This window comes from Sporosarcina sp. NPDC096371 (genome assembly GCF_044762865.1).
Classification (GTDB): domain Bacteria; phylum Bacillota; class Bacilli; order Bacillales_A; family Planococcaceae; genus Sporosarcina.
This window is the reverse complement of record NZ_JBIWFE010000001.1, coordinates 1,145,125-1,202,795: the sequence shown is the minus strand read 5'-3', so window position 1 is coordinate 1,202,795 and position 57,671 is coordinate 1,145,125. Positions and strand designations below refer to the sequence as shown.

The window sequence follows — 57,671 nt, the reverse complement described above, 5'->3', positions numbered from 1 at the left end:
TAGTTTCCTAAAGACGTGAACAACAGCAAATGATGGCGCGTGTTCATTGGCACTTCTAACAAACTATAATCCGATTCCTTCATATCTTGCCCAGCTCCATTTGAAGCTCCATAAGAACGGACGCTAGTACGCTTGACATAGCCATCTTTTGTTACGGAAACAATAACTTCTTCACTTGGCACAAGAATATCAAGGTCTACTTTGATTTCTTCAATTTTCGCCTCAATTACAGAACGTCGTGGTTCAGCGAACTGCTTCCGAATTGCGATTAGCTCTTTTTGAATAACCGATGAAAGTTTTTTATCGCTTTTCAAAATGGCATCGAGCTGTTCGATCAGCTTTCGCAACTCAGCGTCTTCTTGTTGTAACTCCGTAATATCTGTATTCGTAAGCCTATAAAGTTGGAGTGACACAATTGCTTCCGCCTGGATTTCAGAAAACGAAAACTTGGCTATCAAATTATTTTTCGCATCGCGCTTATCTTTTGATCCGCGAATCGTTTTGATGACTTCATCCAAAATGGATAGAGCTTTCATAAGACCTTCTACGATATGCAAGCGGTCTTGCGCTTTTTTGATGTCATATTGTGATCTACGTGTCACTACTTCCTTCTGGTGATCGATATAGGCGTCAAGTAGCATTGGTAATGACATCAGCTTCGGCCTGCGATCAGAAATAGCAATCATATTGAAGTTGTATGTGACTTGTAAATCCGTATTTTTAAGCAAAAATTGTAGAATTCCATTGCCATCGATGTCTTTTTTCAATTCGATGACGACACGGAGGCCTGTACGATCCGATTCATCGCGTACATCGGCGATACCGTCTAATTTACGATCCAGCCGGAGCTCATCCATTTTCTTAACCATATTGGCCTTGTTAACGTCATATGGAATTTCTGTCACAACGATTTGCGACTTACCGCCTTTTAACGGTTCTATTGCTGTTTTTGCACGTATTACGAAACGTCCTTTGCCGGTTTCATAAGCCGTTTTGATGCCGTCAGTTCCTTGGATGATCCCCCCAGTTGGGAAATCAGGTCCTTTGATAACAGTCATTAATTCATCAACCGAAACGTCTGGATTGTCCATACGCATGAGAACTGCATCAAGCGTTTCGTGCAACGCATGTGGCGGTATATCCGTTGCATAACCTGCAGAAATTCCCGTTGAGCCATTGACTAGTAAATTCGGGAAACGGGCAGGTAAAACAGTCGGTTCAGGTTCTGTATCATCGAAGTTAGGGATAAAATCAACTGTATTTTTAGTGAGATCCCGCATCATTTCGCCCGCAATTGCAGATAATCGTGCCTCAGTATAACGCATGGCAGCAGCGGAGTCCCCATCGACAGAACCGTTATTACCATGCATTTCAATCATCATATGACGCAGTTTCCAGTCCTGACTCATCCGCACCATTGCTTCATAGACGGACGAATCGCCATGGGGATGATAGTTACCGATGACGTTCCCGACGGTTTTGGCCGATTTACGGAAAGCCTTATCATGCGTATTCCCTTCATGGAACATGGCATACATAATACGCCGTTGAACAGGTTTCAAACCGTCGCGTGCATCCGGTAATGCCCGGTCCTGAATGATGTATTTACTATAGCGTCCAAATCGATCACCGATCACTTCTTCCAAGGGTAGATCCTGGTAACGTTCTTCTAAAGTCATTCAAAGTCCCCCTCGACATGCAAAAATTCATTGTCCAAAATATTATGTTCTTCCGACATGCCGAAATCGACGTTCTCTTCAATCCAACGACGTCTTGGTTCTACTTTATCGCCCATTAGCGTCGTGACCCGACGTTCAGATATCGCGCTATCTTCGATTGTGACTCGGATAAGCGTACGTGTTTCTGGGTTCATCGTTGTATCCCATAGCTGATCCGCATTCATTTCACCAAGTCCTTTATAGCGCTGTAGCATATACCCCTTACCAATTTTTTTCATGGCTTCATCTAAATCGGCTTCCGTCCATGCATAGGCCAGTTTCTCGCTCTTCCCTGCGCCTTTAAACACCTTGTATAGTGGTGGTAATGCGATGTACACTTTGCCTGCTTCAATAAGGGGCTTCATATAGCGATAGAAGAATGTCAGTAGTAGCACTTGAATGTGCGCTCCGTCTGTATCGGCATCCGTCATGATGATCACTTTGTCGTAGGCGATGTCTTCCACTTGGAAGTCCGAACCTACGCCGCCGCCAATCGCATGAATAATCATATTGATCTCTTCATTTTTCAAAATATCTTCGAGTTTCGCCTTCTCCGTGTTGAGTACTTTCCCTCGTAACGGCAAAATGGCCTGGAAAACACGGTCGCGACCTTGTTTTGCAGATCCTCCAGCGGAATCACCTTCTACTAGGTACAGTTCATTCTTCGCGGCATTTCTCGATTGTGCGGGTGTTAATTTACCAGACAGTAGCGTATCTGATCTTTTCCTCTTTTTCCCAGAACGTGCATCTTCTCGTGCTTTCCGTGCCGCCTCCCGTGCTTGTTGTGCACGTATGGCTTTCCGAACGAGTGATGCACTTAAATCAGCATTTTCCTCCAGGTAATAGAACAACTTCTGAGACACGATGGAGTCCGTGACACCTCGCGCTTCACTTGTCCCAAGTTTACCTTTCGTCTGCCCCTCGAATTGCAAGATTTCCTCGGGTATACGAACGGATACAATGGCTGAAATCCCTTCACGGATATCCGAGCCCTCGAGGTTCTTATCTTTGTCTTTCAATAAACCCGTTTTCCGTGCATATTCATTAAATACACGGGTCATCGCGGTTTTTGCACCTGTTTCATGTGTTCCGCCGTCTTTTGTCCGAACGTTATTGACGAATGACAAAATGGTTTCCGAATAGCCATCACTAAATTGGAAAGCAAACTCCACTTCGATGCCATCAGATTCTCCGTCCAAATAGGCGACATTATGCAGGACATCCTTCTCTTCGTTCAAATAAGAGATAAAAGCCTCTATTCCTGTTTCATAATGAAAAACTTCGTGCTTATCTGTGCCTTCTTCTTTTAGATCAATTTTTAGGCCTTTCAATAAGAATGCAGACTCACGTAGGCGTTCGCTTAATGTATCATATTGATATTTTACGACCGAAAAAATAGATGGATCGGGTTTAAAATGAATAAGCGTCCCTTTTTCACGTGTTGTGCCAATCTCTTCGAGAGTGGTCACGGGCTTTCCACCCTGTTCAAATCGTTGACGAAACTTTTTACCGTCGCGGAAAATCGTTACTTCTAGCCATTCAGACAAAGCATTCACAACGGATGCCCCAACGCCGTGTAGTCCACCACTCGTTTTGTAGCCGCCTTGGCCAAATTTACCGCCGGCATGAAGGACTGTTAGAATAACTTCTACTGTTGGCTTTCCAGTCGCGTGTATTCCTGTCGGCATACCACGTCCGTAGTCCCGGACGCTGACACTACCGTCTGTATGAAGTGTTACATCAACTTCAGATCCAAACCCTGCTAGTGCCTCATCTACCGCATTATCAACGATTTCATAGACCAAATGGTGAAGTCCACGGGAATCGGTAGATCCTATGTACATACCGGGACGTTTACGAACCGCATCTAGACCTTCTAATACATGAATCGAATCATCATCATATTTATATGCTTCCTGTTTTTTCGTCAAATTACGACCCCCTTCAAACAAACGTTCTCTTTTATATAATCGTACTGCTTCCCCAGAAGGTTGTCAAATCAACGTTCTCGGAAGCTTGCTCAACTAATTGTATAGAAGAAGATGATTTATTGCAACGATGTTCGTTAAATGATAGTTGCTAAAACCAGATGTTTGCGCATGAACGATTCCAATCTACTTCAGCAATATTTGCCTGGATGGCAAACGATTCTCTACGTGAAGCCATTGTAGTCAACAGACGGTTCTGCTAAACTAAAATCACTATAGAACTATATAAAAGGGGTATAGAATGGAAATTATCTTACTGTTACTCATCGCTTATTTACTTGGTTCCATCCCGTCAGCACTGTGGGTTGGACAACTGTTTTACAAAATGGATATCCGCCAGCACGGTAGTGGCAATTTAGGTGCGACGAATACATTTCGCGTTTTAGGAAAAAAAGCGGGGATTGCTGTTACAATCATTGATATTTTAAAAGGTACAGCCGCTGTTGGATTGCTGGCCTTGCCTTTTTTCGAACAGACAAATGTTCACCTCCTGGTTCCAGGCATTCTTGCGGTCGTTGGACATATGTATCCCGTTTTCGCCAGTTTCAAAGGCGGCAAAGCAGTGGCCACTTCTGGTGGTGTCATTCTTGGCTATAATTGGCCTGTATTTATTTTAGTTCTTGCCACGTTCCTCATTGTATTGAAAATGACAAAAATGGTATCGCTTACTTCTATGATTGTTGCAATTGTTGGCTTCCTTTATAGTATTTTTTATTACGTTAGAACAGGCGATATCACCTTGATGGTTATGATTGGTTGCTTCGCTGTTTTCATTTTCTATCGCCACCGGGCAAATATTGGACGTATTAAAGCAGGTACCGAGCCAAAAGTGAAGTGGTTGTAATACAATGGAGACATTAACCGGAAGGATGGTGTGGGGAAATGAAGATCATCTTATCGACTGAAGCATTGAACTGGTTTAAAGAAGAAATGGCCACCGAAAAGGGCGATAGCATTCAATTTTTCGCTAGATACGGTGGTGCAAGTCCGTTGCATGAAGGATTTTCACTTGGTGTCAGAATGGAAGCCCCAGATGATGCTGCAGTTAAAACGGAACACGATGGTGTCCAGTACTATATCGAACGTCGAGATGAATGGTATTTCTTAGAGCATGACCTGCATGTTAACGTGGATCCAAAACTAGATGAACTAATTTATTCATATGAAAAAGCGTGAAGGCACAGTGCCACACGCTTTTTTTTATTTCTTAATCATTCATAGTGCATGATATCAATGTCAGTTTTGCATGTTGGTCAGTTTTCATTTTTTTAATGAATGAATAAAGAACTACGCATGTATGTTGTAGGTGGAACTGGAGGAATTAATTTTGATTGAAGCACCAGAGTATGTGTCATCACCCTGTTCTCTTCTAATTAATCTATTACTATAAGCTTAACATACCAATGTTCTGAACAGAATTACAGATACTATCAAAAAGATGTGTAACACGTTGTTAATAGCTTTGTAATCTAATTGTAAAAATCCTTGTTTAACCCATTAGGAGCAAGGATTAGGGATATACAAGCATTCAACAAGGAAATATTTCCCTAGAAGTCCTGCTACCTTTTTATGTTACTATCAATTGCGAGATCTACTACAAAAATTTTCAGGAGGAATTTTATGAAAAAACGTATAGTTACAGCTACACTCGCAGTTTGCATCAGTCTAAGTACATTAGGTGTAGTTTCCACAAATCCAGTAAATGTATCTGCTGCAACTACAACTACGCAAAACAATCAATCCGCCGTTGAAGCAAAGGCGGATCAAATAATTCAAACTGGTAAAAGTTTGATTGGGAAGGCTACTTACAGTAATACGGAGTACAAGCCTACTTACCCCTATAAATTTTCTTGTGCGACTTTCCTTATGTATATTTTCGGAGAAAACGGCGTAGATCTAGCTACGTACAATGAAGATTATATGATGCAACAAGGAACTTACGTAGCAAGAGATCAATTGCAAAAAGGGGACCTACTTTTCTTCTCTAGTAAAGGAACTAAGATTCCTGATCATGTAGCGATGTATATCGGTGATAACAAAGTGATTCAAATGGCAGACCCAACACAAAAGATTGTAATTTCTGATTTAAACAGCAAACCCTACTATAAAGACAGTTACATTACGGCTCGTAGAGTTCTGCCAAGCTTGCTCCCTTCAAATCCAGCAACAAAAGGGGATAACGTTGTTAGTCTAGCCTTTGATTTAATGAATAAAGTAACAATGGGCACGGTTAACGATGATAAAGCAATGAAGTTTACAGGCCCAGGATTCGTTAACTATGTTTATAACAAAAATGGGGTAACTCTTGGATCGACCAATATTAGTGAACAAATGAAGGTAGGAACAACAGTCTCACGAGCAAACCTAAAGAAAGGTGACTTGATCTTCTTTAGTAATACGATTGGATCAAAGACACCAGGTTTAGTTGCGATATACGCAGGGGACCACAGAATTATCATTCCAAATTCAAATGGAATCCTAACTCGAGTTCTCTTCGTTGACTATTACGATCAACGTTTTATAACAGCAAAACGTGTTTTGACTGATAAGAATACACCAATCGTCGTGCCGCCTACTGTCAGTGCTCCATCGGCTGATAAAATCGTCAACTTTGCATCATCATTAATGGGTAAAGCGAAATTTGGTTACGGTTATGATGAGAAGACTTTAACATTTACAGGTGCTGGCTTTACGTACTATGTTTATAAAAATCAAGGTATTGACCTAAAAAGTAAAATTGCCAGCCAACAGGCGAAAATCGGCAAGGCTGTTCAAAAAGCTAGCCTCCAAAAAGGGGATCTTCTTCTCTTCTCAACGGATAATAAAGGGGCAAACATTACACAAACCGGAATTTACATTGGAGGAAATCAATATATTTCTCTTTCCACTTCCGGTTCTGTTTTGAAAGAAAGTCTAAACTCAACTTGGGCTAAGAAAAACTATGTTGCAGGACGACGTGTATTTTAATTAATGGAATCATAAAGAAGCATTCATCACATATGTGGTCGAATGCTTCTTTTTATTAAATGATTTGAAAGTATACGTTTTTCACTCCATACGAGTGTCCAAGTTCCTTACGCTTTTCTTAGTCTCCCATTTTTAAACTATTCGCAAACTCGATCATGGATCGGCTTGACATGGGGCCTTTTATAAGCAGAATCGCGTCATTGTCGAGGATAGGATCTAAAAGCTCTTTAAGCCCTTTGACCTCTTTACATATATGGATAGTCGCTTTACTTCCGTCCTGAATCGCTTGTCTTGCGATTTCTTCTGCCTTGCTTCCAATCGTAATTAACGTATGAATGTTTCTTTTCGCGACCATACTGCCAATTTCGCCGTGATATTTTTTTTCAAAAGTACCCAATCTATTGATATCGCCTAATACAAGAACGACATTTTTCCCCTTTCCAATTGAATCCAGGACCTTTAATGCGGCTTCTATCGAAGTTGGGTTATTTGTCCATGTATCATCAATGATTGTACTTCCACCTACCCCATTAGAAAACTCCAAGTGCCGGGTCATGTTCTCATATGTTGCTAGACGAGTAATAGCTTCCTGTAAATCCATACCCATCTCATTTACAGCCGCTAGCGCTGCAAGTGCATTATATACTTGGTGTTCCCCGTATCCGGGTATAAACGCTTTATATGTTCTTTTATTAAAGTGGAGTCGAAAATCCATTCCATGCTTTGCGAATTTGATTGTAGATGCTCTGAAGTCTGATCGCATACCGACTCCAAAATAAATAATCTTTCCTTTGAACGAGTGTAAAGGAACCTTTTTTGTATTTTCGTCATCTGCATTTATGATTAATTTGCCGTCTTTCTTTATGCCATCCACTATTTCTGATTTGGCCTTAATATATCCTTCAAGGTTTTTACATCCATCTAAATGATGCACACCAATATTTGTAATGATTCCAATCGTTGGTTGGTAAATCATACATTGGTGTGTAATATTACCCGAATTCCCTAGTCCATGTTCAAAAACCGCTGCATCTGTCTTGTCATCAATCCCCATCAAATAAGGCAATGACCTTCGTGGTTCATTTTTGCTGCTAATGGATGCTTGGATATGACGATCCTTACTTAAGATATGTTTAATCATATCTTTCGTTGTTGTTTTACCGCATGTTCCCGTTATTGTAACGACGGGTATCGTAAAAAGACCCCGATAGTACTTGATAAATTTCCAATAAGATTGGACAAGGCTAGCCACTTTTATTACGGTCGTATTTGGCAGGGCGTTTTTCAGTTCAGCTGTAGGCTTATCTGAAATCACAAAAGCAGGGCCTTTAAGATTAATTTCTTGCCAGTTAACCGTGTCGCTTCTGCTCACAAACATAAGTGTATGCGACTCAGTAAGATCGTGGCGCTTATAATAAATGGCATTCCTTACCTTCCAATTTTCTGAACCGCAAATTAATTCACCCTGGAGTAATTTGCGTATGTCTCCCACTAATAATGGTTTCAATACGATGCCTCCTCTCCTCTAGATATAGTATGAAAAGCAAATTTTTAATGTATGGGTACTGAATCATTTCTTGCTATTACCTGGCGTTTAACAATCTAAAGAGCTAGCTATAGTCGTCGTGGATCAGTATTGAAGATACTAAGCTAATTTCTTTTCGCTTTTAATATATTCGCATAGATTGTTTTGTCTTCCAGCTTATAAAACATAGAGAGGTCTGGGTTGTCATTTCCTTCAATTATCCATATATCGCCCCGATAAGTAATTCCAATATCAAAGCCGATGATCTTTATGCCTAATTTGTTTTTTTCAAGCCTTCTGGCAGCAATAATACAGATCTCTTCAATTTCTTCTTCAAGTACATCGATATCTACCCATGACATGTTTGAGTTCTGAATGGCATTCTCCAATGATAATAACTCCTGGGCTGCATTGGTAATGAAAAAACCCTCGCCAGCTACTTTCACAATCTTGCCCGTGGATGTCCAAGTCGAATCCATCTTTTGCACAATGACTCTACAATCGATTGGACAGGCATCTACCGTCGCTAATGGTAATCTTTGCTGAATAATATAATACTTTTCGGAAAGATAACTTTCTTCGATAAAATGATAGGTTTCCTCGAGGGTTGCTTTCGTAATCTTCCTTAATCCTGAGTGAATTTCATAGGAATGGCCATTATTTGAGGAAATTTGTACAATTCCTGAACCTTCTTGTCCATCGCATGGCTTAATGATTACTGCTTTATATCTATGAAGAAAATGATTAAAAGTAGACTCCGTGAATAAATCAGTATCTGGAACATAGGACGCTAGTGAGCGCTTTGTGATAAGTGTCAGATATTGATTCCATTTACTCTTAGATAGGTGCAAAACTGTATCTTGAATCCATATTCCGTTTTTCATGTCATACACAATTTCAATCACAATCGTATTACACTCAGGAAAGGATTCGCCCAGCTTTTTTGCGACAACCATAGATACGTTCCTTATCTCGTGGCGGAAATACTTATAGATACCTCTTCCGTTCTTAGAACTAGCTTGTTCAGCATAAGTTTGTACACACCACTCATGTAAAGCTGATTTCCGGTGAACGGTAACAAAATATTGATAATTGCCCTGAGAATACCGACAATTCATCTTGATCGGCTTGATCACATAAAACTTTTGCTTGATTTCATGGCGTATCAAATGTCGATAAACCTCTTCTTTATTCGTACATGTCAGTGCGTTCTTCTTAGATACAACCCGAAACTTGGTTTTTTCAGTAAAAACACAAACCTCACCAGGGCCAAAAACAGGCTTAATGACTAACGTCTTGTACTTTTTTATAAACTCGTAAAGGGATGCCTCCGAAAATAGTTCTGTTTCTACTAGATACTTCGATAAGCTTTCCGTGGAACTTAATAGTAAATATTGGCTTAGTCGACCGCTACTGGCCTTCACAATTCTCCCCCCTTTGAATATTCGTAACTTCTTTTAGGATAATTCGACAATCATAGGACAAATAAAATCAAAAAACTCCCGGTATAGACAGCCGAGAGTTATAGGGCAATTACAATTCCCGACAGCCCAACGCAATGATTGAGCCTTGTGGTACAAGTACGGCACCGTTCTGGCTAAAGAACCCTATTATTTCAAAACTCTCTACAATATCATGAGCAGCTGTAGCAACTTGATCTCTAAATACAGCAATAAATGGATATTGTTTTCCGTTCACGATTCCAGTGCCATTAATAGTCACCTCACAGCCCTGCCCGTCCTTCTTACAGACAACAGAAGTAATTGTATTTGCAGTAAATAAGAAGTTTTTTCTATTTGGACATTCCGTATCTACAAACTTTAAGGAAAGTGTCGACTTTTTGAGAGTAGTGATACAAACATTCGCACAGTAAGTTAGGTTGCCTGTCACAGTTCCACACTTAAATGCAAATTTGACTTTATTTCTTTGGGAGCTAGCGTTAACAGAGACTCCACAAGGACAAAGGATACCCATTGATTTCCCCCCTTTCTATCAGAATACTTTAGTATATTAATTAAAATAGAGGTCTGGCTTGGTGTTTGTCCCAGTACAATCTACTTTAGTAAAATAATTTACGCTTATATACAAAACGCTCCCCCTCTAAACACTCTCGTGCTAAAGGGGGCTAATTCTTCTTACGTAATTTAACTGCCAATTCGATCAAAGGTTTGCTGTACATATCGCCTTTAATAAGGACAATTGTATTTTCGTCGACGATCTTTTTTAGGAGATTCAAAACAAGAATGCTATTGTTAAAGGTATAGACCTGTGAATTCAAGCCAGTCTTTACCGCATAATCAGCCATTATTCGCGCATGTTCTCCAATTGTAATGAGCACGTCTACACCTATTTGAGATATGAGTTCTCCTGCTTGTTCATGAATAATGTACCCCCAAGAACCTAAATCCGTTATGGTTCCTACAATTGCCACCTTTTTTTTGCCTTGTCCTACTTCTTTCAATACTTTTAGAGCTGCTTCCAATGAGGTTGTTGTCATGCTCCATGTGTCATCAAGAACGGTAGAGCCGTTAATTCCTTCAAACACTTGAAGATGCTTTTTTAAATTTTGGAACGTTTTCAATCGATTCGCAGTCTCTGGAAGATCAATACCCATTTCAAAAGCAGCTGCAATAGCAGCAAGTGCATTATAAACTTGATGCTCTCCAACACCCGGTACGAACATCGGATACTCTTTCTGCTCATGCTGAACAGTAAATTGCATCCCGTCTTTACAGAAATTAATATCGCATGCTTTAAAGTTGCAGGAAGAATAGATTCCAACTTTTAGGATTCGGCCATTATAATTGGTCAAATCGAGTTTTCTACTATTTTGATCATCTGCATTAATGATTAATACACCTTTCTGTTCGAGGGCAGCACACATTTCACCTTTCGCATGAATGTATCCTTCTAGCGTTTTACAATAATTTAAATGATGTGCGCCTATGTTCGTAATAATCCCAATGTTGGGCTTGAAGTACTTTCCTGCATTTAGTACATCCCCAGGTGCACCGACTGCTGTCTCAAAAACTGCTGCTTCTGTTTCGTCATTAATGCTGAGGAGATATTCTAAATGAGCGGTTCGAGAATTATTACTGCTGTTTGTATATGCAATTATTTTATCTGCTGAAAGTATGTGTCTTATCATTTCTTTTGTAGTTGTTTTTCCAGAAGTCCCTGTGATGGCTACGACAGGAATTTGAAACAAGTTACGATAGTCATGCACAAATCTCCAATACGCTTCATCGGTATCCTTTACTTGTATGACGGTCAGATCCACTAATTGTTCATTTGGCCTAAACGGTAGTTGAGTGACAAGCACGAGTGGGAAGAATTTTTTTAGTCTTTCCCAATCAACAATATTCTGCTTTAAAAAGAGAATTGTATGTTGCTTCTTCACCTGTTTAAGACGATAAGCACCATGATAAACAATCACATCGTCAGACCCTTGAATCAAATCGCCACCTAGAGTGTTTCGTATATGCCTGACTGAGAAGGGTTTCATTGTGAACTATTCACTCCTTTCATTTATAACATTATATGTAAGTATAATAATTTTGCTTGTACAAATAGCGTATATAGATAAAATGCAAGCACTACATGAATGACCGAACGGACACCTAGCCTTATTTACATACTTTCATGATACTTAACCAATCAAATAACGGTTTATCCCATAAACATATAAAGAGTTGTGTTAACGAAAGTTCATAATAGGGAGTGGACCGTTTGAAAACGATTATTTTTATAGGCACAAATAAATCCGGATCAAGTAGAGAAGCCATTAAAGCTGCAGAACGACTGGGGTACTTTACAGTTGTATTCACAAATAAAGAAAAGCAATTGCTCCAAAGAAACGAATACACGGATGTTCACGAAATGATTTTTATTGATACGAGCAATATTTCAGAAATGAAAAAAGAAATAAAAAGACTACAATTAAATGGAAAGGACATCAAGACCATTGTCAGTTTTATCGATTCAAATGTACATCGGGCATCAACGCTTTGTGAAGAGTTTTGTGAAAGCGGCACTTCCTCTAAAGCTATTGCGATAATGGAAAATAAAGAGCAAACAAGATCTTTTCTGAAAGATCAACCTTACACCCCGAATTTTTTTGTTATAAAGCCGGGTGAAACGATAAACGTACAATTCCATTTTCCTGTCATGGTTAAATCCCCAAAATCGACAGGTTCTAAAGATGTATTGCTTGCAAAGAGAACTGAACAGTTAGAAAAGCATATCGCGAGCTTACGGGAAAAGCATCCCGATGAGTCCATTATCATTGAAGAATTTATTGAAGGAGATCAATATTTAGTCGAGGCTCTTGTTTGTAACAATAAGATTCAGATTGCCGGAATTATGAAACAAGAAATTACACAAGGCAAAAGGTTTATAATTACTGGTTACGGCGTATTTGCGGATGTTCCAAGTCATGTAAAAGTTGGGATTGAAAAGGTCCTACACTCTGTCATCTCCCAATTTAATATCCAGAACGGTGCTCTTCACCTTGAATTACGACTTTCAGCCAACGGTTGGAAATTGATAGAAATCAACCCAAGAATATCTGGCGGCGCAATGAATAAAATGCTTCAAGCTGCATTTGGGTTTAATTTAGTAGAAGAAACCCTTAAATTATCCTTAGGGAGAATCCCTTCATTAAAACCAAAATGTTTGAATTACGTATTTACCCAGTATCTCGTTGTGTCCAGAAAAGGAATTTTGGAAAAGGTAACTGGCAAGCGGAGGGCTAGAAATTCCCCTGGGGTGTTTGAAGTTTACGTGAAGCCTAAAAAAGGAACCAAATTAATACCGCCACTGTCTATGGGTCATCGCTATGCTTATGTAATTGCGACAGGAGCAAGTATGGAAGAGGCGAAAATGTTGGCACAAAATGCTGCAAACGAAATTACGTTTCATCTAACGGAGTAAATAGAAAGACTATGAAAATCGAGGAGCAATTGTTGTATGGGTAACATGGAACCCTGAAAATGTAATAGGACCTCTATATGTTAGTCGCCAAATTTTAAAACTCGAATAATTACGCACTGTTAATCAGTGGTAATTATTCGAGTTTTTATTGATTCTTTACTTAAAATTTTGATCAATAAATTTCACTGTTTCAAACATATTGGTTTTACTAGCTCCTTTGACCAAAATCGTGTCATTTTTTTCAATAATCCTTGATAGTAATTCATGTAATTTGTCTTTATTAGTGAAATGATAAACGTTTTCAGGTGAAAATCCCTTAACCTTTGCTTGTGATCCAATTTCATCTGTTCGAAAACCATAGGTAATTAAAATATCAATTTTCTGTCCACTCACATATTCGCCGACTTTTCGGTATTCCTCTTCTCGTAAATCACCTAACTCCCTCATTTGACCAATAATAGCTATTTTACGGTGTTTTCCGATATTAGAGAGGACATCGATTGCCGCCCTTACCCCTTCAGGATGGGAGTGTACAGTATCATCCAGGAGAGTTATATTGTCGCGGCAATTATAAATCGTCAATCTTCTCGGCGGTTTTCTAAAGAGCAGCCCCAATTTAATGTCTAACGGCGCAATTCCTAAATAATCCGCGACAGCAATTGCATTTAGTGCATTATAGACATGATGTTCCCCTAAAATAGGAATGAAAAACAATATTTCTTTACCTTGGAGCTTCATCTTAAATTGCATTCCGTTGTCTACATAGGTAACATCATAAGCTCTGTAGTCAGCGTTCGATTTTACGCCAATTGAAATGATCTTTCCTTTAAATTTTTGGGTCTCTAAATAGGTTGAATTTGGATCATCTTTGTTTATAAATAGAATGCCTTCCTGATCCATACCGTGGATCAATTCAGATTTTGCATGTGCTACTTTTTTAATATCTCCATCAAAATTCCCGACATGTGCCATTCCTATATTCGTCACAATGCTAATATTTGGCTTGATGATACTACAATGTTCTGTAATGACGCCTGGATAAGCCATACCATACTCCAATACAACCGCCTTATGGGATGGCTGTATTTCCACAGCATGTTTTTTCGTATGCTCAGTCGTATTCCAATAATCCTTCGATTCGAATATGTTCCATTTCTTCGACAAGATCGATGCAAGGAATGCTTTAGTTGTTGTTTTACCAGCACTACCGGTTATGGCGATAATCGGAGTTCCCTTTTGTTCTTCAATGTGTTGTTTTTTGATCGCTTTTATTTTTTCTGTTAGTGCTTTTTGGTTTTTTGCAAGATACATGGCATATTTAATCATATTGATTACTACATCCAATTCCAAATAAAACGCGGGAGGGCAACCCGGCCGCCAATTCACCTCATATATCCATATTTTTAGATTCTCGTCTAATCCGATATCTATTCCAATTTCATCAATGACTTCCTCGTATTGGACCATTTGAAGCTCATCTAAGTGATTGGCTAGGGACAAGGAAAAATACTCTAAAGTGCGCCTGATATTAAAAGCTTCTTCTTTAAATTCTTGTTGTAAAAACGGATCCAAATAATTAGTGAATCCACCATTATTAATATTTGGAACGAACGATCCTGTTGGGGCAACTCGTGGATAGATTGTGGTGATCACCCATTTTCCTTCTCCATTTTTTTGAACATGGAGTCTGAAATCAAACACTTGCCCAGATTTCGTGACTGATTGAATATAGGGTTGAATAATATGAGTTCCCTTTGAAATCTTTGACTTTATGAAATCATATAGTTGTTGCCTTGAGTAACGAATATGATTTGTGTCATAGCTAACCAGAAAATCGTCTTCCTTTTTTGATATAAAAAAAATGCCTTTTCCCTTTCTTCCATCACTCGGTTTGAATACAACTTTTTCAAATGCAGCAATAAATTTAAAGAAATGTTCGGTGTCTTTTACAATGTCTGTCGGAATTAGATAGTTTGCAAATTCTTTCGCTTCCTTTAACCGCTCAGTAACATTCCATTTATTCCCGATAGAATGAGTGGTAAAGGGAATCTCCTTTTTTAGCTTTTGAATAATTTCTTTAGATTTGGCCAATTTTTCTGGACTACCTGCATTATAGATAACGTCTGGAAAGGGCATCAGTCGTTCTATCCATTGTCCGTTTTCATACACTTGTCCCCTAATTGACCGGTTAACAAAATTCACTTCTCCAGGAGAGAAGTAGAAAAATTTAGCACCTTCTGCTTTAGCCACGACTGCATATGCATAAGACTTTATGACAGTGGTGGGATCTTTTCTATGATGTAACATTCCTATCAAAGTCATTGAATAATCTCCTTTTTTATCTTTTAGATGATCTCCTATAGTACATTCAAAGAACAATACTTTTGATACGGATAAGCGTTTAATTGTTGAAAGATAAATTATTGAAAATGCCCTAGGCAACCTGAACCTAGGGCGAAGGTAAAATAGATTAACATTTCGGTTCAATAATAGGGAGTGGACGATTGACACATTCTAGAGGAAGGGGGGTAATGGCACAAAAGCAATTTAAATTAACAATAATGCAACTTTTCGTTTTCCGAAGTGTGAATAAATCATCACACGAGTCAGTTGGATTTCCTTCTATATCAACGGCTTCAAGTAGTGATAATTGCGCACAGCATGTATCCTCATCCATTTTTTCTAATCGAAAAAATGGAGTCGCTATACAGTTATAGAAAGCCCTAAATGGTTTATTTTTATTTGTAGCATTAAGCATAAAAGGTATGGTATCCACTTTTTTTGCCGAACAGATAAATTGAAATTCCATGTCAATACCCGCAATTATTTGCTGTTCTTTCAGCAATCTTTTCATCGCATGGCAAATACAACTCGGTTTATCCACCTCGAGTTGTCCCCCTTCCTCTTTGAAAGCCGACATTCAAATATCCTATTATTTCATTGTATGGTGGGAGGTTTATATTGGAGTGGGTGTTAACTACTTTTCACTTACAACGGTTCCAAATAGAATTTTATGCTACTTGCTGCGTTCACTGCATTTGCCTTTGCTTCTTCCGACGTATCTCCGGACGCAATCACATATCCGTAACGGTGGCCCATTGAGAGTGGCGGCATCATGATTGCTCCTTTACGCGGTTTTATATAAACCTCTTTTACCCCGGGGTGAGCTGCAGCTTTACTTTCACCAATAACTTGCAGAAGAGTCCCATAAGATTCGATTATTATGTAGTGGGTGTAAATAGGTTTTTCAATTTTTTTTGTCAAATTAGGTTTAAAACCAAGATAAAGTTTAATCGTTTCTTCCACCAGGCTAATACCAAATGCTTCCTCAATCATTCGATTCATTGCCCCGCCAGATATTCTCGGATTCATCTCAATTAGCTTCCAGTTTCCATTTACATATCTACATTCAAGATGACAAGCAGCATTCGTGATCCTTAGATCTTTTATGATTGATTCAACTGCATGAACTAATTTTTTGTACAATTCACTATCGAGATCTAGCTCTACTGCATAACCGGTTACGATAAATTTTATGTTTTTTGTGATTTCCTGTTTAATCATAGCAACGATATGACTACTTCCATTATGCACGAGTACTTCGACTAGATATTGCGGACCATCTAAATACTCATCCAGTACTATTTTTTGACTTGGATAGAGCTTAGTCATTTTTCTAATCGTTTGTTCCAATTCAAATTTATTTTCGACGGAATAGACATCCTTAGAGGCTTTTGAAATGGCTGATTTCACGATGATTGGAAAATTATATTCTTTGTGAATTACATGTTCCAAGTCGTCTGAAGGCTCAACTATTTCAAATTGGGGGGTTGTTGTATTTTCTTTCAATGCAATTCTAGTAGCCGTTTTATCTTCCATTATCCTTAAAGCTTCAACGGAAAGTACTGTACCACAATATTCATTTGCGAATTGTGCGGCCATCGATACAAACGGGTCTACAAGACTGATGATCGCCTTGATGATATTCCCTTGCATTAAAAGCTGACTAATCTCCGTTCGAATTAGTTCTTCTGTCAATTCATCTAATTGGATCATTCGAGAAACATCTACAAATTCATTTCTCTGCTTCACAAAACTCTTTCTTTCGGTTAACAATACTGTGAAATATCCTAACCGAGCAGCAGCTTTAATGGCCTCTCTACTAGATCCTGATTTTGTTGTTTCAATAAATAAGATAGACTCCATTTTCAGCTTCACCTTCCGAAAGTAAACATATTGGCTTCCCTTCATTAGTATGTTGTGTAGCTGTATTGGGTTTAGGCGGGACTAGGCAAAAAAACATGAGACTCTGTGCATTATGGGTTCTCTTCAGTGTGAATAAGAGAACAATTAAACTTCACGACTGTTGATTAACCATTTACTTGCATAAAAAATTGGCGGAAATGCCTCTACTCTTCATATTCCCTGAACCATTTCCGGCCCGCTTTCGGTACATGCCCCACGACAGCCTTAGGGGAGGAATCAAATGCGATTCCTCCTGTCCGGGGGTAAGTATGTCTAGAAATGACTGCGTCATTTCTAGACATACTCGTTTTCATAATGCTGTTGTGCCTCATGACCTGTCGCGTTCCTCCAATAGTGAAGTGAAGAATGCGTTTGCTTGGGAAGAAAAGAATAGATGACTTTCTTTAGGGAGAGTAAGTGCCCGAAGATACAATTTCGGGGACTCTTGTCCACTGTACAATGCGTTCCTTCTTTACTTGTAGCAAGGCTTAGACTTCTTAATATGGAAAGCCTGGTAGAAAGTGAACCTTTTCTACAATAACAAAAGACCATGGCGAAAGCTTCTGCGGCCAAAATTGTATCTTTGGCCGCCTCTCTAAGTAAGAAGTAGATTGTTCTTTCATCCTAAAAATCATTCGCACTTTGTGTACTTGAGATTTTGGAGCGCGACTGATGAACAAAGACCATATGATTAACGGGAAAAGTGTGTCAGGATGCGACTTCGTCGCATCCTGACACATAAAAACATTTCGAGGATAATGATATAGAAGTTTGTTCAATCCAAAGCAACCCAAAATGATTGTCTACAGTATGCTAGTGCTAAATTTAGTTATTTTTTGGTTAATCAACAGACGAGATAAAACCTATTACCGCGACCAAAAAGCGTCGGTTATAGCACTGATGCTTACTACTTTTGAATACGTTAAACTCTTCAACTAACACGCACTTTTGTTGAGTAATGGGACTGACTATACATCAACAAAAAGGGACCTAATCGCTTTTGAGATTAGGTCCGTGATTTCCTCTGCTATTTTGTTGTGTTGTCCTGATCAAGAAAACCTCTTACTCTATGCCACACGCTTATTTGTTTAAGCCGAATCGCTCTAACTGGTCGGTCATTCCCTCATTTTCTAAAATATCTCGTTCATACTTTCCAAATAAATCAAAATGCGGATAGTCATTTCGCATATCTATCCATTCACGCTTCAATCCATATTGCTTTCCCCATTCGACAAGTTTTTCAATATCTGCGCAGCCTGCTTTTGTTACTGTTTTGCAGTCTGGAAAGCGTTCATCGAGCCAGTAATGTGTCAAAAAAGCGATTTCGCTTTCACTGACTGCTTTTTTCCAAGCCTTTAGTTCCACCATTCTTATACCAAATGCCATTAGTCTTTACTTCGCTGAATTTCTACATATTTCGCATCCCATTCAGGTGCAATTTTCCGTAGAGAAACTGGACGGAAATTCTCTTTTTTTACCACTACGTGTTCTGAAGTCCCTGTTGCAGCAATCTTGCCGTCTTCATGAACAATTTCATAGCCATAGGTCGTGCGTAGTTTCCCATGCGATTCAATCCATGTACGAACAGTCGCCTTCTGCCCATATTTCATGGCCGCCTTATATTGAATGGATATATCCGTCACAGGCGACAAATAACCGTCTGCCTCAAGCCCAGCGTATGTAAATCCAAGACTCTCAATCAAATTTGTCCGTCCGATTTCCATCCATACTAAATAATTCGCATGGTAGACGACGCCCATTTGATCTGTCTCCGCGTATCTGATTTCAATTTTCTTTTCACTTATATACACTTTCTTCACCTCACTATTCATTATACAAAAAGAATATGAAAAAAGGTGCCCGATTCACTCGGACACCTTTTCTATATCTCGGCATAAGCACCTAGGCGCTTATGCTTTTCTAATCGTATTAGTTGTCTTTCATTTTATCACGAAGAACCATTTGCAGGATTCCGCCGTGACGATAGTAGTCTACTTCTACTTCTGAGTCGAAACGCGCAAGCACGTCGAATTTTTTAACAGAACCGTCAGTTGCTGTTGCTGTTACTTGTAGGATGTCGCGTGGTTTAACGCCTTCTGCGATGTTAACGCTAATCGCTTCTTCACCTGTAAGCCCTAGTGTTTCTGCACTATCGCCGTTCAAGAATTGAAGTGGAAGAACGCCCATCATCACAAGGTTTGAACGGTGAATACGCTCATAACTTTCAGCAATAACTGTTTTAATGCCAAGAAGGGATGTTCCTTTCGCAGCCCAGTCACGTGAAGAACCCATTCCGTAGTCTTTACCAGTGATGATTGCAAGACCTGTACCATCTTCTTGATACTTCATAGCAGCATCAAAGATTGGTAGGATCTCTTTTGTTGGCCAGTACGTTGTGTATCCGCCTTCTGTACCTTTTGCAATCTGGTTACGAATACGGATGTTTGCAAACGTACCGCGCATCATAACTTCATGGTTCCCACGGCGTGAACCGTAAGAGTTGAAGAAACGTGGGCTAACGCCATTGTCAAGCAAGTATTTCCCTGCTGGCGTATCTTTACCGATTGCGCCTGCTGGTGAAATGTGGTCCGTTGTGATGGAATCGCCGAATTTACCAATGACACGTAGTCCTGAAAGTCCTTGAATGTCAGCCGGTTCTTTTGCAAGTCCTTCGAAGAACGGTGGGTTTTGGATATACGTCGAGTTTTCGTCGAAATCGTACAAGGAATCATCTGTTGTTTCGATGGCATTCCATGCTTCGTTTTCTGTGAATACGCGTGCATATTCTTTGCGGAATAGTTCAGGAGTAACTGTTGATTTAACAACCGCCTGTACTTCTTCCGTTGTTGGCCAGATATCTTTAAAGAAGACGTTGTTGCCGTCTTTATCTTGACCGATTGGATCTTTTTCGAAGTCGATATCAACTGTTCCAGCTAGTGCATATGCAACAACAAGTGGCGGTGAAGCCAAGTAGTTTGCTTTCACAAGTGGGTGGATACGTCCTTCAAAGTTACGGTTACCCGAAAGAACCGATGACATCAACATATCATTACTTGTAATTGCTTTCTCGATTTCTGGAAGAAGTGGTCCAGAGTTACCGATACATGTCGTACAACCATAACCAACTGTAGTGAAGCCGATTTGATCAAGATATGCATCAAGACCAGAATCTTTAAGGTAGCCTGTTACGACTTTTGAACCTGGTGCCAATGACGTTTTAACATAAGCAGGAGGCGTAAGACCTTTTTCGACAGCTTTTTTCGCCACAAGTCCCGCACCTAACATTACATATGGGTTAGATGTGTTCGTACATGATGTAATTGCAGCAATCGCTAGGTCACCTGTTTTAATATCAACAGAACGTCCGTCTTCAAAGCTGATTGTAGATGTTTTTTCAAGCTCTTTTGGTGTGAACCCGAAACCTTGGTTTCCTTCAGGAGCTACAACTGCTTCATTGAATGAACGTTGCATTTCCGTAAGTGGAATCATATCCTGTGGACGTTTCGGTCCAGCAAGGTTAGCTACGATTTGAGACAAATCGATTTCAACAACGTCCGTGTATGTTGGCTCTTCATTATCAACTGTGAAGAACATATCGTTTTCAACCAAATATTGTTTAACAACTTGGATGTTTTCTTCTTCACGGCCTGTTAAGCGCATGTAGTTAAGCGCTTCTTCGTCGACTGGGAAGAAACCACAAGTTGCACCATATTCAGGTGCCATGTTCGCAATTGTCGCACGATCTGCAAGTGGTAATTTACCAACGCCAGGTCCGAAGAACTCAACGAATTTACCAACAACGCCGTGTGCACGAAGTGTTTGTGTTACTTTAAGCGCTAGGTCAGTTGCAGTTGTTCCGTTTGGAAGCTCTCCAACCAGTTTAACACCGATAACTTCTGGAATTGGGAAGTATGAAGGCTGTCCAAGCATACCTGCTTCAGCTTCGATACCACCAACACCCCATCCAAGAACACCGATACCATTGATCATTGTTGTATGTGAATCTGTTCCAACAAGTGTATCTGGGTATGTTTCGAATGTGCCGTCTGCGTTTTCAATTGCATGGACAACGTTTGCCAAGTACTCAAGGTTTACTTGGTGAACGATACCTGTTGCAGGTGGTACTGCACGGTAGTTGTCGTAAGCTTTTTGAGCCCAGCTTAGGAACTGATAACGTTCTGCGTTACGCTCGAACTCAAGCTCCATGTTTTTTTGCAATGCATCAAGCGTTCCATAACGGTCAACTTGTACAGAGTGGTCAATAACTAGGTCAACTGGAATTTCAGGGTTGATTTTGTTAGGGTCTCCACCCATCTTCGCCATTGCTGAACGAAGTGCTGCAAGATCGACGACAACAGGTACTCCTGTGAAGTCTTGAAGGATAACACGTGAAGGTTTGAATGGTACTTCCGCATCTGCGTCCGCATCTTTCCCCCATTTTGCTAGGTTTTCGACATGTTCGTCTTTAATGACATAGCCGTCGTGTTGACGTAGGACAGATTCAAGTAGCACTTTTACAGAATAAGGTAGTTTAGAAATGTTTGCGATGCCTGCTTCTTCGAGTGCAGCTAGACGATAATAGTTATACGTCTTGCCGTTTAGTTCGAAGGACTTACGGCTGTTGTGCAAATTACTTTTTGTCATGCTGAATTCCTCCTCTTTTTACTACAACTGCTGAAAAGGCTATAAATAAGCGTCTTTTCTCTAGTCCATCATATAATACCAACGTACATAAGTAAAATACATTATATTTATAGTCTTTCATAAGTAATCGTGATGACCATAATAGCTGAGAACATTCAAACAATAAAAGTAGACGTTAGCTTTCGAGTATGTTTTTATTGTTAGATTATGGCATGATAAATAGGATGGTATAAAAAGGAGTGACAGTACATGGAGAAAGCATTATTGGTTATTGATTACACGGTCGATTTTGTGGCCGTGGATGGCGCATTGACGTGCGGCGAACCGGGAATTGCGCTCGATAATTATATTACGAAATTAACAACCACCTTTCTAGAAGAAGGACATTTTGTGGTCATGTCAGTGGATGTGCATGATATCGATGATCCATACCATCCTGAAACTAAACAGTTCCCGCCGCATAATATTCGCGGCACCGCGGGAAGAGATTTATATGGCACACTTCAACATTTATATGAGGAACGCAAGGATGAAATCCATTGGATGGACAAAACACGTTTTAGCGCATTTGCCGGAACCGATTTAGAATTACACTTACGTGCACGCAAAATTACGGAATTGCATCTTGTCGGTGTTTGTACAGACATTTGTATCCTCCATACGGCTGTTGATGCCTACAACCGTGGCTTCAATATCGTGATTCATGAAAAAGGTGTGGCAAGTTTCGATCCTGCAGGTCATGAATGGGCACTGCGTCATTTTGAAAAGACACTAGGAGCCACGATTGTTCGATAATTTCTCAACCAATTGCTCCTGCTGAATCCAGTCGAATTTTTTGGTAATTTTTTCGTATTTGCGGTTTAAAGTATTGTAAAGAAGGTTATGGAGAATACTACATAAGCAACTACGAATTACTTAAAAGGAGATGGAATGCAATGGGATTCATTTGGTTTTTGATTGTCGGCGGAATCATCGGATGGCTTGCCGGTATGATTTTAGGGAGGGATGTCCCGGGCGGCATTATCGGTAATATCATTGCCGGGATTATCGGCGCTTGGGTCGGTGGTAAGTTGCTCGGACAATGGGGATGGCGAGTGTCTGATTTTTACGTATTCCCCGCCCTTATCGGTGCGATAATCCTTGTCTTTATTGTGAGCTTTATCATGAGAAGCATGCGTAAAGCAACTTGATTGGAAATAATAAAAAGATGGACTGCCCATTTGGCGGTCCATCTTTTTATTATTTATTTTCCATTTCGACACGATACGTCTCGTATTCATTGAAGTAAAAAAGTACGTCTTGAACATATTTTTCACTATGGTTGTAATCAAAAATGGCTTTTTCGTACTCCCCCTCCGCTGCGCCGCTTTTCGATAGATAATTTGCAGCACTGAATATGGCATCTTCGATATCATATGGATCAGCAATCCCATCACCGTTCGCATCTACACCATGCCCGCCATATTGCTTGATAATTTCTGGATTTGTTTTATCCGCTTCCGGGATTTCTCCTTTACCAAGTCCGCTACATCCTGGATACCCCCACCCGACAAACGTGCAAGGCATGAATTGCATATGCCCTTCCGCACCAGCCGGAGACAAAAGAGGATCCATCTTTGAAAAACGAGTCTCGATTCGATGATGCGCGGCTAACAATGTCCATGGAATACCGTATGTTTCGGCCGCCTCTTTATAGATGGAAACATATTCTTCAGGAATTGGAGTTGCGCTATGATGATCCTTCATGTCAATCAGTGCACTTGCTGATTTCCGAATCAAATCTGGGTTCCAGATGATAGCCGTCAACGTAAAAACAGTGACTGCAACGGGGATTAAAAGAATAATAATTAGCGCTTTTATCTTGTTGTAGGATTTTTTATTTTTCTTCTTTGTCATTGTATTTTTCACCCCGTCAAATCCAGCCTTGCCTTTTTTGTTTAAGCACCTTCTTTAATAAGTGCTTTCATATCTTTAACAATTTGCTCGTAAGGTACTTCTGCATAGCCATTATACGTTTTAACGACTTTTCCATCTTGATTGACAAGTTGGAAATAAGTTGCGTGAATAACAGTATCATTAGCCGGATCATCGGCAACTATAACTTTAAATGAATCCATCGCAAATTTAATGATTTTCTCCTGTGTAAAACCAGTTAACATTTCCCACTTACTTTGATCTTGGACATCATACATGTCGAGGTACTCTTGAAAGGCTTCTGGCGTATCAACTTCGGGGTCAATACTAAAGGATACGATTTTGTAATCTTCAACATCCTCTGCACCAAGTTGTTTCTCGAGTTCAACCATATTCATCATCATGGGTGGACAAGCAGCAGTACATTCTGTAAACACAAATTGCGCTAACCATACTTGGCCCTTCAAATCTTCCAATGATACTTGTTCATTGTGCTGGTTCGTAAACTCGAATGGTTCAACTTCATATTCGTGATCTGCTTTGAATCCACCTGAACACGCACTGAGAACGAGCATTGCGAGTAACACGCAAGATAACAACAACTTTTTAGGCATTCTCTTATCCTCCACTATACTGTTTATAGGTTCATCATAGCCGAAGTATTACACCATAACAAGTAAATCGTCGAGAAGCATCTTGTCGAAACATCGACGATTTTGTGAAGTTTATTTCATCATTAAGGATACAGTCACATCATGAATGGGGACAAGCTTAGTTTAAGGTGATGCAACAGGAAAAAAATGTGTATCATCTCAATTCACCCACTTTATAGAGTAAAAATGGAGAAAGGGATACATAGTTCGTGTATTTTTTTGCAAATGCTCTTATAATGAAGAATAGAATGGAAGAGGTGAAGACTGTTGCAGGATCTATTTATGTGGTTCATCATTTTCTGGTGTTTTGTCCTTGTCGGGCTTTTTGGCATTGGCGGCTTTTTCATGTTCCGAAAGTTTCTCAAAGTATTTCCGAAGGCGGATGGGAAATCGACACTTGACTGGGAAGAGCATTACGTAGAAAGTTCACTTCACCTGTGGAATGATGATGCAAAACTAATGCTTAATGAGCTTGTCACTCCGGTACCGGAATTATTCCGCCCCGTAGCGAAGCAAAAAATCGCAGGGAAGATTGGCGAGATTGCACTAGAGGAAAAGGCGAAGAAAATTAATCACGATCTTATTATCCGAGGATATATACAAGCGACGCCGAAACGTGATCATAAATTCTTACGCAAAAAACTAACATCGATGAATATTGATTTGACCCCGTACGAAAATCTATTCTAATGGTGAAACAGTACAAAAGCGCAAGCGCCTGTTCAGCCCCGACAAGCGCTGGAAGTATTGAATATAAAGGCGCTCTTTGCCTTTATATTCAAGACTGAAGCGACTCGAGGGGCTAGGCGCTGGAGCCTAGACGCAAAATCTATACGTCTCAACTTACCCACAGTTCGAGATTTTATATTTTCCTAAGCAATAAGAAAAGGTGCCCACATGAAATTGTGGACACCTTTTCTTATTACTTAGCCTTAGCGGTTAATTTTGATTCTTTACTCATTTTATAATATTTATTGAGCATACCAATCCGCCAGGGAACAATCATGCCAAATGCAAGTATCCAGAACATCCCGCCCAGTTCCCCTACATCGATTGTACTGCTAAGGAGCAACTTTCCAACTAGCCGTACGATTAGAAGCCCCAGTAAGATGAACAAAAACGCTTTTGATTGTTTAACATAAATACCATCTTCTTTTTGCACAAAATTTGTTGTCTTTATCAAGATAATCGAGAAAAGGGTTCCGACAATAAGTGCCTCTACAATTTGTAGCGGTGCAACCCTAAATTCTTCAAATAGGAACATCAGCGCACCTGTTGACATGAAGAGTGGCGGCAAAATAATCTTTTTCGCTGTAACAGGTTTTTTGGCCGCTTTCGTTCGAACGATGAGAGCCATAATTCCCATAAACAGCGCAATAGCAGTTGAACCAATTATGAGATAAACCGGGGGTATTTTCGTGAATATTGTTTCAATCCATTCATTCAATCGTTTTCCCCCGCTCTACCAGTTCTTCTAAGCGTCGCTTTAACTCTTCCATACGTACGAATCGAGCAAATCGCGTATACTCTTTGCCCTTATGGAATAATAAGACGACCGGCGCCGTAAACAATGACAGCTGCCCCGCCATTTCCGGAACTTGTGCCGCATTTACTTGGTAAAAAGGGATTGGGTAATCCCCTTTCAATACTTCTACTTGCGGATATAATCCATCACAGACCGAACAATTGTCAGTTTTCACGAAAAGGAGCAATTCATTTTCCCGTTCAATTGTTTCAATCCATTCACTGAATGATCCAATTCGTTTCATAGGTCTCCCTCCAAACTCCTATCAAAAACCTGTAAAGTCCCCAAAAATCGGACTAAGTAAACTAATGATGTACGTCATGCCATCGAAAAACAGTAGAATTCCGACTGCTATCATAACGTAACCACCTACCTTCATAATAACCCCGCTCGATCTTCGAATCCAACCGAGTCGTGTAACGAAAAACGATAAGATGAAGAAAGGTATCGCGAAACCTAACACATATAACAGCATATAAAGCATACCTGACCCAGGGTTAGCAGCGGATAATCCGATAATCGCTCCTATGATTGGTCCTGAACATGGCGTCCAGCCCGCCGCGAAACCAAGTCCAATTAGCAAGGACCCAAAATATCCGGAAGGTCTATTTTTAAAATGTAACTTTCTTTCCTTCATCAAAAATTGCGGTGTAAACAATCCAGCAATCATAACGCCAAATAAGACAATGAAAATAGCCCCTGCTTGCCTTAGTATTTCTTGGTTTTCAATGAAAAACTTCCCTAGAAATGATGATCCGAAACCAAGTACGATAAAAATAAGTGAAAATCCGATTAAAAAGAATAGTGTGTGTAGCATCCCGCTTTTACTCATACGTTTCGAATCTGATTTTAAGTCATCCAGTGACATGCCGGTAATATACGAAAGGAATGCTGGATACAACGGCAATGTACAAGGTGATATAAAACTTAAAAAACCTGCGCCGAAAGCGAGAAATAGATTTAAGTCTGGTGCCATTTTTCTCTCCCCTTCTATCTTTTCTGTCCTAATCGTATCAAAAGAAGCGCGGGAATACGTCTAATTTGTTTGTGAACAGTTTATGACATTTTATCAGTATATGAAAAGACCGGCCCACACATACCCCTATTGAGGTTTGTAAGCCGGTCAACTTGCCAAATTCGCTTTACAATTAGATAACGTCTTCTAAAATCCCATTTTGCAGTAAATACATCTTATGATACAGTCCTTTTTGTGTCAACAGTTCTTGATGCGTTCCACGTTCAACGATTTCCCCCTTGTGAAGAACAAGAATCAGTTCTGCATCCTGGATTGTACTCAATCGGTGAGCAATAGCTATCGTTGTACGTCCTTTTCGCATCTTCTCCAGACTCGCCTGAATGGCCACTTCCGTTTCCGTGTCAATGTTTGCCGTGGCTTCATCGAGCACGAGAACTTTGGGATTTGTTGCGATTGTTCGGGCAAACGCCACCAGTTGACGCTGACCACTTGAGAATGTTGAACCACGCTCGGTCACTTTTTGTGCGTATTTGTCGGGCAACTTTTCGATGAATTCATTCGCTTGCACAAATTCAGCCGCCGCCCTTACTTCCCCAGAAGTCATTTCTTGATGGTGCAAACGGATATTACTTTCGATATCCCCATAGAATAGGAACGGATCCTGCAGGACAAGCCCCATTTTCTTTCGTAGTTCTTGCTTTGGAAACTCCTTCAGCGAAACACCATCAATGTAGACATCACCGCGCTCATATTCATAAAAACGCATCAGCAAATTGATGATGGAGCTTTTCCCGCTGCCGGTATGTCCAACAAGGGCAACGGTTTCTCCTGCATTTGCCGTGAATGAAATATTTTTCAACACATCTGTTTTCCCGTCATACGAAAACGTCACATTGCGAAATTCGATTTGACCGTCCCGAATTTCGGCTTTGCCATTATCCTGTTGTTCCGGTTCCATATCCGAATCATCCATCAATTTAAAGACACGAGAGGCAGAAACGAGTGCTTGTTGGAAAATGGATAATCGCTGCATGACTTGCTGGACAGGTTGGAACAGTCGGCCGATTAATGTTGTGAAGACATACAGGATCCCAACTTCGACTGCACTATCAAGTGATAGAAATCCAAAATAACCGAGTACGAAAACAATAGCCACAGCATATAACAAGTCAATCGCAGGTCCTAACAACACGCTATCGAATTTAATATTGCGCATGCCTGCTCGGAAGTGTTTTTCATTGATATCATCAAATTCTGCTTCCAATCGATCTTCTTGTCTAAATGCTTGGACCATTCCCATGCCGGAGAGTGATTCGGCAATTTTGGCATTCAGTTGGCTTAACCGCTCACGAATATCCTGATAGAAATCAGCGCTATAGCGTCTGTAAACGACAATAACAAGTAGGAATAAAGGCAATAACGCTAAAGATATCAGCGCAAGCTTACTATCCAGTGAAAAGAGGGCGATATAAACACCCATTAATACAAAAATAGCTTGTAAAAACGTCACAATGACACTAACGAACATTTCTTTAATAGATTCCGTATCGTTTGTGACACGTGACACAATACTTCCCGCAGGCGTTTTATCGAAATAACGCATACCAAGCCCTTGAACTTTTGAAAATACATCAATTCGCATTTGTTGAATGATTTTCAATGCAATGTCTTGGAAACGCATGAGTTGGAAATAGGACACAATGACGATGAAGACCTGAATACTAATGTAGACGATGGCAATCGTTGTGACGGCTTCCTTCGGAAAACTCATAGGTGTCAAATGATTGTCAATGAAACGTTGAATGATTAATGGGCCTATAATGCTTCCTATCGTTGTCAAAATTAGAAGCACGAGCGCAATCGTAATACTTTTTTTATGAGGGATGGCATAGCTTAATAGCCTTTTGAAAACAAGCCATTGGTCTTTTGCTGATAGTTTTGGTTGTTTTTCCACTGACATTATCCCTCACCCCCTTGTTCGACAAGTACTTCGAGTTGTTGTAGATCATACATTTCTTTATATTTCCCATCGATTCTGACTAATTCTTCGTGCGTTCCAGCTTCAACAATTGTCCCTTCATCTAAGACGATGATCTTGTGCGCATGTTGAATGGCACTTAAACGATGGGACGTAATGATTGTCGTTTCACCCGTACGCGTCTGTTTGAGAGATTCCAAAATGGCTTCTTCTGTTTTGGCATCCACTGCCGACAAAGAATCATCTAAAATCAATAATTCCGGTTCCATAATCAAAGCACGCGCAATGGAAATCCGTTGCTTTTGACCACCTGATAACGATACTCCACGTTCGCCGACCATCGTGTCATAGCCCTCCGTAAACCCTAATATGTCGTCATGAATGTGCGCAAGTCGTGCCGCCTCATAAATTTTCTCCGTCGCAATTTTAGGATTCGTGAATGCAATATTTTCAGACAGTGTTGTCGAGAATAAGAAATGATCTTGTGGCACATAGCCGATAGATTCCCGTAGTCGTTGCTGCTTGTACTGATTAATCGGGTTGCCACCATAGACAACGCTACCTTTGTATCCTTCAAATTCTCTAAGTAATAATTTCAAAATCGCTGTTTTACCTGATCCTGTCTTCCCTACAATCCCCATTGTCTCTCCCCGTTGCAACGTGAAGTGAACATTATGTAAAGCAGGTCGCTCATCGCCTGGGAATTTGAATTCTTCAATATCAAAATAGAGATCGCCTTCCGGTCTGTTATCGATCGCACCAGGAAGGTCTTTAATTTCCGGATCGATGGACAATAATTCTGTAATCCGACTGTAAGACGCATTTCCACGTTCCACTATGTTGAAAAGGAACCCAAATGCTAACATCGGCCACACGAGGAGACCAAGATAGGTACTGAACGCTACCATATCCCCTATAGACATATCACCAGCGATGATAAACTTCGTTCCGAAATAAAATGACAAAATGTATGAAATCGCAAAAATTCCTGTAATCGTCGGATCAAATAAAGCATCAATCTTAGCAACTCGCATGTTTTTAGCGACAACATCCGTTGATAGATTCGTAAAATCCTCAATATCTTCCTGTTGCTGCCCAAATGTTTTAATGACCTTTATGCCTGATATACTTTCCTGTGTCTTGTCATTCAAATTAGAAAAAGCTTCTTGCGCAAATCGGAATCGATTACGAAGCAATTTCCCATAATAGCCTGTCATGAAAATCATGAATGGCAACGGAATAAGAGCAATTAGTGTCAATTTCCAGTTGATGGTGATGGCCATAGTCAAAATGACCAATCCACCTGTTGATATAGAATCGACGAGTGTCAATACCCCCATGCCTGCGGTTTGCTGCACGGCGTTAATATCATTTGTGGCATGGGCCATTAAATCTCCTACCCGTCTTTTTTGGTAGAAAGCCGGCGACATTCTTGTGAAATGATTGAATAACTTCTCGCGCATTTTTCGGGATAACAGAACGGCTGAACCAAAAATCATCATTCGCCAGTAAAACCGCCCAACATACATAAGCACACCCGCAACACCCAAGATTACGAGCCATGTTGTCAGCCCACCAGCTGTCAATTCGCCTAATGTAATATCATCGACAATGATCCCGATGATTTTCGGAGGCAAGAGTTGTAAGAGTGAGACAAAAACAAGCATGGCAATCCCAAATATGTACTGCTTTTTTTGTTGTTTAAAAAACCAACTCAGTTGTACTAAAACCTTCATTTAACTCCCCCCTTTTATCTTTAAGAATCAATTACGCCTCGGCGTAATTGCGTCCAAATTTTTAATTGCGCTTGCGCAATTAACTCCCCTCAAAATTTGTGACATCCGCCGGAGGCCAATTTAAATAGTCTAGGCTCCTACTGATTCAAATTGACCTTTGAATATTTTAGCAAAAGTATGAACAATAGAAAAGCTCCGAGTCTTACATTATTCGGATTATGAAATAGTTTTGGTGATAGAATTCGGATAATCCATTCGATTCAGCCATATAGTGAAGGTGAAGAGACAAGTTCATAGCTAGGGAGGATACACATGCGGAAAAATTTGTACTTACTTTTGGGTTTCGGGATTTTACTACTATCAGCTTGTTCATACGACAGCGAAAAGGCAGTTAAAAACGGAGATGTCATCAATAACAATGGTCCCGTTTTTAATTTTTCAAGCTTTGAATTATTCTTAGAAAAGATTGAAGGGAAGAAACCAGCTTCTGTCCGCATTGCAAACTACACACCCGAAGGAGATCCGACACTCTATAATCTGACTTTCGATGGTTCATCCATCGATTTGGAAATTGACCGTTCCAAAAATAACAACAGAGGCAATGAGCCCGCCAAAGATAATATGACTTGTAAAGACCTTGTCAAGGAAGATGGTCACCAAGTATTGACATACACTCTTGAAAGTTGCGAAAAAGATTCATTCGCAGAAAGCTATGTACTACTAACTGTATTGAAAGATCAAGAAGACGACCATGATCACGATCACTAAGGCTAGCTAAGCAAGCGTAATTACTTCAATTCCTACAATAGTACTTAACAAAATCCCCCACTTGTTTAGCCCATTCCCTATATGAAAGATTTGGATTGTTCATCCACCTGAATCAATTTCATAATAGAGATATTGGACTTACTATCCGAACAAGGTTGATTTACGCTTCAGGCGGACGCTTTCCGCGGGCACGGCTTCAGCTCGCGCTGTTCCCGCAGGAGTCGCCGCCTTACGCTCCAATCAACGAAAGTAGAAAGTAATATTGGCGACTGATTAAATGAATAACCTTTTAATCGTTCGGTTTTTTAAACGTAATAGGTAATAATGAAGTTGATCCACCTAACATCCATTTCTTACTTGATGTTGAATAATGAGTACACGGACAAATAAAGTGGCATAGAGAAATGTCTACCCAATACTTATATAAACAAAAATCAGGAAAAGGGCCATATGTAATCACGGAGTATTCATATATATTAGTTTTAAGTTGATGTACAATGGAGTTATATAAATCATTCTTACTACCCTTATAAATGTTAAAGGTTCCACATGCTAAAAAGTAGTTGTTGTCGTTCTTCCAATATATGAAGAAACTGAACACATTTGAGGAGGCAAAAAACGAGTGTAAAATCTACCCTTTCCTAATCAGTACTAAATTTTGATTGTAAAGGGGTAGTAAGAATGAAAAGTCAGTCTTTCCGTTTTTTATGGATAGGTCAATCGCTGGCCAACTTAGGTGATATATTTTACATTGTAGGAATCATTTCAATGTTGTATGGCATTACGGAGTCACCATTTATGTTGGCACTAGTACCTTTCCTCAACATGATTGGTCGTTTTACTAGCGGTATGATTTCGCCGTTACTGTTAAATCGATATCCGTTAAAGACACTCCTGGTTTTTTCACAGGTGTGTAAAACAATCTTGTTAGGTTTACTTTCGCTAATCTTAGTTGTTCAACTCGCACCGAATATACTCATACTTTTGATTTTTATTTTTATGATTGCGTTTTTGGATGGCTGGGCATTGCCCGCGAGCAATGCGATGCTACCGCGTTTAGTTTCTAACAATGAATTAGTGAAAGCCAATAGTTTTTTCTCCATTGTTTACGAAACAGTTAATTTAGGCGGATGGGCACTTGGTGGACTGCTGGTTGCATTTTCACATGGCCAAAATGTCGTTTTACTTACCCTCGTGATGTACTTAATCGCCTCGATTATGATGACGAGAATTGTGGATCCAACCGAATTTCAACGAAAAGTATCACGAGAACGCCGAAATGGTGAATTAATAGAGGGTTGGCGTATCATATGGAGGAATCCGCTCTATAAGAGCCTGCATGTGATCATCGTATTAGAAGCCGTCGCCAACGTGGTATGGATCGCCTCTATCCTTTACGTTTTTGTAACCGAGGTACTCGGAGAAACTGAGGCTTGGTGGGGATATATCAACACCATATTTTTTATCGGGATGGTTATAGGTGGAATACTATGCACGCGTTTTATATCGATGTTTGAAAAGAATATGAAAACTGTGTTAATCATTTGTTCAATCGGACTAAGTCTAATCACTTTGCTGTTTGGTTTAGCAACGATTGCTTGGCTGGCACTCGTTATTGTAGGAATAAACGGTATATTCCAACAACTAAAAGGGATTGCTGTCGACACATTTCTTCAAAAAACAGCTTCTTCGGCTGAATTACCTAAAATTTATGCGGCGCAAAGCGCACTCGTCTCACTACTTTTCGCGATTTCTTCTTTGACCTTAGGTGCTCTTGCTGAAATGTGGGACGTCCGGATCACATTCATACTATCAGCGGTATTGTTAGGTCTGGCGGCCATATACACGTTGATTCAGCATCGTCGGTTTTTAATAAATGAAAAATAGGACCTTTGAATACTTCGTTGAAAAGCGAAAAAATGGTGTGAAATAGTATGGAACTTGGGCAGTAGAGTGTGTACTTGTTTAATAAATGTATGCGGCGATTAAGATTGCTACCGACACTTCAGAGACCAGAAAAACTAGACAATATTGACATACATCTTTCGGAAGTAAAGCGACTGTAAAAAAAGCATACTCCGAACAAATCCTGAATTCGCTTCCACGTTGTGATAGCTTGAAAATCAGAAGTGTACGACGTATACTAGTGGTAAAGTAACATATAGTAAAAAGACCGTCTGATGTGCAACCATCAAACGGCTTTGCAATAAAATAGTATCGCTTCAAAGGCGATCAACAAATTTCACAGGATAATCCGCTCATTTGCTTGGAGGCTCAAGAGCGGGTTATTTCTTTTGTGATAATGTAACAACGGCAACGATTAGACTAGAAAAGCTAACCATAAGAACAATGGCTTCAAACACGCTCACATACAACACCGCCTTCCACCAGGTGATATACCGTGACTGGAACAACTTACAGGTGTGCTGATTACCCTTGAATACCTATTTAATTACCCTTATAGTATACCACACATACGTTCTCATACACCTACTTTACAGATAATTTATTCCCAATTTTCCACCTGACAGAACGATGAACGGAACCTTTTTAATTTGTTGAAACTGAACAACCTCAGTTGCTCCATCACCCACAAACTTCTACATGTGTATCCTCGATTTCATACCGAAACGGATTAAAAAAAACCTTTTACTTTAGGGAATAACCCCTTCTTGTCCATCAATAGTGATGGTAATTCCGCATTTTCGGAAAATGGATAGTAACCATTGTGTACCTATCTTCTTGTGATTGAATGGAAATATTATGCCCTAATTTGAGAGCCATTTGCTTGGCAAGATATAAGCCCATTCCGGTAGACTTTGTATGTAATCTCCCATTAGAACCTGTGAATCCCCTATCAAATACACGATGCAGGTCCTCCTGCCTAATGCCCATTCCGGTATCTTGAATCACTAATCGTTTTTCTTTACTGTCTTCCTCTACGAGAAAAGAGATGTCTCCGCCTTCATTGGTATACTTTAAAGCATTCGTTATGATCTGATTAATGATAAAAGTAAGCCATTTACTATCACTTTGTACAAATGACTGTCCGTCTTTCATATGAAAACGAATTCCCTTTGTAATGAAAAACTTAGCATATTTCTTCACACTATTTTTGATAATACTATTTAAAGATACGTCTGTAATAAAATAGTCTTTTGAAAAAGAATCGATACGTGAATAGTACAACGCCTGTTCTACATAGTTATCAATTTTAGTCAGCTCATCTTCCAATTTGTCTACAAGAACGTCCAGGTTTTTTCCCGAACTGTTGTCCATTAGCAAATGACTCGCGGCAATGGGCAGCTTCACTTCATGCACCCAAGACATAATAAAATCTTGATGATCACGTTTCTCACGTATCAAATTTTGAAGTTGCTCTGCATGATTGCTTTGCACTTTTTGAATGAATTGGTTATATAAAGCCTGTTCATAATTCTGTGATTCAGGCATGGCTACATGAAAGTCTTCCATCTTACTGTCGATGACATCCTGCAATTTCATGTAGAAGGATCGCCGATAGAAAAAACCAATTGTTATGTACAGACTGACAAGAAAGAAACAAAAAATATGTGTATAGACAAGGTTTTGAGATGCAAGATGCCAGTTATCATTCACAATCATAATTAATGAAACGAACACCATCAAGATCACGTATAGGGTTAGAAAAAATCGTTTATCTTTCAAATATTGACTAAAGCTCATACAATCATATACCCCTGACCTTTCTTCGTCGTAATGAACTGTTCCTTACCTAGTTCAGCGATTTTTTTACGTATACGCGTAATATTAACGGTTAACGTATTGTCATCTACAAATCTTTCATCAGCCCACAGGCTGCGCATGATTTTATTCCGACTGACAACAATTCCTCTATTCCGCATAAGAAGGCTTAGAATACTCATCTCAGTTTTACTAAGCTCGACCTTTTGATCGGCATAAGAAACTTCGTAAGTGTTCAAATTGACAACAACTCCGTCATGCTCGATGACCGTTAACTCAATATCTTCTATATACGCGTACGTACGTCGCAAAAGAGCATTGATTTTAGCCATCAAAACATCTAAATCGAATGGTTTATTGATGAAATCATCCCCTCCCATATTCATGGCCATCACCATATCCATAGGTGTATTGCGAGAGGATAAAAAGATAATCGGTGCTTTTGACACTTCTCTTATTTTATTACACCAATAAAAGCCATCAAAAGAAGGTAAATTAATATCCATTAGCACCAGATGAGGGCTTTCCCGTAGAAAGACCTGTAATACTTGGTCAAATCTTTCTACTTTTACGGGCTCCAACCCCCATTTTCCGATTGCTTCTCCTACTATATCTCGAATGGTTGTTTCATCTTCGACAATCATAATCTTCATCGTTATTCCCTCCAAAGCTTTGTATATAAGGTTACTTTGTGTTAGCTATCGTACGTTTATGCGGTTCTCACCTTTCTTCATTATAAGCCAAGGTGACAAAACTGTAAGCTTAACGCATGCATTGAAAGGTTATGGAAGGGTTGCATGGTATAGACTAGAGAAAGTAAAGGAAAGAAACTTAACAAATGGAGGATATATGGATGAAAACAATCGTAGAAGCTACACAAATTAAGAAAGTATATGGAGTAAAGGGTAATACTTTTACTGCATTAAATAATATTGATTTCACCGTTCGAGAAGGTGAATTTGTTGCTATGATGGGGCCTTCAGGTGCTGGTAAAACGACACTGTTAAATATGTTAGCTACTATAGATCAACCGACTTCGGGTGAAATTTTGATTGATGGGACAAGTATATTAAACTTGAAAGAGGAACAACTGTCCAACTTCCGTCGCGATAAACTTGGTTTCATTTTTCAAGACTATCATTTATTAGATACATTAACTGTGAAGGATAATATCTTGTTACCACTGGCATTAGCAAAAATGAATGTCGATGAAATAGAGAGAAGAGTCCATGAAATAGCAGATCGGTTCGGGATTCGCTCCATTTTGGAACAGTATCCTTATCAAATTTCAGGGGGGCAAAAACAGCGTACAGCTGCTTCCCGTGCAATGGTAGCTAAACCCAGCTTGATATTAGCAGATGAGCCGACTGGCGCATTGGATTCAAAATCTGCGACAGACTTATTAGAGAGCTTGCAAGACTTAAGTGTGGATGAAAAAGCAACGATATTAATGGTCACACATGATGCCTTTGCTGCTAGCTATTGTCAACGTGTGATCTTTATTAAAGACGGTAGTTTGTTTACGGAACTAGCAAAAGGACATACTTCCCGTAAAGAATTCTTTAAAAAAATATTAGATGTCTTGGCAGTTCTTGGCGGGGGTGCAAGTGATGTTATTTAATCTTGCGAAAAAAAATATTAGAGGGAATATCAGCAACTACCTTCTCTATTTTTTCTCGATGGTTGTTTGTATCGTCATCTTTTATACATTTAATTCACTGTTATATATTCCCGAGATTCAAAACTCTGTTCAACATTTGGTTCAGACCATGTCTCAAACCTCTGTCATTTTAATAGGATTCATGGCTGTCTTCATCAGCTATTCGAATGCCTTTTTCACAAAGAAACGAAAGAAGGAAGTAGGCTTGTATTCCCTACTAGGTGTCCGAAAAAAAACGATAGCGGGCATGTTATTTTTTGAAAATATCATCATCGGAGCCATGACGTTAGTGGCGGGACTCGTCCTAGGTATCATCTTATCTAAACTGTCCACTATGTTGCTGCTCAAGCTGTTGGGCGCTCCGATCGAGGCCAGTTTTAGTATTCCAATGGAGGCTGTCTTAACGACTACACTTGTATTTACAGTCCTCACACTTTTCACATCTATTCAGTCATATCTCTTAATTTATCGCTTTAGATTGATTGAACTATTCCAAGCAGAGAAAAAAGGTGAAAAAGTACCGAAGGCCTCTTTCTTTTCTGCTGGCCTGTCAATTGTGTTACTTGCGGGTAGTTATGGGTTGATGTTTAACGGGATGGCAATGCTTGCGATCCCTTTTATTATCATAGGCACCTATTTATTATTCCGCTCGTTGACTGTCTATTTACTTAAACGTGCACAAAAAAATAAGGCTAAATACTATCACGGCATCAACATGATCGGTACTTCTCACTTACTATACCGAGTGAAAGGAAATGCGTTGATGTTGACAATCATCTCCTTGCTCATTACATTAGCGATACCTTACATTCAAGCAGGTTTTACGGAATTTGCGGCTACTGAAAAAGATGCCCGTGGCACAGCTCCTTTTAGCTATCTCTATGTCTCAAAGGACGATGCATTCGATCAGCAGATCAATCGGATCATTACAACTGATAAAGACCATCCCATTACCAAGCAATTCGATATCCCAATTATTTCAGTGCAAGGAACTACAAAAGCACCCTTTCAAGACAATGATAATCTTGCCATTCAATTGATGGCAGAACAAACCTTTCATCAAATAAAAGAAACACTCGATTTGGAGGATATCCCCCCCTTATCTGATGAACAAGCTATCGCTATTAAATATTATTTTGTCCATCAACCAGCTACTGATTTCGAGGGATATGACATCGATATCCCATTAACTGAAGGCAAACAGACATTGATGCTTGAAAAACTTGAAAAAAAATCAATACGACTAACAGGTGGGCAGGAGCTATTATACCTTGTAGTGGATGACAGAATGTTTACGAAAATGTCAGCGCAATTTCCCACCATCACGTATAAAGCGTATAAAGTAGACAATGATAAAACAACAAAAGAAACTTCCGATACCTTACTGAAACTAGCTGAAGAAGATATGCAAATGATTACGTTTTATGAAGAATATAAAAACGTGCAATCATTCACAGGCATGAAAATGTTTATCGTCAGCTCATTAGCATTAGTCCTCTTGGCGGCAACAGGAAGCATTATTTATTTCAAACAGCTCACAGAAGCATATGCAGATCAACATCGGTATGAAATTTTACGGAAAATCGGTGTCAGTAAAAAAGAAATTCGGACAACAATCGCCAAACAATCGCTATTTGTCTTTCTCCTTCCTTTACTGCTCGGTATACTCAATGCAGGAATGGTCCTTCTATCATTGGTTTTACAATATGACATGAACCTCAGTGAAAATATCTTTTCTTTCATGGCGGCGATCATTATCTATGGTGTTATCTACCTCACTTATTATGTGTTGACCATTACGTCTTATAATCGCACTGTGAATAAGTAATAGAAAAAAGAATTGACCCTATCCTTGTACTCGAAAGCCACGGATAGATCAATTCTTTTTTGGCATTTTAAACAGCTTTGTATCCTAATTAATATTTGAAGTACAAAGCGAGAAGCACCTTGCTAGTCAATTCTACCGTTGAAATCAGGTTGTTTTAATGAAAAACCTATGAATTAGTTTATACTAGCGATTTAAACCATAAAGCATTTGAACCCGTTCACAGTCTATCGGTCTATTTACAGGTACCTCTAAGAAATAATCTAGCTGCCATTCCTGCGTTTTTTGTGCTTGACGGCTCGTTGGCTTGTCCCAAGGTGGATAAATGCGGATGGCCCGCTTTCCACCTTGCCTATTCTTCGACACAATATCATGATCGCATAGAACAGCTTTCGGAAAGACGAACTGGCCAAAGCAATCACCTTTGCGAGCACTAATCACGAACAAATCAACTGGATCTGATAAGTCGTATGGTTGGATTGGTCCAGCCTCGCTTCTCTCCCACAACGTTACAAATTGTCCGACCTTTGTTGGTGTAATCTTAGCGACACGAAATCTAACAGAGAAGTCATTCACTTGATAGACATAGGCCCCATATTCCGCGTTTTGTGCCTCTATTAATGGCTGAGAGCACTCAAAGTTACAGGGGTTATAGACGAGATCCTTAGTCGCAAGAAGTTCACTGTGAATAGCGACCGAGGAGATCCAGTGATTACGGTCAGCAATTGAAAGGCCTTGAGGGTTTTTATTCATATGTTCGAGTCCTCCATTACTTAATAGGTTGCTGTTCAAAAATAGCAGGTTAGTTGCTCCGCCACACAACACGTGTAAAAGCTACGCATGTCAATGCTGGCGCTTTTTCGGTCTGCTAACTGTTCATACTTGCAAACACCCATTTCGAACGTTTTATCTTATCAACAGTATATATAGAACATACGTCCCCTATCAAGTGGAATAAAAAAATCACCCTTAATCCATAAATCGATTAAGGGTGATTCTCATGTAGTAGCCGAACCTATTTCTATGGAAAATCGAGGACTACCGCCTTATTTCTTCATAAAATACTTACGCCCAAGCCGCTCCACAAGCGTCGGTGCAACGGCATGCAATTTACTAGTGACGCCCATATACCAAGGCAGATTGACATCCCTCACCGGACATCCCACCGTTTTCATCACCGCTTCGACAACATCTTCTACTGCTAATAAGTGCCTACCTAGCGATGTTCGATAGCTACCTGTATCATCGGCCAAATCCAAAAAAGGTGTGTCAATCGGACCAGGATTAATGGTTGTGACATGGATACCGAATGGAGCAACCTCCATTCGCAAAGCATTCGTGTAGCCAATAATCGCATGCTTCGACGCTGCATAAATAGAAGCTTTTGGTGTTGCCACTTTCCCAGCTTGCGAACCAAGAAAGATAAAATGACCCTTTTTGCGTTCCATCATGTCCGGTAACAAACGTTTAGTCAGCTGCATAGTTGCAACGACGTTGACAGCCATCATACTCTCGATCGCTTCATCCGCCGTTTCATGCGCAAAATCGAACGTTCCAACACCGGCAGAAAAGATGACGATATCAGGCGGATCAATCTGTGCCAACAACCGATCTATGTCCTCTTTGATTGATAAATCCGCAGGTACCGTTTGTGCGCCTGCATTTTGCAATTCCCATAGCTTATCCGGGGCTCTACCTGTTGCCCAAACCGTATGACCTTCTCGCAACAGCCTTTTCGTCAATGCATATCCGACACCACTTGTTGCACCAGTTATGACGATCGATTTACGCTTGTTCATAATGGAAGACGCCGCCCTCATCTTGCGCTTCACGGGCCAAGCCCTTGTCAACAAGATAATCTGTTTGCCCAATTGTTTCGGACAATGTGAGGCCTAATTCTTTTTCATAAACTGCTGGGAATAATTCTTTTGTAAGTTCAAAAATCGTGCGCGAGCCGCCATCCATCATCGCAAGCACTTTCATTGCTCGTTCGCGCTGCTTCGTCAAACGACTTTCAATTAGAGCATGGGCGTTGCGTACTTCATTGCCGTGACCCGTGTAAATGATATCGACAGGCAATGTGAGAAGCCTCTTCAATGATGCGTTGTACTGCAATAACGAGCGCGGACGCCCCATTTCCGGATGAAGTGGCGGCTCAATGAGTGGGTTGGAAGAAACTTTTTCAAGCACGAGATCTCCGCCAATCATTTCACCCGTTTTCTCATTCCAAAAAACGATATGACTCTGTGCGTGCCCCGGTGTTTCTAATACCGTCCAACCTTCATGACCCGGAAGCGCATCCCCCTCGGCAAGTAGCTGATCGAGCGGTCGATCGCCCATCAACGCGACGGAGCGCTTCATACGTTTCACCCAGAAGAGATATTCTTCAGGAACCCCTTCTTCAAGCAGTCGTTCCAAGTAAAATGCATCATGATACTTGAAAAATGCATCATCTCGTTTCAACCAAAGATCATTATATGTATGCCCCAGAACTTTCGCCTGGTCGAATGCATCAATCCAGCCGGCATGATCTGGATGATGATGTGTCAAAATAACTTGTTCAATATCGTTAAATGTATAACCTGCTTCCTTAATGCCATGCTGAAGTGCTTTATACGCCTCTGGTGTTTTCGGTCCTGCATCGACAAGAGACAGCGTATCTCCTTTGATAAGAAATGCGTTGACATCCCCAACTGCAAACGGTGTTGGAATGATAATTTTATGAATCATAGTCAAAGTCCCCTTTGGTTAAATGAATGAGTATTCAGTCCATTGTACCTGTTTTCTAGGAAGACGTCACCTGTTGAGTATAGTAATCACCCACTTAATGAAATGGTAGACTTCTGCTGAAGCCAGTTCACATATGCTATACTAGAATGAAATTCACAGAATAATTATCTTTGGTAGGAGAGTGTTTATATGGGCTTATTCGGATTTTTCAAAAGTCAATTTATCGAAGTAATTGAATGGACAGATAGTAGTACGAATACAATGGTCTATCGCTTTCCCGTTCAGGACAATGAAATCAAAATGGGGGCGGAGTTAACCGTTCGAGAATCGCAAGTAGCGATTTTTGTCAATGAAGGGGAAATTGCAGATGTCTTCGGACCCGGAAGACATCTATTGTACACGCAAAATATGCCGATCTTAACAAAGTTAAAATCATGGAAACACGGATTTGAATCACCTTTTAAAGCGGAAGTCTATTTTGTCAATACCAAGCAATTCATCAACCAAAAATGGGGTACGTCTAATCCTATTATGATGCGCGATGCCGAGTTCGGCATGATACGTTTACGCGGGTACGGTATTTATTCCTACCGAGTATCTGAGCCCACGGTGTTCTTAAAAGAATTATTCGGGACCAATGCATCCTATGATACGAGTGCCATCGAAGACCAATTGAAAAAGATGATCTTGTCTGGATTAACGGATCTTTTTGCCGAGTCGAAAATTCCGGCCTTAGATTTGGCAATGCACTATGATGAACTGAGTGAGCAAGGGCAAGCGAAGATGAAAAAGCGATTCAATGCATTCGGCTTTGATATCACTTCCCTCTATATCGAAAACTTATCACTTCCTGAAGAAGTCGAAAAAGTGATGGACAAACGAACAGCAATGGGCGTGCTTGGCGATATGAATCAGTATCAGCAATACCAAGCGGCAGAGGCCATTCGCGAAGCCGCTCGCAATGAAGGCGGCGGATTAGCAGGCGCTGGTGCAGGACTAGGAGCAGGCGCCGCGCTCGGTGGAGTGATGGCAAATGCATTTTCAGGCGGCCATCAACCCGCTGCACAGCCGGCTAAAATAAGCTGTCCCCATTGCCAGGCACAAATTCTAGCAACCGCTAAGTTTTGCGGAGAATGTGGCAAAACTGTTCAAACACAAAAAGTGCCTTGTATTAGTTGCCAGGCTCCCATCAATGCAGATGCAAAGTTCTGCGGGGAGTGTGGCGCACAGCAAGTGACGGAAAAAACATGTACAAAATGCGGGTCTAAAAATGCCCCAACCGCAAAATTTTGTGGTGACTGCGGAGATACGCTGTAACATGGATGCGAATGAGGTGTACGAATGACAGGTGTAGAAAATGAAGAATATACAATCGAACAAACAGAAATGACGAAATGCCCTTCTTGTGGCGGCAATGCCGCATTCGATCCCGCAACAGGCGCACTCAAATGCCCTTTTTGCGGTAGCGAGCGGGCCATCGAAAAAACACAGCACAACACGATTGAGCATGACTTTTTACAAGCATTAGAACAAGAAGATCATAGCTGGGATGATGAAAAACGGGTATTTAAATGCGATAGCTGTGGGGCCGAAACACTTCTAGATAAAGACAAAGTAGCTGATTTCTGTTCATTTTGCGGCTCCTCACATATCGCCACTAGCAGCCATCATGCTGGTATTAAACCCGCACTAGTACTACCTTTTCAAATACCAAGAGATGAAGCTGTCGACAAATTTAAGCTATGGATACGAAAAAGATATTTTGCACCATCCAAACTTAAAAAATCGTATACCTTGCATACCTTATCCGGCGCTTACATTCCCTATTGGACGTTCGATTCGCAAACGAATTCTGCCTATGTGGTCAACATTGGAACGTATTATTATGTAACGGAAACGCGCACTGTCGTAGAAGATGGCAAGCCGAAGCAAGTAACGGAACAAGTACGAAAAATTAGATGGCGCACAGAACATGGCCATTATCGCGCATTTTATGATGACGTATTAGTGAAAGCTTCTCGTAACGTTGCCAGCGGACTCATTGATAACATTGAGCCTTTTCAATTAAACGGATTAGTTGACTATAAAACAGAGTATCTATCAGGATTTTTAGCAGAAAAGTATTCCATTCCGTTAAAAGAAGGCTGGAATGATGCCAAGGAGATTATCGATCAGCGCATTGCCAGTGGTATTCACGGACAAGTACCTGGAGATGTCGTAAATATCGTCAGTGTATCTACAGACTACACAGCGATTACCTACAAACATATGTTATTGCCTATCTGGATTTCATCCTTCGCTTTCAACAATAAGATTTATCGTTTCCTTGTCAATGGACAAACAGGCAAGGTCAGCGGCAAATCTCCGGTAAGTGCTGTCAAAGTGTCATTCGCTGTGTTGGCGGTCCTTGCCATCATCGGCATCATTTGGTTTTTCATTCAAATAAACCAGTAGCCGGATAGAATGTTGACTTTGTTCAGACAACGTGTAATAATCGTTCTAATTCATGAAACGATTAGCGTAGACGAAGATTAGTACTGACGGCGATGGACAACAGAAAATGTGGTCACCGGCTGAAAGCCACATTCCCTCTCCCGCCTTGAACCTCCTTCCGAGCTGCCGTGGAAACCCGGCCGTGCCTTTCGCGTTAAGAAAGAACAAGATGTACCAGCAAAATGGTTTGCTGGTAAAACTAGGTGGTACCGCGGAAACATGCGTTTTCGTCCTTTTTACGAAGGATGGAAACGCATGTTTTTTATTTGTGAATTGGAACGAAAGGGGAGATTATAATGGAGAAAATTGTATTCATAGGCGCAGGCTCAATGGCTGAAGCAGTTATTGCTGGGATTGTTAAACGAGGTGCAATCGAGCCGCAGCAGGTCTATGTGATGAATAAATCAGATGACGACAGACTGATTTCATTACAACAGAAATATGGTATCTCCATTGTTTGTAAGGACAAAGAAGCGTTGAAAACAGCAGATCTAGTTGTACTAGCGACAAAGCCGAAAGACATTCATCTAGCGATGGCAGACATTCGCCCTCATCTCGCCACTCAAGCAGCCGTTTTGTCTGTCATTGCAGGTGTTTCAATCCAGACACTTGAAAATGGACTTGGTGCAAGACCAGTGGCTCGTTCTATGCCAAACACCTCTGCAACCATCGGGAAATCGGCAACCGGTGTTGCCATGAATAACGCCGTCGATGACACGATGCGCAAGCATTTCCTCGGCCTACTAGAAGCCATTGGTCTGGTTAAAGAAGTCAAAGAAGATGACCTTCATGCGGTGACTGCCCTATCCGGCAGCGGTCCAGCCTATGTTTACTATTTAGCGGAAGCTCTTGAAGAAGCAGCGATTGCTAAGGGGCTATCCAAAGACGTCGCACGCTCCCTTATCATCCAAACACTTGAAGGTGCCGCTGCGATGATGAAAGATACTGGCACAGAACCGGCTGAATTGCGGAAAAACGTGACCAGTCCGAACGGTACGACGGAAGCAGGATTGAAAGCATTGGAAGGTAGATTATTCAAAGAAGCGATTGGTGATTGCATTGAAAAAGCAACAACACGGTCACGTGAGTTAGGGGCGCAGTCTTAAGAAAATGAAAAACCCGAAGCGACTACTCTTCGGGTTTTCCTACCTATTGCTGCGGCTGAAAAGTTCTCATAGACGTCAAATCCTTACGTCGATAAACACTCAGCACAACGCCCACTATAAAAGCATTCAACACAATTGGAATTAAGCCATAACTGATAAACGGCAAAGAAATGGTAGTAATCGGTACTAATCCAAATGTCATACCAACATTGCTAACCAACTGTACCGTATACAGTGCAACAGCGCCGTTTAACAATAACTTTCCAAATGGCTCATGAATGTTACGCGCAATCATTATGATTCTCACTATAAAAAGGGCAAGAACGATGAAAAGTGCACAGGCAGCTAACCAACCGAAGTAATACGTGAAACCCACAAAAACAAAATCGGTGTGGACATTGGGGATCGTTCCACTATTCAGTGCGTTCCCAAACCAACCCGCCTTTGATATGTGGTCTTGGAGGAGTAACATCATATAACCCTCCCCCTCCGCATACTGTTCTGGATTAACAAATGCCAAAAGACGAACTAGCTGATACATCTCCAAAGATGGCCAAACTATAAAACCTAACAAAAGAAGCGAGCCCATTATCCCCCCAGTTATCATCCATTTTATTTTCCGACTAAATCGGCTGCACAAAAATAACCCAAATACCATAAACGTGTAGATATAAATTGCTGGAAGATTTACGGTGTTTACGAACAACCAAAAAGAACATACGAATAATAAACTCAAATGCCAAAGCTTCAACTTTTTATGATTAAAAAAAGAAGCCCAAGCTAGAAGGAAAAATGGCATAACGCTCAAACTATTTATCGTAAATGGACCGATCACAAGAATAGAAACGCCATTTATCATATCGAAAGAATTTTGTAACAGCACAAGAATGAGTACACCAATGCTGTAAAACAACCAGCCAAAACTTTCTAATCTCCGATAATTTACTAACATGACGCAAAAAGCTAACACCGCGCCTAATAAGGAAAAGACGACTTTCTGTACAGAAAAAGAGCTTGCATCCATATTATATTGCAGGTAGTAATCAGCATCCATAAATAAAATCGGCAAAAACCCTAACCCCAACGTCGTGACCAACAACATCACCGTCAGCCAATCCACCTTTGGCCGATGAAGTTTGTTCAGCTTTTGCCCTAGCGTTATCGGGCTCCCCATCTGCACAACAGCTTTTTCTTCTGCTTCAGTTTCATCCATCCCTTTTTCTATCCACTTATTCTTCGCCGCTTTTAGATGATGATTTAATTCGGCTGAAACAAAATCTTTCGCCTCTTTTGATCTAATCTGATCCCTAACTTCCCCTAAGAAAGATTGGCCTCGCTTGTGCACCAATTGGTCACCCCTCCACTATTTCTTTTAAAGTAAACCGTTTACTACTAGATTGCTTCTCCATTTTCCGTAATAACTTACTGCCTTTATTGTTAAGTAGATAATATTTCACCGCTGCCTCGTTCCAGCTTGATTGTAAACACCCGTCCTGCTCAAGCTGATGCAGCAAGGCATATAGACTACCTTCATTGTCTTCAAATTTACGAATACCTCGTCCTCGTAAAAACTGCACCAATTCGTACCCCGTTTTTTCTTCGACCAGTAGCTGCATGACCGCCAACAAAACACTGTCATCATCTTCACTTATTTTGGCTCGAATTTTCTTGCGATGTTGTTCCGTAAATTGGAGTTGGCTAAACTCAGTGTCATCCATTGATTTTTTCAGTCCTCTTAAACGACTCTCCATTTCTTACGCCTCCAATCGTTCTTTCAATAACTCTTTCGCACGTCTTAGCCTCGTTTTAACCGTGTTCACACTAGCCTCAGTCACACCCGCAATTTCCTTAATTAGCAATTCCTCGTAATAATAGAGATAAATAACTTCTTGATACTTAATCGGTAGCGTCATTATCGCAGCGATTAATTGATCATCCTCTTCTTTTTGAATGACAACCTCCTCGACCATTTCCTTTGTTGTTCGATTGGTGATAGGCTCTTCTTCTGAAATCACGACATTTTTGTTATACCAACTTTTCAGGAAATCTTTACAATGATTGATTGCGATTCGCCACAACCAGGTACGCAGCGTGGATTTTCCTTTGTATGTATGAAGGGATTTATAGCATTTCACAAAAATATCCTGCGTCAAATCCTCCGCTAATTCTTTATTATTAACGTAAGAATAGACAAGCCTTAAGATATCCTGCCCGTACCGATTCATAATCTCATCAATTAGAACATCTCTGTCTTCTGTTTCAAACGCTTCAACGATCAATTCTTCCAACCTATATCCCTCCTTCCTAATTAATAGACGACGTGCCCTGGTAGAAGGTTTTTGTTTAAATTCACGGCAGTTGCTGACAAACATAGCCTGTCCTTCTGGTACTTGTTATGTAGAGGATGTAATAATACGAATTCAAACCTATAAATGTGGACATTCTGTTCAACCGTTCAGTACAAGGAGTAAATTTTAACGCAATTATTCGTTCTGTCGGTCATGAAAAGATTGAAACGACGATGATTTACTTGAAGAAAGTATTTGAAAAAGAACGTCACGCCATTCATTCGTGGAAATCAAAGCATAAAAAAATGGATGAATCCTCCCCTTTTCTCAGGGTAGTTTCACATCCATTTTTCATACATATCTCTTCTAGATTGGTTATATATGTGCTGCAAAGCCCTTCTCGTCCACAACATTTTTCAAAGCATGAGTGATTTCAATCTTCGTCACTTAAAAAGCCCCTATGACAGGGCTTTTTCTATCACAAAAATGGTTTTCATTTATTAAGCCAACATTCTATTCCCACTTCTCAATCATCGCATCAGCATGAGTCATAAGAACGTCATATGCTTTTTCAGTAATCAACCCTTTGCCATGTTGATAATCAAGTAGTACCTTAAAACTATTCATATGCTTTACGACTTTCTCTGTAGCTTTTTGCTCTTCATAATGGCCCACTGCAGTTAAGTGAAGTTGTAATTGTTGATACAAAGGTTGCTGGATATCAGCGGAGTTCCGATAGAATTCAATTGTATCACGAATAAGTGAAATGCTTGCAGCTGGTCTATCATATGCACCGATATTTTGATTGATGGGAGATAATGGATTTCCCCAAAAGTCCACATCCCCTTTATTATTAATCAAACTACCACTACCAATTGCAGGAGAGTCGACTTGTAACTTATATCCGTCTAATGTGTCCAAGCCAATTCCGCCGCTACCTGGATTAACAAATAATGGATCGAAAGTCTTCATATTATCATCAGGAATGATGCTCTTTGTAGGAACTTTATTACCAAAGAAAAGATTATTATCGTAACTCCAACTTGATTTTTTCACGTAACCGCCTGACCCAAAGTTATAGAAAATATTGTTGCGCAATACTGCTTCTGTCTTTCCACCTTGTGAAACAAGCATATTGGTCTTTATACCTGGTCCTACGTAAAATACATTATTATAGATTTGTATGTTGTGAACATTATCGGCTCCACAAATGATAAATGTCTGATAATGATCATTTTCGCTTATATTATAGCGGAAAATTCCATCGTAAACGCCTCCTGTTCCTGTACTGCCATCAGCGCATAAGAGTAATGTTCCACCTTCATTATCATGACTATAATTATATTGATAAATGACACCTTTTGAACCATGGTCAAAGTCAAAGGCATTTCCATCTCTTATAGAAAACCCACCAGAAACTTCATTATATTGATATAGAGTATTGTCACCATTCCATGTCCACGCCCCAACATTGTAACCAGAAGATGTCTTATTAAAACCATCGACTCTATTGTACTCTACCAAAGCACCTTCGGTCATATGAGGGACGATTCCATCACCACCGATTTCGAAAAGCTCATTGGCACGAATAACAACGTTGGTCAAGGGTGTCCAGGGCGTATATTCTTCATCTCCATATGTTTTACCTTGACCTAACTCTTTTCTACTCTTCCAGTCAGTCCAAGTAATGATTCCTGAACGGCTTACCCGTTCAATTACATTATTTTCAATTAATACATCGTTAAATGTCGTTCTGCGATGAACAGATTCCGGATCCGGAGTGGAATTATCATCCAACGATGAAATTGTAACACTGATTTGAATACCGGCACTTCCCCCACCATCTTTTTTATCTTCTCCATTTACGTCGTGTATATATAAATCATGAATATAGATATGATTAAGGGTAGAAACCTTGTTTAGATCATTCGTGCTATCTACTTCAACATCCCCAGCTTCCACATGGATACCTCGCCTTGGTGAATCGGCAGGAGTAGAAGAATAGTTGGTAATCTCCAAATATCCTATCTCCCAATACTCTTGGTTGTATAAATAAACTACACTCTCTACAGTTCCTTCACCTTGAATAAGGGGCTTTTCACCCTCTCCATACTTTCCAATCCTAATTGGCTTTGCTTCAGTCCCAGAGCCTTTCGGATGTAATTGCCCCGACCATTCCTCACCTGCTTTAAATAAAATCTGATCCCCAGGCAAAAATGTAAAACTATTTACTTTATCTAGTGATTTCCAAGCCGATTTTGGACTAGTACCATCACTTATATCATTCCCATTCGTCTCATCAATATAATAGCTTGTACCAACAGCTGATGTCATGTTCATATCTTTGGCCTGAGCAAAGGGACTTTCAAAAACATACAACAGAATACCAAAAACAATAACAAAAAATAAAGCTTGAGTTTTAAATCTCTTCATTCCATTACCTCCATGTTACTTGTTTTGTGTTAGCCCATAGCGTCAACTAATCTTCCACTTTGCAAATGGTTGCCTTCCTAACTAATAGACTTATCTATTTCACCCTGCATCGGTAAAATGAGGTCAACCACAAACGGATTATCAACTGCTTCTAATAATAATAATAATAATAATAATAATAATAATATGCGGTTCTTACTTCTCTTTGCATTGGTTTAGTAAATAGGTTTGAGTCGAAACCGCTAGATTACGATCTCCGCTAATTCTTTATGTACCACCAATATTATCGCTTTTGACTTAGGTTAAGGAACCTTTCACTTTAACTAACCCCCTTTTCACTCCTCTAAGAGATAAATTAATAATTTCGCGCTTTTTTTTCTCTTTTTATAAAAAAACAACTCTTCTTGAGTTAAGCGCTCCCCAAGAATACCTTTGTTAAAGCGCTTTCACAACCCCAATATTGCTGTATTTATTATAGATATTGCCAATTTTACCGAAAGATGAACTCGCTACTGCAGCTACTATTGGAATTCGAATCAATTTGATGAACATATAAAACAAAACATGCAAAATAACACCCTTACAGAATAACGCTTGAAACTACAGTTTCAGTATTCTTTCGTAAGGATGTTCCTTTTCTGAACCATTTTATCAAAGACTATTGTGTAAAAAGTTGTACTGTTACCTGATAACCAAATCTAGTTTTTTCTAACAGTTAGGAAAACAGCATATGTCTTAAATATATAAGGGATTTCACTTCCCAGTGAGTTCTACTATATACTCATAAAGATTTTTTAGGATAAGGACCGTTGTAACAATAATAAATAGGACTCTAACATAACCGCTGCCTTTTTTAATGGCAAACCTAGAACCGCAAATCGAACCTAACACGCCAGATATTCCCATGATAATTCCTATGGCATATTGAACCTCTCCTATGAACATGAACATTAATAACGCTGCTAAATTGCTTCCGAAATTCAAAAACTTCGCATTACCAGCTGCTTTTAAGAAATCAAAACCGATGATTAAGAAAGTAAACATTAGGAACGAACCAGTTCCTGGTCCGAGAAAGCCATCATAGAACCCGATAATCATCAGAATGGAAGCGACCAGTAGAAGTCGTTTCACTGTCAGCCTACTATTGGTCGAAACACCGCCCCAATCTTTCTTTATTACTGTGAAGATGGCCACTATGATTAACATCGCCAGCATCAATGGCTTAAACAGACTCGGATCCATGAGATGTACTGTCCATGCTCCAAGTAAAGAACCTATAAATACTAACGGAAAATATTTCAAGACGGACTTCACGTCTATATTTCCAGTTCGATAGAAGATCATGGTACTTGTGAAGGATCCCATTGTGCCTGCCAATTTATTTGTCGCTACAGCGGCCGCAGGATTCAAGCCGGCAAATAATAGTGCCGGCAGCGTTATAAGACCGCCACCACCTACAACTGAGTCAATAAAGGCAGCTAAGAACCCAAATATTACAATAATTAAAAGTGTATCTATATCCAAATTCATCGGTTCACCTTTCTGTACTGTCTACATAGGATTTTTAGGTCTGCACCAAATAGAGACCCCCTCCTTGCTTCAGGAGGGGGCCATGACACCCAGTCACATTATATTGGACTGACACTCCGAAAATCAATACTTATAAATTTTCGGAGCAATCTCTACAATAGCATTCCCATCGTATATTGTTAATGACTTTCCAATCATATTAAGTGATTGGAGATTGGAAACTGTACACTACTATTGAAACGTAACACTCGTTAAATCTACTAACAGTATAAAATTCATTCCACCAAACGAGAAATTATTTCCTTATTAGTGATTTTAAGTTCATCTGGTAAATCTTCGCGATTTGACACAAGACCGAAATAATATGTAACCCCTCTGTCTTCGAAAGCGTTAGATTGTATATCAATTTCCTTATTGGTTAATCTATCAACCAACTCTTCGATAAATGTATACTCTTTCACCATATCAACCGCACCTAAATGGAATATTCCAGTCAATTCATGTTCAAAAATGAAGCGCATTTGTCGGGCTAACTGTGAATCTGACAAAAAACTACATTCTAAATTACTATAACCTTGGATGGGTTCAGCTGTTTCAAGATTCTTTTTTAGGTTGTTCATACGAGATGAATTCTTTCCCCAAATACCTGGAATTCTAATAATATTAGAACGATTTCCAAGTGATTGCGTTAGCATATTCTCGCAGTTTATTTTAAATTGACCATAATCTGAGTTAGCAATAGGTATGTCTGATTCACTGTGATGCCTCGACAAATCACCATCGAAAACATTGGTTGTTGAGAAATAATAGAGTACAGTCGCTTTATTTTTTATGGCTTCCGCTAAGTTTTGGTGGAATACTAACTGCTCGTCAAAATCTCCCCGTAAACTCGAAACAATGATATCAGGTTGGACAGAATGGAGTATATCTCTTATTTGCCCCTCTTCCTGAACGTCTAATTGAAATTGCTTGTCGTTTGCAAGTTCCGTTTTTGTTGAAAAGTAGGTTCCGTATACATCAAAATTCTCCGCGCACTCCTTCGCGATTGCTTTCCCAACCAGCCCACTAGCACCCAGAATCAACAGTTTCTTCATAAAAAAGCCTCCTCTTAAAATCATTTTTCACTTCCAAAGCACAGTGCACACAAACTCCGACAAAAATATAGTCTTTTATATTAATCATTCATGGCTTACAGTTATGATTCAAGGTGAAAAGTACATTCCTTGAACAGATATACCTACAATATGTTTGAAAGAGGTCATTCATTTGAAAATCGATTCACCAAGAATACCCAATGATTTACCTACAATGAATTTCCAAGATATTTTTTATCAAGAAGATCCAGAACTTGAATTGTGCATCATTAATGATTCTTTTTTTACGAATGAAGTATTGGATAGACCGCGGTTATCTCAAATGATCGTAAAAAATTGTAAGTTTAACAATACTGATTTTAGCTATATCGAAATTACAGATGTTGTTTTTGAGAATTGCGACTTTTCTAATGCCAATTTAAGTAATTCTTCTATACATAGGGTAGTATTTAGGAATTGCAAATTATTAGGTCTAGATTTGACAGAATCACGCTTCGGCAACATAGAGTTCGACAGTTCTATACTGAACTTAACCGCATTCGGAAATTCAAAACTAGAAAAAGTAAAATTTCAAGAGACTTCATTAGTAAATTCCGATTTTTATGATTGTATCTTTAAGAATGTCGAATTTAACTTATGTAACATTGACGGGTCAAACTTTGAAAAAACGCCACTTAAAGGGATTAACCTAAGTAATTCTACTTTTGAATCGCTTATCGTATCTTTTGAAGATCTTAAAGGGTGCAAAGTAAATTCTTATCAGGCCATTCAAATGGCTTCTTTATTGGGCTTGGTAGTAACTGATTAATTTCGCATCATGAACTGTCACACCTATTATGAGTAACACGAGTCTTACTTTGGTTGTTGCACCAGGCTTGCCTTTATCTATTTGCCGAAAGAAGACTCAGCTTTTTCTGAGTCTCTTTTGCTATGCATTTTCACTAATTTACATGATTTTTTCTTTCTTCTTTAAAATAAATAATTCCCTAATAAAGGCCCCAATTACTGAAGATAAAAAGATTGTAGATATTAAGTTTATAACTCTTACAAATGTATGAGGCGTGTATATAACTTGAACACTTTGAAGAATTACGATTATACCGAAAATAATGGACATCACTACAATAAATCTAGGCGTAGCTTCCTTTCGCTTGTTCATTAGAATCATCCTCTCATGTTCCAATTATATACCAGATGTCATCTCCAACAAAACTTCCCATTAGGAAAGTAAACATCTACCGCCTTCTCTCTTACTTTAAAGGCAAGGCTGGCGAGAAAGGTAAATAAACAATTGGCACCAGCCTTGCCTTTATTCTTAGAAGGATGAGGCTACTTTTAACATCTTACATGCTTGCGTTTAAAACCTATTTTCCCTTTATCAACCATTTTCTCGATGTTTTCACAAGCATTTACGAAACTGCTTTTCTTATTGTCCCGTTTGATTTCTACTACTCCTATCGCCTTTGCAGTCTCGACTGCCTTTTCATGGAGCGGCAAATAGGAAGTCCCCACTGTGTATATAAAATTATTCATAGCGGATTTCGTTCGTTCAGGTGAATCGTGAATTGTCTTTTTTACCAAATCAAGCATATTGGACATCTTACTTTCCGAAAACTCAGCGTCTTTCCGATTCCCCAACAACCAGCAGTAGCAACTCCAGCCCGCTGACATTCTTAGCTCTTCACCGCTTGCGATCCATTTATCTGCAACTTCCTGTGCAATATCTGCCTCTGATAACGTTACGGCCACTACATAATCCGACAGCATATAAAAATACGCCGCATCTATCCAACGATCATAATCCGACTCCGTCATGGCTTTTGGGTCTGCAATAACGCCTGCGAAGTACATGGCATCGTAGTTCCCTGTGGCATAAAGTTCTTCAGCTAATGGCTGATTTATTTTTATGTTCTTTACCATTGGTTTCATTGCGCCCGTAGCTACGCCAAAAAGCGGCTCATGCGCACCATTGGACATATACATTTTTTTCATGCGTTCCTTGCCAAGGACCTCAAGCTCCTGCATAACCGTTTCTACATTCATTATTTAGCACGTCCTTCTTTTTCGAGTTTTCCGCATCATATTTTGTCCATCAAATATATTACCATTATCCTATAACAAACCACACTTTGTCATTGTTAATGAGTGCCCTAGTCTATTTAGATAAAATAAATTCAAATGGCATTTTTATAAGCCCTCAATGTGTTCCCTTCACTGAAACGCCCTCTCATCAATCATACTGTCGCCTTCGAAGGCGCTTTAAATTGCTTGCTTTGACATTCAAATAATCAGCGACAGACACAACGTCGAGATCGTACTCGACAAGTTCTTTTTTAATACTCTTATTCTTTTAAGTTATTGCTAGGGGCATTTTGCCCTGTGTAGTGAGGGCAATTTGCACTTCCTCTTGAGCTGATTTGTCATTCATCGATGGTGCAACTTGCACCATCTAATATTGCAGCTTTTTATAAAAAATGCGGTACCTTGTCGTCTTGTCCATTTTCATCCGATTATACGAAGAAGCCGCAATGATATACCCTTTATCTTCCAACCCAAGAACCGCTCTATTGATCGTACCGACATACCAAAATGGGTACTCCTCGTTTTTCCACTCTTCATATGTTCTGTAAACCCACTTATGCCCATCCCGAATAGTAGTCGAGATGAGCAGTCTAAAATATAGTAGCCGAAGTAAAATGGCTGCATTCAATCCCACTTGAAGTGGTGACTCTTTAATTAGTAAATTCATCACGAATCCTCCTTGGTGTTTTCTGACGACAGCACGACGTCTTGGGCCTAGACGAATGATGCTTTCACCCTATAGATAGACAAACCATACGGAGAAGTGGACAACATGATGCAATTTATTTTTTCTTCGCGTTGGTAATGATTACGGCCATAAGAATGTACCACTCGTTGCCAATGAGTTTATCAATGAATTAACTTCAAGTAAGTGCAAATTTATAACGTTGAACATTTTGAAAGATAAAAAAGCCTAACCCCTCCGTATCTTGAACGAGGAATTAGGCTTCTGGTCTTCAACAATCGCGTCAGATTGTTGAAGACCAGAAAAGGAGATGATTTTAACACACTTTTACGGATATCCGAAAACTAATTGCCGGGCAGTTGAATGCCGCGCCAGTCGCTTACATTGCATTGGCTATACCGATTATTGCCCACAGCCGCCACCGTGCCGTCAGATGTAAGACCGACGGTATGCCAGTCACCTGCCGCTACCGCCACCATATCACGCCAGCCGCTTACATTGCATTGGCCTTCATTATTTCGTCCCACAGCTACCACCGTGCCATCCGATTTAAGACCGACTGTATAACGCCAACCCGCCGCTACCGCTACAATATCGCGCCAGCCGTTTACATCGCATTGGCTATGCTTATTCCAACCCACAGCCGCCACCGTGCCATCAGATGTAAGACCGATTGTATGAGCATTACCCGTGTTCGTCGCCATATGAACATTACCCGCCGCAATCGCCACAATATCATGCCAATCGCTTACATTACATTGTCCATATTTATTATCACCCACAGCCGTCACCGTTCCGTCAGATTTAAGCCCAACGGTATGACGACGACCCGCAGCTATAGTATCTTTAGGCCACCGTTTCACCTTTAACGCCGCTTCTTCCGATAAAACGCAATCCATATTTCACCACCTTCAAAACAAGACCTATTTTATTATAAAACGGCATTTTACGAATTGTAAAATCCATGCAAACTCCCTTCTATGATTTAATGGTGTAACTATAAATTCAAGATGTAACCTCTGAATCCTCTTTACTCCCAAAAATGCCCGATTGTTCAAGATAGTTTTTTTATCATCCAAACAATCCAAAGAAATCAGTCGTAAACACCGAAAGTAAAAATTTCGATATTACCAATAATCGAATAGCCCGAAAGATATACCCATTCCTGTTTTCTGCATATCTCTTCTCCATAATTACTCTTACTGTTTCGGTTGCAGCTATAAAAATAAACAAAAGGAAATGCGTTTCCAAAAACCAAATAGACTCTAAAGGATCACGTATGACGTTAGTGAAAAAACTAATAATCACAAAGACAATAAAAAAAATTCTAATGGTCCAATCATTTTTTATGTTTATCATTTACATGGCCATAGGATAACATTTTTTTCTTTTCTCCGTTATGCCATTTTCTCAAAACTTTATTAATAAAAAGAGAAAAGGTCCGAAAATTGAAATGATAGTTCATCTTTAACCTATGTATTACTCTTCCATATGAGAGGTATCATATTTAAATAAAATCTCATTGGATACACTGTTTATCTTAACCAAAGTTAAACTTGTTGAAGGTATTGCTGGAGAAGACCATAAATTTTCAAGTGCATTATTTTCAAAATAATCCATCAACAGTTGAAGTGCAATAGAATGAGATACTATACAAACAGTTTCAAAAGGATGCTGTTTTACTATATTGTTTATTGTTTTAACCATTCTTTCTTGCACTTTAACAAAGGGTTCAACTGTATCATTTGAAAAGAGATGGGGAGTTCCCCAAAAAGATAACCATTCTTCAGGGCTTTCCTTTTCATTTTCATCAAACGTTTTACCTTCCCATCTTCCGAAGGAAAGTTCTCTTAAAGTATCAATTTTAATTACTTTTAGGGGTCTATCCCCTTTAATTATTTCAGCAGTGTTCGCTGCCCTATCACTCGTACTAGAATAAATAGCGTTCAATGGAACATCAGATAATCTTTGGGATAATTGTCTTGCTTGTTTTACCCCTTTCGCTGTTAAAGGCGAATCTTTCCACCCCTGCATAAGTTTCTTTGTGTTCCAAACCGTTTCCCCGTGTCTTGTTAAATATACGTGTGTGCTCATTTTTTCCCCGCCTTTGATATTGAACCTAGCTTTGTGACAACTCACTTTAACATATAAATCCATTTTAGTTCTTCGAATAGCTACAAAGTTCAATTAAAGTTCCCTGCGTTGATGCGGGATTAACATAAATAAGTCTTCTTCCACGTGTGTTAGTGCGTAGTGTATCTTCTAAAAAACGAATTCCTTTTTCACTTGCCTCAAGTATTGCTTTGTCCAAATCTTCAACTCGGTATGCAATATGATGCACACCTTTTCCTCGTTGCTTTATAAACCGAGCCATTGGTGAATTCACGTTGGTTGGTTCCAGTAATTCAATTACTTTATCATTCGTTCTGACAACGGCAACGTGCACTTCAACA

Annotated in this window: 52 protein-coding genes and 1 pseudogene (2 of these 53 only partly in view); 16 read left to right on the top strand and 37 right to left on the bottom strand. The window is 39.8% G+C overall.

The window, feature by feature from the left end; genetic code table 11:
• Positions 1-1,679: the 5' portion of a DNA topoisomerase IV subunit A gene (parC, locus tag ACIQ0H_RS05830; RefSeq protein ID WP_403412201.1), read on the bottom strand. The gene continues 751 nt to the left of window position 1, outside the view; the window shows 1,679 of its 2,430 coding nt (coding positions 1-1,679); its start codon is at positions 1,677-1,679; the stop codon falls past the left edge of the window.
• A complete protein-coding gene (parE, locus tag ACIQ0H_RS05825) occupies positions 1,676-3,649 on the bottom strand; it encodes a DNA topoisomerase IV subunit B (RefSeq protein WP_403412198.1) in 1,974 nt (657 codons plus the stop codon). Before parE ends, parC begins: the two co-directional genes overlap by 4 nt.
• 298 nt (positions 3,650-3,947) lie before the next feature.
• Between parE and plsY the strand changes: the two genes are divergently transcribed.
• From plsY to ACIQ0H_RS05810, 3 genes are all read left to right on the top strand, one after another.
• Positions 3,948-4,550 (top strand): glycerol-3-phosphate 1-O-acyltransferase PlsY, encoded by a 603-nt coding sequence (gene plsY, locus ACIQ0H_RS05820; RefSeq protein ID WP_403412195.1) that lies wholly within the window; start codon positions 3,948-3,950, stop codon positions 4,548-4,550.
• 38 nt (positions 4,551-4,588) lie between these two features.
• Complete coding sequence (locus tag ACIQ0H_RS05815; RefSeq protein WP_403412192.1) at positions 4,589-4,882, top strand: HesB/YadR/YfhF family protein; 294 nt, start codon at positions 4,589-4,591, stop codon at positions 4,880-4,882.
• Between the two features lie 444 nt (positions 4,883-5,326).
• Positions 5,327-6,673: a C40 family peptidase gene (locus ACIQ0H_RS05810; RefSeq protein WP_403412190.1), complete on the top strand. Its 1,347-nt coding sequence runs from the start codon at positions 5,327-5,329 to the stop codon at positions 6,671-6,673.
• A 118-nt stretch (positions 6,674-6,791) separates the two neighbouring features.
• Here the strand turns inward: ACIQ0H_RS05810 and ACIQ0H_RS05805 are convergent, their stop codons facing one another.
• From ACIQ0H_RS05805 to ACIQ0H_RS05790, 4 genes are all read right to left on the bottom strand, one after another.
• Complete coding sequence (locus ACIQ0H_RS05805) at positions 6,792-8,180, bottom strand: Mur ligase family protein (RefSeq protein WP_403412188.1); 1,389 nt, start codon at positions 8,178-8,180, stop codon at positions 6,792-6,794.
• 143 nt (positions 8,181-8,323) lie between these two features.
• Positions 8,324-9,622: a YheC/YheD family protein gene (locus tag ACIQ0H_RS05800; RefSeq protein ID WP_403412185.1), complete on the bottom strand. Its 1,299-nt coding sequence runs from the start codon at positions 9,620-9,622 to the stop codon at positions 8,324-8,326.
• A 109-nt stretch (positions 9,623-9,731) separates the two neighbouring features.
• Positions 9,732-10,172, bottom strand: a complete 441-nt coding sequence (locus tag ACIQ0H_RS05795; protein ID WP_403412182.1) for a hypothetical protein — start codon at positions 10,170-10,172, stop codon at positions 9,732-9,734.
• 151 nt (positions 10,173-10,323) lie between these two features.
• The gene (locus tag ACIQ0H_RS05790) at positions 10,324-11,634 is read right to left on the bottom strand and encodes a Mur ligase family protein (protein WP_403412179.1); all 1,311 of its coding nucleotides are present in this window, start codon (positions 11,632-11,634) and stop codon (positions 10,324-10,326) included.
• 293 nt (positions 11,635-11,927) lie between these two features.
• Here ACIQ0H_RS05790 and ACIQ0H_RS05785 point away from each other — a divergent pair, with 293 nt between their 5' ends.
• A complete protein-coding gene (locus tag ACIQ0H_RS05785; RefSeq protein WP_403412176.1) occupies positions 11,928-13,130 on the top strand; it encodes an ATP-grasp domain-containing protein in 1,203 nt (400 codons plus the stop codon).
• A gap of 156 nt (positions 13,131-13,286) precedes the next feature.
• Here the strand turns inward: ACIQ0H_RS05785 and ACIQ0H_RS05780 are convergent, their stop codons facing one another.
• From ACIQ0H_RS05780 to acnA, 6 genes are all read right to left on the bottom strand, one after another.
• Positions 13,287-15,452 (bottom strand): YheC/YheD family protein, encoded by a 2,166-nt coding sequence (locus ACIQ0H_RS05780; protein WP_403412413.1) that lies wholly within the window; start codon positions 15,450-15,452, stop codon positions 13,287-13,289.
• A gap of 148 nt (positions 15,453-15,600) precedes the next feature.
• Positions 15,601-16,014 (bottom strand): CotY/CotZ family spore coat protein, encoded by a 414-nt coding sequence (locus ACIQ0H_RS05775; protein ID WP_403412173.1) that lies wholly within the window; start codon positions 16,012-16,014, stop codon positions 15,601-15,603.
• A 104-nt stretch (positions 16,015-16,118) separates the two neighbouring features.
• Complete coding sequence (locus tag ACIQ0H_RS05770) at positions 16,119-17,336, bottom strand: ATP-grasp domain-containing protein (RefSeq protein ID WP_403412170.1); 1,218 nt, start codon at positions 17,334-17,336, stop codon at positions 16,119-16,121.
• Positions 17,337-18,455: 1,119 nt separating this feature from the next.
• On the bottom strand, positions 18,456-18,761 hold the full coding sequence (locus tag ACIQ0H_RS05765) for a hypothetical protein (protein ID WP_403412167.1): 306 nt from the start codon (positions 18,759-18,761) through the stop codon (positions 18,456-18,458).
• The gene (locus ACIQ0H_RS05760; RefSeq protein WP_403412410.1) at positions 18,761-19,186 is read right to left on the bottom strand and encodes an acyl-CoA thioesterase; all 426 of its coding nucleotides are present in this window, start codon (positions 19,184-19,186) and stop codon (positions 18,761-18,763) included. Before ACIQ0H_RS05760 ends, ACIQ0H_RS05765 begins: the two co-directional genes overlap by 1 nt.
• Before the next feature lie 118 nt (positions 19,187-19,304).
• Positions 19,305-22,019, bottom strand: coding sequence for an aconitate hydratase AcnA (acnA, locus tag ACIQ0H_RS05755; protein ID WP_403412164.1), 2,715 nt, complete (start codon positions 22,017-22,019; stop codon positions 19,305-19,307).
• Between the two features lie 249 nt (positions 22,020-22,268).
• Between acnA and ACIQ0H_RS05750 the strand changes: the two genes are divergently transcribed.
• Together ACIQ0H_RS05750 and ACIQ0H_RS05745 are read left to right on the top strand one after the other, a co-directional pair.
• Complete coding sequence (locus ACIQ0H_RS05750) at positions 22,269-22,814, top strand: cysteine hydrolase family protein (protein WP_403412162.1); 546 nt, start codon at positions 22,269-22,271, stop codon at positions 22,812-22,814.
• Between the two features lie 140 nt (positions 22,815-22,954).
• On the top strand, positions 22,955-23,209 hold the full coding sequence (locus tag ACIQ0H_RS05745; RefSeq protein ID WP_403412159.1) for a GlsB/YeaQ/YmgE family stress response membrane protein: 255 nt from the start codon (positions 22,955-22,957) through the stop codon (positions 23,207-23,209).
• 49 nt (positions 23,210-23,258) lie between these two features.
• Here ACIQ0H_RS05745 and ACIQ0H_RS05740 read toward each other — a convergent pair whose 3' ends face one another.
• Entirely contained in the window at positions 23,259-23,915 is a 657-nt protein-coding gene (locus tag ACIQ0H_RS05740; RefSeq protein ID WP_403412156.1) for a lytic transglycosylase domain-containing protein, read from the bottom strand.
• A 41-nt stretch (positions 23,916-23,956) separates the two neighbouring features.
• Entirely contained in the window at positions 23,957-24,547 is a 591-nt protein-coding gene (locus tag ACIQ0H_RS05735) for an SCO family protein (protein WP_403412153.1), read from the bottom strand.
• A 321-nt stretch (positions 24,548-24,868) separates the two neighbouring features.
• Here ACIQ0H_RS05735 and ACIQ0H_RS05730 point away from each other — a divergent pair, with 321 nt between their 5' ends.
• Entirely contained in the window at positions 24,869-25,276 is a 408-nt protein-coding gene (locus tag ACIQ0H_RS05730; protein ID WP_403412408.1) for a DUF2621 domain-containing protein, read from the top strand.
• Between the two features lie 232 nt (positions 25,277-25,508).
• Here ACIQ0H_RS05730 and ACIQ0H_RS05725 read toward each other — a convergent pair whose 3' ends face one another.
• The 5 genes from ACIQ0H_RS05725 to ACIQ0H_RS05705 form a co-directional block, all read right to left on the bottom strand.
• Positions 25,509-26,012 carry a CcdC family protein gene (locus tag ACIQ0H_RS05725; RefSeq protein ID WP_403412405.1) on the bottom strand — a complete coding sequence of 168 codons (504 nt, stop codon included), beginning with the start codon at positions 26,010-26,012 and terminating at the stop codon, positions 25,509-25,511.
• 13 nt (positions 26,013-26,025) lie between these two features.
• Positions 26,026-26,355 carry a thioredoxin family protein gene (locus ACIQ0H_RS05720; protein ID WP_403412150.1) on the bottom strand — a complete coding sequence of 110 codons (330 nt, stop codon included), beginning with the start codon at positions 26,353-26,355 and terminating at the stop codon, positions 26,026-26,028.
• A gap of 21 nt (positions 26,356-26,376) precedes the next feature.
• Complete coding sequence (locus ACIQ0H_RS05715; protein WP_403412147.1) at positions 26,377-27,087, bottom strand: cytochrome c biogenesis CcdA family protein; 711 nt, start codon at positions 27,085-27,087, stop codon at positions 26,377-26,379.
• Positions 27,088-27,259: 172 nt separating this feature from the next.
• On the bottom strand, positions 27,260-29,041 hold the full coding sequence (locus tag ACIQ0H_RS05710) for an ABC transporter ATP-binding protein (protein WP_403412402.1): 1,782 nt from the start codon (positions 29,039-29,041) through the stop codon (positions 27,260-27,262).
• 5 nt (positions 29,042-29,046) lie between these two features.
• Positions 29,047-30,801, bottom strand: coding sequence for an ABC transporter ATP-binding protein (locus tag ACIQ0H_RS05705; protein ID WP_403412144.1), 1,755 nt, complete (start codon positions 30,799-30,801; stop codon positions 29,047-29,049).
• 312 nt (positions 30,802-31,113) lie between these two features.
• Between ACIQ0H_RS05705 and ACIQ0H_RS05700 the strand changes: the two genes are divergently transcribed.
• Together ACIQ0H_RS05700 and ACIQ0H_RS05695 are read left to right on the top strand one after the other, a co-directional pair.
• The gene (locus ACIQ0H_RS05700; RefSeq protein WP_403412141.1) at positions 31,114-31,569 is read left to right on the top strand and encodes a DUF4362 domain-containing protein; all 456 of its coding nucleotides are present in this window, start codon (positions 31,114-31,116) and stop codon (positions 31,567-31,569) included.
• Positions 31,570-32,250: 681 nt separating this feature from the next.
• Positions 32,251-33,456, top strand: a complete 1,206-nt coding sequence (locus ACIQ0H_RS05695; RefSeq protein WP_403412139.1) for an MFS transporter — start codon at positions 32,251-32,253, stop codon at positions 33,454-33,456.
• 398 nt (positions 33,457-33,854) lie between these two features.
• Here ACIQ0H_RS05695 and ACIQ0H_RS05690 read toward each other — a convergent pair whose 3' ends face one another.
• From ACIQ0H_RS05690 to ACIQ0H_RS05680, 3 genes are all read right to left on the bottom strand, one after another.
• The gene (locus ACIQ0H_RS05690) at positions 33,855-33,932 is read right to left on the bottom strand and encodes a putative holin-like toxin (RefSeq protein WP_403412399.1); all 78 of its coding nucleotides are present in this window, start codon (positions 33,930-33,932) and stop codon (positions 33,855-33,857) included.
• Positions 33,933-34,248: 316 nt separating this feature from the next.
• Positions 34,249-35,274, bottom strand: a complete 1,026-nt coding sequence (locus ACIQ0H_RS05685; RefSeq protein WP_403412136.1) for a sensor histidine kinase — start codon at positions 35,272-35,274, stop codon at positions 34,249-34,251.
• Complete coding sequence (locus ACIQ0H_RS05680; RefSeq protein WP_403412133.1) at positions 35,271-35,945, bottom strand: response regulator transcription factor; 675 nt, start codon at positions 35,943-35,945, stop codon at positions 35,271-35,273. Before ACIQ0H_RS05680 ends, ACIQ0H_RS05685 begins: the two co-directional genes overlap by 4 nt.
• 200 nt (positions 35,946-36,145) lie before the next feature.
• On the opposite strand from ACIQ0H_RS05680, the gene ACIQ0H_RS05675 reads away from it, so the two are divergent.
• Both ACIQ0H_RS05675 and ACIQ0H_RS05670 read left to right on the top strand, forming a co-directional pair.
• Complete coding sequence (locus ACIQ0H_RS05675; protein WP_403412130.1) at positions 36,146-36,913, top strand: ABC transporter ATP-binding protein; 768 nt, start codon at positions 36,146-36,148, stop codon at positions 36,911-36,913.
• Complete coding sequence (locus ACIQ0H_RS05670; RefSeq protein ID WP_403412396.1) at positions 36,900-38,780, top strand: ABC transporter permease; 1,881 nt, start codon at positions 36,900-36,902, stop codon at positions 38,778-38,780. Before ACIQ0H_RS05675 ends, ACIQ0H_RS05670 begins: the two co-directional genes overlap by 14 nt.
• Before the next feature lie 183 nt (positions 38,781-38,963).
• Here the strand turns inward: ACIQ0H_RS05670 and ACIQ0H_RS05665 are convergent, their stop codons facing one another.
• From ACIQ0H_RS05665 to ACIQ0H_RS05655, 3 genes are all read right to left on the bottom strand, one after another.
• Positions 38,964-39,530, bottom strand: coding sequence for a MepB family protein (locus tag ACIQ0H_RS05665; RefSeq protein ID WP_403412122.1), 567 nt, complete (start codon positions 39,528-39,530; stop codon positions 38,964-38,966).
• A 293-nt stretch (positions 39,531-39,823) separates the two neighbouring features.
• Complete coding sequence (locus ACIQ0H_RS05660) at positions 39,824-40,576, bottom strand: SDR family NAD(P)-dependent oxidoreductase (protein WP_403412119.1); 753 nt, start codon at positions 40,574-40,576, stop codon at positions 39,824-39,826.
• On the bottom strand, positions 40,563-41,507 hold the full coding sequence (locus ACIQ0H_RS05655; protein ID WP_403412116.1) for an MBL fold metallo-hydrolase: 945 nt from the start codon (positions 41,505-41,507) through the stop codon (positions 40,563-40,565). Before ACIQ0H_RS05655 ends, ACIQ0H_RS05660 begins: the two co-directional genes overlap by 14 nt.
• A 189-nt stretch (positions 41,508-41,696) precedes the next feature.
• Between ACIQ0H_RS05655 and ACIQ0H_RS05650 the strand changes: the two genes are divergently transcribed.
• From ACIQ0H_RS05650 to proC, 3 genes are all read left to right on the top strand, one after another.
• Positions 41,697-42,824 carry an SPFH domain-containing protein gene (locus tag ACIQ0H_RS05650; RefSeq protein ID WP_403412113.1) on the top strand — a complete coding sequence of 376 codons (1,128 nt, stop codon included), beginning with the start codon at positions 41,697-41,699 and terminating at the stop codon, positions 42,822-42,824.
• A gap of 24 nt (positions 42,825-42,848) precedes the next feature.
• Positions 42,849-43,961 carry a hypothetical protein gene (locus ACIQ0H_RS05645; protein WP_403412110.1) on the top strand — a complete coding sequence of 371 codons (1,113 nt, stop codon included), beginning with the start codon at positions 42,849-42,851 and terminating at the stop codon, positions 43,959-43,961.
• Between the two features lie 335 nt (positions 43,962-44,296).
• Positions 44,297-45,106, top strand: a complete 810-nt coding sequence (gene proC, locus ACIQ0H_RS05640) for a pyrroline-5-carboxylate reductase (protein WP_403412107.1) — start codon at positions 44,297-44,299, stop codon at positions 45,104-45,106.
• A 43-nt stretch (positions 45,107-45,149) separates the two neighbouring features.
• On the opposite strand, the gene ACIQ0H_RS05635 is transcribed toward proC, so the two are convergent.
• Genes ACIQ0H_RS05635 through ACIQ0H_RS05625 form a run of 3 tightly spaced genes read right to left on the bottom strand, consistent with a single transcriptional unit; the run spans position 45,150 to position 47,394 of the window.
• Entirely contained in the window at positions 45,150-46,451 is a 1,302-nt protein-coding gene (locus ACIQ0H_RS05635) for an FtsW/RodA/SpoVE family cell cycle protein (protein ID WP_403412393.1), read from the bottom strand.
• A gap of 7 nt (positions 46,452-46,458) precedes the next feature.
• Complete coding sequence (locus ACIQ0H_RS05630) at positions 46,459-46,857, bottom strand: PadR family transcriptional regulator (protein WP_403412104.1); 399 nt, start codon at positions 46,855-46,857, stop codon at positions 46,459-46,461.
• A gap of 3 nt (positions 46,858-46,860) precedes the next feature.
• Positions 46,861-47,394: a sigma-70 family RNA polymerase sigma factor gene (locus ACIQ0H_RS05625; RefSeq protein WP_403412101.1), complete on the bottom strand. Its 534-nt coding sequence runs from the start codon at positions 47,392-47,394 to the stop codon at positions 46,861-46,863.
• A gap of 146 nt (positions 47,395-47,540) precedes the next feature.
• Between ACIQ0H_RS05625 and ACIQ0H_RS05620 the strand changes: the two genes are divergently transcribed.
• Positions 47,541-47,825, top strand: coding sequence for a hypothetical protein (locus tag ACIQ0H_RS05620; protein ID WP_403412098.1), 285 nt, complete (start codon positions 47,541-47,543; stop codon positions 47,823-47,825).
• Between the two features lie 82 nt (positions 47,826-47,907).
• Here the strand turns inward: ACIQ0H_RS05620 and ACIQ0H_RS05615 are convergent, their stop codons facing one another.
• The 3 genes from ACIQ0H_RS05615 to ACIQ0H_RS05605 form a co-directional block, all read right to left on the bottom strand.
• The gene (locus ACIQ0H_RS05615) at positions 47,908-49,827 is read right to left on the bottom strand and encodes an FIMAH domain-containing protein (protein WP_403412095.1); all 1,920 of its coding nucleotides are present in this window, start codon (positions 49,825-49,827) and stop codon (positions 47,908-47,910) included.
• 753 nt (positions 49,828-50,580) lie between these two features.
• On the bottom strand, positions 50,581-51,357 hold the full coding sequence (locus ACIQ0H_RS05610) for a TSUP family transporter (RefSeq protein ID WP_403412092.1): 777 nt from the start codon (positions 51,355-51,357) through the stop codon (positions 50,581-50,583).
• Between the two features lie 275 nt (positions 51,358-51,632).
• Positions 51,633-52,451, bottom strand: a complete 819-nt coding sequence (locus ACIQ0H_RS05605; protein WP_403412089.1) for a sugar nucleotide-binding protein — start codon at positions 52,449-52,451, stop codon at positions 51,633-51,635.
• A 172-nt stretch (positions 52,452-52,623) separates the two neighbouring features.
• Here ACIQ0H_RS05605 and ACIQ0H_RS05600 point away from each other — a divergent pair, with 172 nt between their 5' ends.
• Entirely contained in the window at positions 52,624-53,259 is a 636-nt protein-coding gene (locus ACIQ0H_RS05600) for a pentapeptide repeat-containing protein (RefSeq protein WP_403412087.1), read from the top strand.
• A 527-nt stretch (positions 53,260-53,786) separates the two neighbouring features.
• Here the strand turns inward: ACIQ0H_RS05600 and ACIQ0H_RS05595 are convergent.
• The 6 genes and pseudogenes from ACIQ0H_RS05595 to ACIQ0H_RS05570 all read right to left on the bottom strand — a co-directional run.
• Positions 53,787-54,494 carry a DNA alkylation repair protein gene (locus ACIQ0H_RS05595; protein WP_403412084.1) on the bottom strand — a complete coding sequence of 236 codons (708 nt, stop codon included), beginning with the start codon at positions 54,492-54,494 and terminating at the stop codon, positions 53,787-53,789.
• 406 nt (positions 54,495-54,900) lie between these two features.
• A complete protein-coding gene (locus tag ACIQ0H_RS05590) occupies positions 54,901-55,200 on the bottom strand; it encodes a hypothetical protein (protein ID WP_403412081.1) in 300 nt (99 codons plus the stop codon).
• Positions 55,201-55,580: 380 nt separating this feature from the next.
• A pseudogene (locus ACIQ0H_RS05585) lies at positions 55,581-56,117 on the bottom strand (RCC1 domain-containing protein); the annotation flags it as partial.
• 172 nt (positions 56,118-56,289) lie between these two features.
• Positions 56,290-56,577, bottom strand: a complete 288-nt coding sequence (locus tag ACIQ0H_RS05580; RefSeq protein WP_403412078.1) for a DUF4181 domain-containing protein — start codon at positions 56,575-56,577, stop codon at positions 56,290-56,292.
• 120 nt (positions 56,578-56,697) lie between these two features.
• A complete protein-coding gene (locus tag ACIQ0H_RS05575; RefSeq protein WP_403412075.1) occupies positions 56,698-57,375 on the bottom strand; it encodes a histidine phosphatase family protein in 678 nt (225 codons plus the stop codon).
• Between the two features lies 1 nt (position 57,376).
• On the bottom strand, positions 57,377-57,671 hold the 3' portion of the coding sequence (locus ACIQ0H_RS05570) for a VOC family protein (RefSeq protein ID WP_403412073.1). The gene runs 119 nt beyond the window's last position; 295 of the gene's 414 nt are visible here — the last part of the coding sequence; its start codon lies beyond the right edge, outside the window; the stop codon is at positions 57,377-57,379.

Excerpts from the sequence above, each read along its gene's own strand:
- plsY (WP_403412195.1), top strand. The coding sequence starts at position 3,948 with ATGGAAATTATCTTACTGTTACTCATCGCTTATTTACTTGGTTCCATC.
- ACIQ0H_RS05815 (WP_403412192.1), top strand. The coding sequence starts at position 4,589 with ATGAAGATCATCTTATCGACTGAAGCATTGAACTGGTTTAAAGAAGAA.
- ACIQ0H_RS05810 (WP_403412190.1), top strand. The coding sequence starts at position 5,327 with ATGAAAAAACGTATAGTTACAGCTACACTCGCAGTTTGCATCAGTCTA.
- ACIQ0H_RS05795 (WP_403412182.1), bottom strand. The coding sequence starts at position 10,172 with ATGGGTATCCTTTGTCCTTGTGGAGTCTCTGTTAACGCTAGCTCCCAA.
- ACIQ0H_RS05780 (WP_403412413.1), bottom strand. The coding sequence starts at position 15,452 with ATGACTTTGATAGGAATGTTACATCATAGAAAAGATCCCACCACTGTC.
- ACIQ0H_RS05770 (WP_403412170.1), bottom strand. The coding sequence starts at position 17,336 with ATGGAGTCTATCTTATTTATTGAAACAACAAAATCAGGATCTAGTAGA.
- ACIQ0H_RS05765 (WP_403412167.1), bottom strand. The coding sequence starts at position 18,761 with ATGGCATTTGGTATAAGAATGGTGGAACTAAAGGCTTGGAAAAAAGCA.
- acnA (WP_403412164.1), bottom strand. The coding sequence starts at position 22,019 with ATGACAAAAAGTAATTTGCACAACAGCCGTAAGTCCTTCGAACTAAAC.
- ACIQ0H_RS05750 (WP_403412162.1), top strand. The coding sequence starts at position 22,269 with ATGGAGAAAGCATTATTGGTTATTGATTACACGGTCGATTTTGTGGCC.
- ACIQ0H_RS05745 (WP_403412159.1), top strand. The coding sequence starts at position 22,955 with ATGGGATTCATTTGGTTTTTGATTGTCGGCGGAATCATCGGATGGCTT.
- ACIQ0H_RS05740 (WP_403412156.1), bottom strand. The coding sequence starts at position 23,915 with ATGACAAAGAAGAAAAATAAAAAATCCTACAACAAGATAAAAGCGCTA.
- ACIQ0H_RS05735 (WP_403412153.1), bottom strand. The coding sequence starts at position 24,547 with ATGCCTAAAAAGTTGTTGTTATCTTGCGTGTTACTCGCAATGCTCGTT.
- ACIQ0H_RS05730 (WP_403412408.1), top strand. The coding sequence starts at position 24,869 with ATGTGGTTCATCATTTTCTGGTGTTTTGTCCTTGTCGGGCTTTTTGGC.
- ACIQ0H_RS05720 (WP_403412150.1), bottom strand. The coding sequence starts at position 26,355 with ATGAAACGAATTGGATCATTCAGTGAATGGATTGAAACAATTGAACGG.
- ACIQ0H_RS05715 (WP_403412147.1), bottom strand. The coding sequence starts at position 27,087 with ATGGCACCAGACTTAAATCTATTTCTCGCTTTCGGCGCAGGTTTTTTA.
- ACIQ0H_RS05705 (WP_403412144.1), bottom strand. The coding sequence starts at position 30,801 with ATGAAGGTTTTAGTACAACTGAGTTGGTTTTTTAAACAACAAAAAAAG.
- ACIQ0H_RS05700 (WP_403412141.1), top strand. The coding sequence starts at position 31,114 with ATGCGGAAAAATTTGTACTTACTTTTGGGTTTCGGGATTTTACTACTA.
- ACIQ0H_RS05695 (WP_403412139.1), top strand. The coding sequence starts at position 32,251 with ATGAAAAGTCAGTCTTTCCGTTTTTTATGGATAGGTCAATCGCTGGCC.
- ACIQ0H_RS05685 (WP_403412136.1), bottom strand. The coding sequence starts at position 35,274 with ATGAGCTTTAGTCAATATTTGAAAGATAAACGATTTTTTCTAACCCTA.
- ACIQ0H_RS05680 (WP_403412133.1), bottom strand. The coding sequence starts at position 35,945 with ATGAAGATTATGATTGTCGAAGATGAAACAACCATTCGAGATATAGTA.
- ACIQ0H_RS05675 (WP_403412130.1), top strand. The coding sequence starts at position 36,146 with ATGAAAACAATCGTAGAAGCTACACAAATTAAGAAAGTATATGGAGTA.
- ACIQ0H_RS05665 (WP_403412122.1), bottom strand. The coding sequence starts at position 39,530 with ATGAATAAAAACCCTCAAGGCCTTTCAATTGCTGACCGTAATCACTGG.
- ACIQ0H_RS05660 (WP_403412119.1), bottom strand. The coding sequence starts at position 40,576 with ATGAACAAGCGTAAATCGATCGTCATAACTGGTGCAACAAGTGGTGTC.
- ACIQ0H_RS05655 (WP_403412116.1), bottom strand. The coding sequence starts at position 41,507 with ATGATTCATAAAATTATCATTCCAACACCGTTTGCAGTTGGGGATGTC.
- ACIQ0H_RS05650 (WP_403412113.1), top strand. The coding sequence starts at position 41,697 with ATGGGCTTATTCGGATTTTTCAAAAGTCAATTTATCGAAGTAATTGAA.
- ACIQ0H_RS05645 (WP_403412110.1), top strand. The coding sequence starts at position 42,849 with ATGACAGGTGTAGAAAATGAAGAATATACAATCGAACAAACAGAAATG.
- proC (WP_403412107.1), top strand. The coding sequence starts at position 44,297 with ATGGAGAAAATTGTATTCATAGGCGCAGGCTCAATGGCTGAAGCAGTT.
- ACIQ0H_RS05630 (WP_403412104.1), bottom strand. The coding sequence starts at position 46,857 with ATGGAGAGTCGTTTAAGAGGACTGAAAAAATCAATGGATGACACTGAG.
- ACIQ0H_RS05615 (WP_403412095.1), bottom strand. The coding sequence starts at position 49,827 with ATGAAGAGATTTAAAACTCAAGCTTTATTTTTTGTTATTGTTTTTGGT.
- ACIQ0H_RS05610 (WP_403412092.1), bottom strand. The coding sequence starts at position 51,357 with ATGAATTTGGATATAGATACACTTTTAATTATTGTAATATTTGGGTTC.
- ACIQ0H_RS05605 (WP_403412089.1), bottom strand. The coding sequence starts at position 52,451 with ATGAAGAAACTGTTGATTCTGGGTGCTAGTGGGCTGGTTGGGAAAGCA.
- ACIQ0H_RS05595 (WP_403412084.1), bottom strand. The coding sequence starts at position 54,494 with ATGAATGTAGAAACGGTTATGCAGGAGCTTGAGGTCCTTGGCAAGGAA.
- ACIQ0H_RS05590 (WP_403412081.1), bottom strand. The coding sequence starts at position 55,200 with ATGAATTTACTAATTAAAGAGTCACCACTTCAAGTGGGATTGAATGCA.
- ACIQ0H_RS05580 (WP_403412078.1), bottom strand. The coding sequence starts at position 56,577 with ATGATAAACATAAAAAATGATTGGACCATTAGAATTTTTTTTATTGTC.
- ACIQ0H_RS05575 (WP_403412075.1), bottom strand. The coding sequence starts at position 57,375 with ATGGATTTATATGTTAAAGTGAGTTGTCACAAAGCTAGGTTCAATATC.